57 protein-coding genes, 1 tRNA gene and 6 pseudogenes (1 of these 64 running past the window's edge) are annotated in these 57,671 nt (G+C 47.4%); 27 read left to right on the top strand and 37 right to left on the bottom strand.

The window, feature by feature from the left end; genetic code table 11:
- The 5 genes from NE623_RS09695 to NE623_RS09675 form a co-directional block, all read right to left on the bottom strand.
- Positions 1-37, bottom strand: the 5' portion of a protein-coding gene (locus NE623_RS09695) for a rhamnogalacturonan acetylesterase (protein ID WP_256272832.1). Its footprint begins 671 nt before the window's first position; 37 of the gene's 708 nt are visible here — the first part of the coding sequence; its start codon is at positions 35-37; its stop codon lies beyond the left edge, outside the window.
- Between the two features lie 120 nt (positions 38-157).
- Entirely contained in the window at positions 158-751 is a 594-nt protein-coding gene (locus NE623_RS09690) for a fibronectin type III-like domain-contianing protein (protein WP_256272831.1), read from the bottom strand.
- Positions 703-1,485, bottom strand: a complete 783-nt coding sequence (locus tag NE623_RS09685) for a glycoside hydrolase family 3 N-terminal domain-containing protein (RefSeq protein WP_256272830.1) — start codon at positions 1,483-1,485, stop codon at positions 703-705. Before NE623_RS09685 ends, NE623_RS09690 begins: the two co-directional genes overlap by 49 nt.
- Positions 1,482-4,241, bottom strand: a complete 2,760-nt coding sequence (locus NE623_RS09680; protein ID WP_256272829.1) for an alpha-L-rhamnosidase — start codon at positions 4,239-4,241, stop codon at positions 1,482-1,484. The genes NE623_RS09685 and NE623_RS09680 overlap by 4 nt, the downstream gene beginning before the upstream one ends.
- Before the next feature lie 68 nt (positions 4,242-4,309).
- The gene (locus tag NE623_RS09675) at positions 4,310-5,713 is read right to left on the bottom strand and encodes an MFS transporter (protein ID WP_256272828.1); all 1,404 of its coding nucleotides are present in this window, start codon (positions 5,711-5,713) and stop codon (positions 4,310-4,312) included.
- Between the two features lie 197 nt (positions 5,714-5,910).
- Here NE623_RS09675 and NE623_RS14910 point away from each other — a divergent pair, with 197 nt between their 5' ends.
- The 3 genes from NE623_RS14910 to NE623_RS09660 all read left to right on the top strand — a co-directional run bounded on the left by NE623_RS14910 (position 5,911) and on the right by NE623_RS09660 (position 7,753).
- Positions 5,911-7,107 carry a helix-turn-helix transcriptional regulator gene (locus NE623_RS14910; RefSeq protein WP_256272827.1) on the top strand — a complete coding sequence of 399 codons (1,197 nt, stop codon included), beginning with the start codon at positions 5,911-5,913 and terminating at the stop codon, positions 7,105-7,107.
- A 176-nt stretch (positions 7,108-7,283) separates the two neighbouring features.
- Positions 7,284-7,481, top strand: coding sequence for a tyrosine-type recombinase/integrase (locus NE623_RS09665; RefSeq protein ID WP_256272826.1), 198 nt, complete (start codon positions 7,284-7,286; stop codon positions 7,479-7,481).
- A complete protein-coding gene (locus NE623_RS09660) occupies positions 7,478-7,753 on the top strand; it encodes a hypothetical protein (RefSeq protein ID WP_256272825.1) in 276 nt (91 codons plus the stop codon). Before NE623_RS09665 ends, NE623_RS09660 begins: the two co-directional genes overlap by 4 nt.
- A gap of 533 nt (positions 7,754-8,286) precedes the next feature.
- Here NE623_RS09660 and NE623_RS09655 read toward each other — a convergent pair.
- Positions 8,287-9,749, bottom strand: a pseudogene (locus tag NE623_RS09655) (ABC transporter ATP-binding protein); the annotation flags it as partial.
- A 332-nt stretch (positions 9,750-10,081) separates the two neighbouring features.
- Here NE623_RS09655 and NE623_RS09650 point away from each other — a divergent pair.
- The 7 genes from NE623_RS09650 to NE623_RS09620 all read left to right on the top strand — a co-directional run bounded on the left by NE623_RS09650 (position 10,082) and on the right by NE623_RS09620 (position 15,941).
- A complete protein-coding gene (locus NE623_RS09650) occupies positions 10,082-10,786 on the top strand; it encodes a lantibiotic protection ABC transporter ATP-binding protein (protein WP_256272834.1) in 705 nt (234 codons plus the stop codon).
- On the top strand, positions 10,787-11,533 hold the full coding sequence (locus NE623_RS09645; protein WP_256272824.1) for a lantibiotic immunity ABC transporter MutE/EpiE family permease subunit: 747 nt from the start codon (positions 10,787-10,789) through the stop codon (positions 11,531-11,533).
- A 2-nt stretch (positions 11,534-11,535) separates the two neighbouring features.
- Positions 11,536-12,279, top strand: coding sequence for a lantibiotic immunity ABC transporter MutG family permease subunit (locus NE623_RS09640; RefSeq protein ID WP_256272823.1), 744 nt, complete (start codon positions 11,536-11,538; stop codon positions 12,277-12,279).
- Positions 12,272-13,411: a NisI/SpaI family lantibiotic immunity lipoprotein gene (locus NE623_RS09635; RefSeq protein ID WP_256272822.1), complete on the top strand. Its 1,140-nt coding sequence runs from the start codon at positions 12,272-12,274 to the stop codon at positions 13,409-13,411. The genes NE623_RS09640 and NE623_RS09635 overlap by 8 nt, the downstream gene beginning before the upstream one ends.
- Before the next feature lie 117 nt (positions 13,412-13,528).
- The gene (locus tag NE623_RS09630) at positions 13,529-14,191 is read left to right on the top strand and encodes a response regulator transcription factor (protein ID WP_256272821.1); all 663 of its coding nucleotides are present in this window, start codon (positions 13,529-13,531) and stop codon (positions 14,189-14,191) included.
- Complete coding sequence (locus tag NE623_RS09625; protein ID WP_442490235.1) at positions 14,188-15,546, top strand: sensor histidine kinase; 1,359 nt, start codon at positions 14,188-14,190, stop codon at positions 15,544-15,546. Before NE623_RS09630 ends, NE623_RS09625 begins: the two co-directional genes overlap by 4 nt.
- 185 nt (positions 15,547-15,731) lie before the next feature.
- Positions 15,732-15,941 (top strand): NisI/SpaI family lantibiotic immunity lipoprotein, encoded by a 210-nt coding sequence (locus NE623_RS09620; RefSeq protein ID WP_256272819.1) that lies wholly within the window; start codon positions 15,732-15,734, stop codon positions 15,939-15,941.
- Here NE623_RS09620 and NE623_RS09615 read toward each other — a convergent pair.
- From NE623_RS09615 to NE623_RS09570, 10 genes are all read right to left on the bottom strand, one after another.
- Positions 15,910-16,305 (bottom strand): hypothetical protein, encoded by a 396-nt coding sequence (locus tag NE623_RS09615; protein ID WP_256272818.1) that lies wholly within the window; start codon positions 16,303-16,305, stop codon positions 15,910-15,912. The genes NE623_RS09620 and NE623_RS09615 overlap by 32 nt on opposite strands.
- A gap of 209 nt (positions 16,306-16,514) precedes the next feature.
- Positions 16,515-17,150 carry an L-2-amino-thiazoline-4-carboxylic acid hydrolase gene (locus NE623_RS09610; RefSeq protein WP_256272817.1) on the bottom strand — a complete coding sequence of 212 codons (636 nt, stop codon included), beginning with the start codon at positions 17,148-17,150 and terminating at the stop codon, positions 16,515-16,517.
- Positions 17,147-17,923, bottom strand: coding sequence for an alpha/beta fold hydrolase (locus NE623_RS09605; RefSeq protein WP_256272816.1), 777 nt, complete (start codon positions 17,921-17,923; stop codon positions 17,147-17,149). Before NE623_RS09605 ends, NE623_RS09610 begins: the two co-directional genes overlap by 4 nt.
- Positions 17,920-18,783, bottom strand: coding sequence for an MBL fold metallo-hydrolase (locus NE623_RS09600; protein ID WP_256272815.1), 864 nt, complete (start codon positions 18,781-18,783; stop codon positions 17,920-17,922). The genes NE623_RS09605 and NE623_RS09600 overlap by 4 nt, the downstream gene beginning before the upstream one ends.
- 13 nt (positions 18,784-18,796) lie before the next feature.
- Positions 18,797-19,282 (bottom strand): hypothetical protein, encoded by a 486-nt coding sequence (locus NE623_RS09595; protein WP_256272814.1) that lies wholly within the window; start codon positions 19,280-19,282, stop codon positions 18,797-18,799.
- A 3-nt stretch (positions 19,283-19,285) separates the two neighbouring features.
- On the bottom strand, positions 19,286-19,903 hold the full coding sequence (locus NE623_RS09590; RefSeq protein WP_256272813.1) for a class I SAM-dependent methyltransferase: 618 nt from the start codon (positions 19,901-19,903) through the stop codon (positions 19,286-19,288).
- Between the two features lie 6 nt (positions 19,904-19,909).
- Positions 19,910-20,698, bottom strand: coding sequence for a class I SAM-dependent methyltransferase (locus tag NE623_RS09585; protein ID WP_256272812.1), 789 nt, complete (start codon positions 20,696-20,698; stop codon positions 19,910-19,912).
- 1 nt (position 20,699) lies between these two features.
- Positions 20,700-21,488 carry an alpha/beta fold hydrolase gene (locus NE623_RS09580; RefSeq protein WP_256272811.1) on the bottom strand — a complete coding sequence of 263 codons (789 nt, stop codon included), beginning with the start codon at positions 21,486-21,488 and terminating at the stop codon, positions 20,700-20,702.
- A 3-nt stretch (positions 21,489-21,491) separates the two neighbouring features.
- The gene (locus NE623_RS09575) at positions 21,492-22,106 is read right to left on the bottom strand and encodes a class I SAM-dependent methyltransferase (protein WP_256272810.1); all 615 of its coding nucleotides are present in this window, start codon (positions 22,104-22,106) and stop codon (positions 21,492-21,494) included.
- Between the two features lie 116 nt (positions 22,107-22,222).
- Entirely contained in the window at positions 22,223-22,801 is a 579-nt protein-coding gene (locus NE623_RS09570; RefSeq protein ID WP_256272809.1) for a TetR/AcrR family transcriptional regulator, read from the bottom strand.
- A 383-nt stretch (positions 22,802-23,184) separates the two neighbouring features.
- Here NE623_RS09570 and NE623_RS09565 point away from each other — a divergent pair, with 383 nt between their 5' ends.
- The 4 genes and pseudogenes from NE623_RS09565 to NE623_RS14900 all read left to right on the top strand — a co-directional run bounded on the left by NE623_RS09565 (position 23,185) and on the right by NE623_RS14900 (position 25,411).
- Positions 23,185-23,454, top strand: a complete 270-nt coding sequence (locus tag NE623_RS09565; RefSeq protein ID WP_256272808.1) for a plasmid mobilization protein — start codon at positions 23,185-23,187, stop codon at positions 23,452-23,454.
- Positions 23,441-24,019, top strand: a complete 579-nt coding sequence (locus tag NE623_RS09560; RefSeq protein ID WP_256272807.1) for a relaxase/mobilization nuclease domain-containing protein — start codon at positions 23,441-23,443, stop codon at positions 24,017-24,019. The genes NE623_RS09565 and NE623_RS09560 overlap by 14 nt, the downstream gene beginning before the upstream one ends.
- 567 nt (positions 24,020-24,586) lie before the next feature.
- A pseudogene (locus NE623_RS14905) lies at positions 24,587-25,006 on the top strand (reverse transcriptase domain-containing protein); the annotation flags it as partial.
- Positions 24,983-25,411 (top strand): group II intron maturase-specific domain-containing protein, encoded by a 429-nt coding sequence (locus NE623_RS14900; protein WP_370866731.1) that lies wholly within the window; start codon positions 24,983-24,985, stop codon positions 25,409-25,411. The pseudogene NE623_RS14905 and the gene NE623_RS14900, both read left to right, overlap by 24 nt.
- Positions 25,412-25,463: 52 nt before the next feature.
- On the opposite strand, the gene NE623_RS09550 is transcribed toward NE623_RS14900, so the two are convergent.
- Together NE623_RS09550 and NE623_RS09545 are read right to left on the bottom strand one after the other, a co-directional pair.
- Positions 25,464-27,581, bottom strand: a complete 2,118-nt coding sequence (locus NE623_RS09550) for a hypothetical protein (RefSeq protein ID WP_256272806.1) — start codon at positions 27,579-27,581, stop codon at positions 25,464-25,466.
- Positions 27,581-28,000 carry a response regulator gene (locus NE623_RS09545; RefSeq protein WP_256272805.1) on the bottom strand — a complete coding sequence of 140 codons (420 nt, stop codon included), beginning with the start codon at positions 27,998-28,000 and terminating at the stop codon, positions 27,581-27,583. Before NE623_RS09545 ends, NE623_RS09550 begins: the two co-directional genes overlap by 1 nt.
- Positions 28,001-28,195: 195 nt before the next feature.
- On the opposite strand from NE623_RS09545, the gene NE623_RS09540 reads away from it, so the two are divergent.
- The 7 genes and pseudogenes from NE623_RS09540 to NE623_RS09510 all read left to right on the top strand — a co-directional run bounded on the left by NE623_RS09540 (position 28,196) and on the right by NE623_RS09510 (position 34,076).
- A complete protein-coding gene (locus NE623_RS09540; protein ID WP_256272804.1) occupies positions 28,196-28,918 on the top strand; it encodes a LytR/AlgR family response regulator transcription factor in 723 nt (240 codons plus the stop codon).
- Positions 28,915-30,237: a sensor histidine kinase gene (locus tag NE623_RS09535; protein WP_256272803.1), complete on the top strand. Its 1,323-nt coding sequence runs from the start codon at positions 28,915-28,917 to the stop codon at positions 30,235-30,237. Before NE623_RS09540 ends, NE623_RS09535 begins: the two co-directional genes overlap by 4 nt.
- A gap of 759 nt (positions 30,238-30,996) precedes the next feature.
- Positions 30,997-31,711 (top strand): annotated as a pseudogene (locus NE623_RS09530) (reverse transcriptase domain-containing protein).
- Complete coding sequence (locus tag NE623_RS09525; protein WP_256272802.1) at positions 31,695-32,471, top strand: tyrosine-type recombinase/integrase; 777 nt, start codon at positions 31,695-31,697, stop codon at positions 32,469-32,471. Before NE623_RS09530 ends, NE623_RS09525 begins: the two are co-directional and overlap by 17 nt.
- A gap of 159 nt (positions 32,472-32,630) precedes the next feature.
- Positions 32,631-33,680 (top strand): tyrosine-type recombinase/integrase, encoded by a 1,050-nt coding sequence (locus NE623_RS09520; RefSeq protein WP_256272801.1) that lies wholly within the window; start codon positions 32,631-32,633, stop codon positions 33,678-33,680.
- A 10-nt stretch (positions 33,681-33,690) separates the two neighbouring features.
- Positions 33,691-33,807, top strand: coding sequence for a hypothetical protein (locus NE623_RS09515; RefSeq protein ID WP_256272800.1), 117 nt, complete (start codon positions 33,691-33,693; stop codon positions 33,805-33,807).
- A complete protein-coding gene (locus tag NE623_RS09510; RefSeq protein WP_256272799.1) occupies positions 33,804-34,076 on the top strand; it encodes a hypothetical protein in 273 nt (90 codons plus the stop codon). Before NE623_RS09515 ends, NE623_RS09510 begins: the two co-directional genes overlap by 4 nt.
- A gap of 517 nt (positions 34,077-34,593) precedes the next feature.
- Here the strand turns inward: NE623_RS09510 and NE623_RS09505 are convergent.
- From NE623_RS09505 to NE623_RS09470, 8 genes are all read right to left on the bottom strand, one after another.
- On the bottom strand, positions 34,594-35,313 hold the full coding sequence (locus tag NE623_RS09505; protein ID WP_256272798.1) for a hypothetical protein: 720 nt from the start codon (positions 35,311-35,313) through the stop codon (positions 34,594-34,596).
- Positions 35,314-35,337: 24 nt separating this feature from the next.
- Positions 35,338-35,529, bottom strand: coding sequence for a hypothetical protein (locus NE623_RS09500; protein ID WP_256272797.1), 192 nt, complete (start codon positions 35,527-35,529; stop codon positions 35,338-35,340).
- Between the two features lie 6 nt (positions 35,530-35,535).
- A complete protein-coding gene (locus NE623_RS09495) occupies positions 35,536-35,712 on the bottom strand; it encodes an antitoxin VbhA family protein (protein WP_159447053.1) in 177 nt (58 codons plus the stop codon).
- A gap of 140 nt (positions 35,713-35,852) precedes the next feature.
- Positions 35,853-38,282 carry an ABC transporter permease gene (locus NE623_RS09490; protein ID WP_370866727.1) on the bottom strand — a complete coding sequence of 810 codons (2,430 nt, stop codon included), beginning with the start codon at positions 38,280-38,282 and terminating at the stop codon, positions 35,853-35,855.
- A complete protein-coding gene (locus NE623_RS09485) occupies positions 38,279-38,953 on the bottom strand; it encodes an ABC transporter ATP-binding protein (RefSeq protein WP_256272795.1) in 675 nt (224 codons plus the stop codon). Before NE623_RS09485 ends, NE623_RS09490 begins: the two co-directional genes overlap by 4 nt.
- A 113-nt stretch (positions 38,954-39,066) precedes the next feature.
- Positions 39,067-40,332: a sensor histidine kinase gene (locus tag NE623_RS09480; protein ID WP_256272794.1), complete on the bottom strand. Its 1,266-nt coding sequence runs from the start codon at positions 40,330-40,332 to the stop codon at positions 39,067-39,069.
- Complete coding sequence (locus tag NE623_RS09475) at positions 40,308-40,997, bottom strand: response regulator transcription factor (RefSeq protein ID WP_256272793.1); 690 nt, start codon at positions 40,995-40,997, stop codon at positions 40,308-40,310. Before NE623_RS09475 ends, NE623_RS09480 begins: the two co-directional genes overlap by 25 nt.
- A gap of 47 nt (positions 40,998-41,044) precedes the next feature.
- Positions 41,045-41,275, bottom strand: a complete 231-nt coding sequence (locus NE623_RS09470) for a hypothetical protein (protein ID WP_256272792.1) — start codon at positions 41,273-41,275, stop codon at positions 41,045-41,047.
- Positions 41,276-41,709: 434 nt separating this feature from the next.
- Between NE623_RS09470 and NE623_RS09465 the strand changes: the two genes are divergently transcribed.
- The 3 genes from NE623_RS09465 (at position 41,710) to NE623_RS09455 (ending at position 43,592) form a co-directional block, all read left to right on the top strand.
- The gene (locus NE623_RS09465; protein WP_256272791.1) at positions 41,710-41,946 is read left to right on the top strand and encodes a helix-turn-helix domain-containing protein; all 237 of its coding nucleotides are present in this window, start codon (positions 41,710-41,712) and stop codon (positions 41,944-41,946) included.
- A gap of 315 nt (positions 41,947-42,261) precedes the next feature.
- A complete protein-coding gene (locus NE623_RS09460; RefSeq protein WP_256272790.1) occupies positions 42,262-43,437 on the top strand; it encodes an AAA family ATPase in 1,176 nt (391 codons plus the stop codon).
- The gene (locus NE623_RS09455) at positions 43,434-43,592 is read left to right on the top strand and encodes a plasmid mobilization protein (RefSeq protein ID WP_256272789.1); all 159 of its coding nucleotides are present in this window, start codon (positions 43,434-43,436) and stop codon (positions 43,590-43,592) included. The genes NE623_RS09460 and NE623_RS09455 overlap by 4 nt, the downstream gene beginning before the upstream one ends.
- Positions 43,593-43,701: 109 nt before the next feature.
- Here the strand turns inward: NE623_RS09455 and NE623_RS09450 are convergent, their stop codons facing one another.
- The gene (locus NE623_RS09450) at positions 43,702-45,066 is read right to left on the bottom strand and encodes an AAA family ATPase (protein WP_256272788.1); all 1,365 of its coding nucleotides are present in this window, start codon (positions 45,064-45,066) and stop codon (positions 43,702-43,704) included.
- Positions 45,067-45,384: 318 nt separating this feature from the next.
- Here NE623_RS09450 and NE623_RS09445 point away from each other — a divergent pair, with 318 nt between their 5' ends.
- Positions 45,385-46,560: a tyrosine-type recombinase/integrase gene (locus NE623_RS09445; RefSeq protein ID WP_256272787.1), complete on the top strand. Its 1,176-nt coding sequence runs from the start codon at positions 45,385-45,387 to the stop codon at positions 46,558-46,560.
- Positions 46,557-46,838: a hypothetical protein gene (locus NE623_RS09440; RefSeq protein WP_256272786.1), complete on the top strand. Its 282-nt coding sequence runs from the start codon at positions 46,557-46,559 to the stop codon at positions 46,836-46,838. Before NE623_RS09445 ends, NE623_RS09440 begins: the two co-directional genes overlap by 4 nt.
- A 57-nt stretch (positions 46,839-46,895) precedes the next feature.
- Here NE623_RS09440 and NE623_RS09435 read toward each other — a convergent pair.
- Positions 46,896-46,972 (bottom strand) — tRNA-Arg (locus NE623_RS09435).
- Between the two features lie 1,026 nt (positions 46,973-47,998).
- On the opposite strand from NE623_RS09435, the pseudogene NE623_RS09430 reads away from it, so the two are divergent.
- Positions 47,999-48,217: pseudogene (locus NE623_RS09430) on the top strand (ATP-binding cassette domain-containing protein); the annotation flags it as partial.
- Positions 48,218-48,402: 185 nt separating this feature from the next.
- Here NE623_RS09430 and NE623_RS09425 read toward each other — a convergent pair.
- The 9 genes and pseudogenes from NE623_RS09425 to NE623_RS09385 all read right to left on the bottom strand — a co-directional run bounded on the left by NE623_RS09425 (position 48,403) and on the right by NE623_RS09385 (position 57,568).
- Positions 48,403-48,974, bottom strand: a pseudogene (locus tag NE623_RS09425) (CDP-alcohol phosphatidyltransferase family protein).
- Positions 48,964-50,028 (bottom strand): FUSC family protein, encoded by a 1,065-nt coding sequence (locus tag NE623_RS09420; protein WP_147609347.1) that lies wholly within the window; start codon positions 50,026-50,028, stop codon positions 48,964-48,966. Before NE623_RS09420 ends, NE623_RS09425 begins: the two are co-directional and overlap by 11 nt.
- Before the next feature lie 33 nt (positions 50,029-50,061).
- Positions 50,062-51,104 (bottom strand): annotated as a pseudogene (locus NE623_RS09415) (HAMP domain-containing sensor histidine kinase).
- On the bottom strand, positions 51,104-51,814 hold the full coding sequence (locus NE623_RS09410; RefSeq protein ID WP_256272784.1) for a response regulator transcription factor: 711 nt from the start codon (positions 51,812-51,814) through the stop codon (positions 51,104-51,106). The pseudogene NE623_RS09415 and the gene NE623_RS09410 overlap by 1 nt, the downstream one beginning before the upstream one ends.
- Positions 51,793-53,226: a phospholipase D family protein gene (locus NE623_RS09405; protein ID WP_256272783.1), complete on the bottom strand. Its 1,434-nt coding sequence runs from the start codon at positions 53,224-53,226 to the stop codon at positions 51,793-51,795. Before NE623_RS09405 ends, NE623_RS09410 begins: the two co-directional genes overlap by 22 nt.
- Before the next feature lie 210 nt (positions 53,227-53,436).
- Positions 53,437-54,996 carry a cardiolipin synthase gene (cls, locus tag NE623_RS09400; protein ID WP_256272782.1) on the bottom strand — a complete coding sequence of 520 codons (1,560 nt, stop codon included), beginning with the start codon at positions 54,994-54,996 and terminating at the stop codon, positions 53,437-53,439.
- A gap of 36 nt (positions 54,997-55,032) precedes the next feature.
- Positions 55,033-55,713 carry a GTP pyrophosphokinase gene (locus NE623_RS09395; RefSeq protein ID WP_113998576.1) on the bottom strand — a complete coding sequence of 227 codons (681 nt, stop codon included), beginning with the start codon at positions 55,711-55,713 and terminating at the stop codon, positions 55,033-55,035.
- Positions 55,714-55,751: 38 nt separating this feature from the next.
- Complete coding sequence (gene bsh, locus NE623_RS09390) at positions 55,752-56,729, bottom strand: choloylglycine hydrolase (RefSeq protein WP_256272781.1); 978 nt, start codon at positions 56,727-56,729, stop codon at positions 55,752-55,754.
- Positions 56,730-56,953: 224 nt separating this feature from the next.
- A complete protein-coding gene (locus tag NE623_RS09385; protein WP_256272833.1) occupies positions 56,954-57,568 on the bottom strand; it encodes a tyrosine-type recombinase/integrase in 615 nt (204 codons plus the stop codon).
- Positions 57,569-57,671: the final 103 nt, after the last annotated feature.

The following is a 57,671-nucleotide window of genomic DNA, read 5'->3' as shown; positions in this document are numbered from 1 at the left end:
GGTTGAACTGTACGGTGGAATCTCCAATCCAGTACACGGAGGGTTCCTTCTGCGTTGACGGAATAGAAATCATTGAAAAAAATCCTTTCGCATTTCTGTAGCTTAATGATACCACATTTCTTCCTGTTTTACGAGAAAAAGCGTTCATTTCCGCAGCTCATTTTTTGAGGAGCTTTTTCACGCCCTTCAGCGGGTGACCGTTGGCCATGGCCAGCATCCCCTCGGCCAGATTGGCGGGGAAGGCGCCGCTGCTGGAAAGCACCGCGGCGCGCAGCGGTGCATCGGTGCCGGACATAACCATCATCTTAAAGGCGGGGTCGCTGTAATCGGCCTTGCCGCCAAAACCTTTGGCAATCGTGGATTCGGTACCCTTGAACATCTGCATCATAATGGGGGAAAGGTCCTTCATCTCCATAATGGAGTCCTCCATCGTGAAGCTGCCCTTTTTCAGCGGCGGGTCATTCTGGACAGGGCCGCCGTATAGCGCCGCAAACTCGGCATCGGTGGGCAGTCCCTGCAGGGTTTCATACCAGCTGCCGTGCTGCCACGCGGGCGCAGTCAGGCTTACGCCGTCCACGTCCAGCGCACCGCGCAGGCGGATGTCAGCGGACGAGGCACCCACCAGAATCTCATAGCGGCCCGCTGGAATCTGCCAGCCGCCGTCATGCCAGACGGCAAAGCTGCGGTCATCAAGGGCAAAGGTCAGCGTCTGGCTCTCGCCGGGCTGCAGCGCGGCATACTCAAATCGCATCCGGCGTGCATGGCCTTGACGCGGTCGCAGAGCGCACCCCAGTCGGTGACAACAAGGCCGTCAAAGCCCCAGTCGCGGCGCAGTACCTCGGTCAGCAGCCAAGTATTGTCGCTGGCGTGGACATTGTTGATGCGCGGATAGCTGCACATAACGGTTTCGGGCTGTGCGTTTTTGACAACGGCCTCAAACGCGGGCAGATACAACTCCCGCAGGGTGCGCTGGTCGACCTGACTGTTGCCGTTGAATCGCTTGTACTCCTGATTGTTGGCGGCAAAATGCTTCAGGCTCGTGCCCGCACCACTGCTCTGCGCCCCCTGCACCCATGCCGTACCCATGGCACCGGCTGCACAGGGGTCCTCGGAGAAATATTCAAAATTGCGGCCGCAGAGGGGGTTGCGCTTGATGTTGACGCCGGGGCCAAGGACAACGTCCACGCCGTAGGAAAGCCCCTCTTCGCCGATGGCTTTGCCCTCGGCCTTCAGCAGCGCTGCATCCCACGTTGCTCCGCTGGTAACGGCAGTGGGAAAGCAGGTTGCGGGCTCAGAGCGGTTGACGCCGAGCATATCGCTTGCGTCTTTCTGGCAGCGCACGCCGTGGGGGCCGTCGCTCATTGTGATGGCCGGGATGCCGTACTGCTCCATTGCCTTGCTGTGCCAGAAATCAGCGCCGTTGCAAAGGCTGATTTTCTCCTCCAACGTCATTTTTGACAAAATTTTACCGATTTTTTCGTTCATTGTGCGTTCTCCTTTTCTGCGGCGTTCATGGCGGCCAGTACCTGTTCAAACAGTGGTTTGATGCTGTCCCCATAGGCCAGCAGCGCTGTGACGGGTTCATTCTTTACATATTCGAGCATGGGGTTTTCGAGAAATTCGGGCGCGTACTGCGCAAAGATGGCGCGGGCCACAGGATGCTCCATGATAATGTGCAGCGGCGTTTCCATCGTGTAGCGGTCCAGCCGCAAATCCGTGGCGGTCGGGTACTCATAGTGGTACTGCCCGCTGCCGAGTGTCAGCGTTTCGCCCTGTTCGGGCAGGGTCAACTCGGCGGTTGTGTTGGCGGGAATCGTGGCGTCCACCGTGATTTTGCCACCCTCGCACCGCCATGCAATTGCAATTTTGCCGTAGACGCTCTCATACTCTAATCCGGCGTGGGTGATGCCTTGGATAAATTGCGGGTGCAGGGCAAACCGCTTGTAGCCGGATTCCAGAATTTCCAGCCCGCAGAGTTTTGTGTACAGCCAGCTGCCGATGGAGCCGTAGGCGTAATGGTTCAGGCTGTTCATATTGGCGGGATTAAAGCTGCCATCCGGCTGAATCGAATTCCAACGCTCCCAGATGGTGGTGGCACCCATCTTGACTTCATACAGCCAGCCGGGGTTGTCCTCCTGCAAAAGCAGCTTGCCAGCCAGATCGTGCTTGCCGTTCTCCGAGAGAGTCTGGCAGGCGAACGGTGTGCCGATGAAGCCGGTTAACAGATGCGTTTTGTGTGCGCCGATGTTCTTTTCCAGCGCAGCCAGCAGGCGCGGGCGGGCTTCGTCCGGCACCATGTCATAGTGCAGGGCCAGAATCAGCGCGGTCTGTGTCTCGCTGACAAGGCGGCCTGCCGGGGTGATATACTCGGCGCGGAAGGCCTTTATAAGCCCCTCGCGCCGCTGCCGCCAGCGGTGTTCCTCGGCGGCGTTGCCCAGCACGTGGGCCGTGTCGGCCAGAATCTGCAGACTCCACGCAAAGCAGATATTGGCTACAAGGTAATCATCGGTCGCGCCCTTGCGCTCATCACTCAGGCCGGAGCGCTCGGCGTCCAGCCCCAGCCAGTCACCGTACTGGAACCCGGTCTGCCAAAGGCCGTTTTCGCCGCATTGGCTCTCAATAAAATCGACCCAGTGTTTCATGCTGTTGTAGCTGCTTTGCAGAATCCGCTTGTCGCCGTAGGCGCGGTAGAGCGTCCACGGCAGTACCGTGACAACATCCCCCCAGAACGCCGCGCCGTCTTGCTGGTTGCCCAAAATATTCGGCACAACCTGCGGCATACTCACATCGGGGCCCAGCTCGCTGGCCAGATCGCGCAGCCACTTGGTCATAAACGGCATAATGTTCTCGTTGAAGGCCGCCGTCGGGCAGAACGCGGTCACATCGCCGGTCCAGCCCAGACGCTCACTGCGCTGGGGGCAGTCGGTGGGAATATCGAGGAAGTTGTCTCGCTGGCTCCACTGAATATTCTGTTGCAGCCGGTTGACGCGGCTGTCAGAACAGGTAAAGCTGCCGGTCTGCTGCAAGTCGGTGGAAAGGAGACAGGCCGTAAAATGCACGTTCTGGCCGTATTGCAGCCCCTCCACACACAGATAGCGGAAACCGTGCCAGGTAAAATGCGGGTGCAGCGTCTGCTTACCACCGCGCAGGATATAGGTGTCGGTCGCCTTGGCAAAACTCAGGTTTTCGGTGTAGAAATTGCCGTTTTCGTCCAGCGATTCCGCGTGGCGCAGGGTCAGTGTCTGGCCCGGCTCGCCGTAAATTTCCACCTCGACCCAGCCAGTCAGGTTCTGGCCAAAATCATAGACCTTTTCGCCCTTGGGGGTGGTGAACTCTTTTATAACCGGCAGCTTTTGCAGGCAGCGCACCGGCTCGTTTTCCTGCCCGATAATTGTGGCAAAACCGTAGTCAAACAGCTTGGCGGGCTGCGGTGCGGCAGGCTGCGCTGTAAAGTCCTGCGTTTCACCGTCATAAATTTCAGATGACTGAATGGCCCCGGTGGTGGAGAGCCAATTCTCGTCGGTGCCAATCCATTCCTCGCGTCCGTCCGCATAGGTGATGCAGAGGGCGGCCAGCGCGGCGGTGGTGTCGCCGTAGTGGTTGGGCTGCGGCATAAAGCCGAGCTTGCCCTTATACCAGCCGTTCGCCAGCGTCAGTGTCAGACGGTTTAGCCCCTCGCGCAGCGGAACGGCGTAGGTCTGGTATTGCAGCCGCTTGCGGTAGTTGGTCCAGCCGGGGGCAAAGTAGGTGTCATCAACTTTTTCACCGTTGATTTCCGCCTCGTACATTCCCAGCGCTGTGGCGTAAAGCCGCGCCTTGGCAACCGGGCCGCTGACCGTGAATTCCCGGTACAAAACCGGGCTGACGGGAGAGGTCTTGTCCAGCGTGTGGGTAATCCAGCGGGCCTTGCCCTCAAAGGCGCCCCCGCGCAAAAGGCCGGTTTCAAACCGGCTTTCGGCGCAGGATTCCTCGCCGTGGTTGTCCCACACGGTGACATTCCATGTGTATTCGGTGCGCGGCTCAAGATTGGGGCCGAGGTACTCGACCAAAATACTCTGCGCACTTTCCGTTTTGCCGGAATCCCAGACCGTTTCGCCGCCGCGCTGCACTTTTATCCGGTACGCAGTCTGCACAGTCCCGGTGCGGTCAGTGTCCAATTTCCAGCTGAACCGCGGCTGCACCTCGTCAAGCCCCAGCGGCTCGCGCTTGTATTCAATCGTCAAATCGTATAATTTCAGCATAATAGTGTTTCTCCTTGTACAGAACGAAAATTGCCCCGCCGTCCAAAGGCGGCAGGGCAAGGGGACTTTTACTGCGCAGCCTTTTCTTTCTCGTTGCGCTCGGCGATGGCTTTCATCATATCGCCGTATTTGGCTTCCAGATCAAACTTGGAAATCATAATGAACAGGCCGACGAACATGGCCAGGGGAATGTAGAGGCTGAAGGTGTAGATGCCGTAGCGGACGGCAGGGGTGATAACATCCATGTTGCCGGTGAAGCCGACGATGCCCAGAATCCAGCCGACGAGGGAGGCACCGATGCCGCTGGCAACCTTGCCGCCAAAGCTGGAGGCAGAGGCCGACATACCGATGATCTTGTTGTGGTACTTGTAGTCGTTGTAGTCCATGGCCATGCTGGTCAGCGTACCGGCCAGGCACATCATCGGGATGGTGGCAAAGCTGCCCAGCAAACCGACCGTGATGCAGAGAATGAAGCTGTCCGGCTTGAAGCAGCGGATGACGTTGCCGATAATGCCCAGCGCAAAGGCAATCTTCAGGGTCTTGGTCAGGCCAAATTTTTTGGTCATGGGGCCGACTGCGATAAAGCCGACAATGGTCGGAATCAGGCCAACCGCACCCATAATGCCGATAAGGTTATCATCGCCCAGAATGTACTTTGCGTAGTAGGTGCCGGAGGAGGAGGTCAGTGCATAAATCACGTTGACGAACAGGTTGGCAACCAGCACGATGACCCAGTATTTGTTGTGGAACAGCTTGCCCAGAGCATCGACAAAGGCCAGACCATCATCGGGCTTTTCCTCCTGCGCGGCGGTTTCCTTGCTGGTTTTGTAGAGGATTAGAAGGAAAATTGTGCTCAATGTACCGACAATGACAGCAAACTTGATGTAAGCCATCTGGTCAGCCACGCCGTTGGGGCCAAGGGCATTGGTGATGGGAACCAGTGCAATGGCGATAATCATACCGATGATATAACCAGCCGCGGCGCGGAAAATACCCATCTTGTTGCGCTCGTCCAGGCTCTTGGTGCGCATAACCAGAATGGCGCTGTAGGGAATCATTATCGCGGTCGAGACAATCGCGGTCAGGAACACGTTGGACAGGAACAGATACGCAACCTGTGCAAAGCCTGTCAGTCCGGCAGGCACAGTGAACAGCGCCACAATCGCCACAAACGCGGGAATTGCCATGCGCAGGAACCACGGGCGGCATTTGCCCTTGGGGCTTTTGCCGTTATCCATGATTTTGCCCATGATCAAATCGGTGAAGGCGTCTACAATTTTGGCCGCCAGCAGAACGTTGGCCGCCGTGGCGGCGGCTACGCCGACTTTTTCGGTGTAAAAGTAGAGGACTGCCGAAACAAGGCCGGTCATGGCGTTCAGTGCAAACTGACCGCCGCAGTCGCCCAGATAATCGCCGACACGCATGGTTTTTTGAATCCCCATCGAATCGGTGCCAAGAGGTTTCTTTGCCATAATGATTCTCTCCTTCATTTTTACGCACCCGGTAGAGCAGATGCGGTTCTCTTGATTACAGGTTCATTATAGCGCGTTTTTGTCGCCCACTATATCAAAAATATGATTTCTGTTGCAAAAAACAGATTGATTTTTGCAAAACCGCATTGACTTAACAAACCATGGTGTGCTAACTTATTATAAAAGGAGGGAACGCTGTGGATTTCCAAAAAAGCTGTGAGGAGCTGTACGCGGTAAGCCGGATTCCGCTGACGAAGGTCAGCCGCGACGGAGAGCTTATATTTGCCCTGCCCGCCGGAAATGATGAGCTTGTTCCGCACAGGGAGGTGAAATTGGTACTGACAGATTTTATCCTGCAAAAGCGGGACGCGTTGCATCCGCTGGTCACATATGTGGAGCCGGGATATTTTATCGGCGTCGTAGAGCTGCCGGAGGATGCCTTTTGTATTGTCGGTCTTGTCAGCCCATTCCAGCACCCGCGCAATGAAATTATGCAGATGGCTTCGATGGCTTTTCCGTCGCGTCGGATGCAGGAATACTGTGATTTGATGATGCAGATGCCGTTGGTCAATCTTTATCAGCTGAAATCTCTGATGTGCCTGCTGGTGCGGCTGGCCCACAACGAGAAAATCACAGCGGAGCACATCCTGTTTGTGGATAACACCGTGCTGCGCACAGAGAGACCGGACGATGCTCTTTTCAATCTGCGGGAGAAGGCGGAATTTCATGTGCCGGTGGACTTTGAGACCGGCGTCTGTGAGGCAATAGAGCAGGGAAGCATAGAGCTGCTGCAGCACCGCCTTCTGCAGCCCAGTCAGGGGAAAATCGGTGCGATGAGCTCGAATCCGCTGCAGCAGCAGAAGTACGCCTTTATCTCGTTCGCCACGCTGCTGACGCGCGCGGCTATCCGTGGCGGCCTGCCGGGCGAAACCGCATTCAACTTAAGCGATGTTTACTGCCAGCGTGCCGATACCCAGCTGGATATCACGGCTATACAGAAGCTGAACTTCACCATGGCAATGGATTTCTGCCGCCGTGTGGCAGATATAAAAAACAGCGGCGCACAAAGCACCGCTGTAAAAGCCTGTATCAATTATATCTCGGAGCATCTCCATGACGATTTACGGCTGGAGGAGCTAAGTCGCCACTGCGGTCTTTGCAGCCGCAGCCTGTCGCTCAAATTCAAGGCAGAGATGGGCATGGGCATCCCCGAATACATTCACCGCGAAAAGCTGCGCGAGGGGCGCTACCTCTTGGACTGCACCGATTACACCCTTGCCGAGATTGCCGGCTTTCTGAACTACCCGACCCAGAGCTATTTCACCCAGATTTTCAAAAAATACCAAGGCTGCACCCCGCAGCAGTACCGCAGCAGATTGCATAAGATGCTGTGAGGGGGGAGGACCCGGAGGGCTTTACCCAAATCGGTAAAGCCCTCCGGGCCTCTTCTTCTCTCGGCGGAGATGAATGAAATGCTGTTACATGGGTTGTCAAAATTCACCCTAGCAGGATGGGGTTCCGGACTTTAAAAATGCCGGAATTGCCAAATGACAGTAGTGGCCCAAACGGTTTGCCAACCCACCTGAATCTGCACAGCCTACGCCACACCAACGCCAGTCTGCTGATTGCGCAGGGCGTGGACGTGCGCACGGTGGCTAGTCTATTGGGTCATGCACAGGCAAGCACAACGCTGGACATTTACGCCCATGCATTCGACAAGAACAAGCGCAAAGCGCAAGAAAAACTTGGAAAGGCGATTGGATTATGACGAGAAAAATCAAGCTGACACGCGCAAACAAAAGTATCTTACTGAAAGCACTGACACCCTATTACTATCAAGAAAAGGCACTTGGCCATAACACGGAAAAACCGGGGCGACTGATACTGAAAATTGATTCTGTCCCAGCCGATAAAAAAGCTACTTTTTCTACAGAAGAAATCCGCCTCATGCGAATCACTATAAACAGGCTGAGGAACGAGCGTCTAGGAAAAGGGCAGTACACCGATGCGGCAGACGATATGCTGCTAAAATTATTCTGAAAATCAAACACTAACAAAAACCTCATTGCAAAAAACACATTGCAATGAGGTTTTCTGGTGCGACCGGGAGGATTCGAACCTCTGGCCTTCCGGGTCGGAGAACTACGACACGGCGCATATTTCAATGATATACAGTAATTTTTTGTTGGTTCTGCACTGCTAGGGCACATCTATCACAAGCAGTATAAAACAATGTGTCAACGATAAAAACTGACCACCGGCAGCAAAAATCACTGCCGGTGGTCAGTTGGTGGTCAACAAATGGTCAATGCGTGCGAGATGCTGCGCTGCCTTTTGCCTCACCGTAAGCCCGCTTCATAGCAGCAGCGGACACAACCCACTGCTTGCCGAATTTGCAGACATCAACACCATTTACCAGTTTCCCATAGGACACGGCTTTGCGCAGGGTAACAGTGATAAGGAAGTGATTTAAACTTGACTGTTAGCTGACGGATTCAGGTGCTAAAAAGGACACTTACTCTTTTGAATAGATGTCCTTTTTTGTTGTGCCGCGGGGCTGTTTTTGAATTGGGTCAGATGGCCCAGCGCTGGCTTTCGGTCTGCAGATCCACCATGTGGGTGTACTGGCCGTTCCGGGCATAAAGTGCATCGGGTGCGCCCTGTTCGGCCACCACGCCGTCGGACAGCACCACGATTTTGTCCGCACCGGCTACGGTGCGCATCCGGTTGGCGATGATAAGGACAGTTTTGTGTTTTATGAGCCGGGAAAGAGCCTCCTGAATGGCAGTTTCGTTTTCCACGTCCAGACTGGCGGTGGCTTCGTCCAACAGAATAATGGGCGCATCCTTCAGGAAGGCGCGGGCAATGGAAATGCGCTGACGCTCGCCGCCGGAAAGGGCGCAGCCGTTCTCGCCGATGTTCGTGTTCCACTTGTCCGGCAGCTTTTCGGCAAATTCCTCGCAGTTTGCCAGCTTTGCCGCCGCAAGGACCTCCTCGTCGGTGGCACCTTTGCGCCCCAGACGAATGTTTTCCAGTATCGTATTGTCAAACAGGGTCACATCCTGAAAGACGATGGAATACAGGCTCATGAGTTTTTCCGGGTCAATCTTGGAAATGTCCATGCCGCCAGTCGGGAAACGGTGGTCTTGCCGCCGCCGGAGGGTCCCACCAGTGCCGTGACCTCGCCCTGCTTGGCGGTAAAGGAAACATCCCGCAGCACCCTTTCGCCGGAGTGGTAGGCAAAGCCCACATGGTCGAATACGATATCGCAGCCCTGATTGGTCAGCTGTTCGCTGCCGGTCTGCAGGGGAGCGTCCAGAATCTCGTTCATCCGCCCCACATTGGTGCGCATGGCAATGACCGCCGCCAGATTTTGCAACGCGCCCTGCATAGGGTCGTACATCCGGGAAGCCGCCATCAGGAACAGAAACAGGGTCAGCACGTCGATACTGCCCTGCACCAGCAGCACCGCGCCGGTGAGTGCCACCGACGCAATGCCCAGCTTGAGCACCATGCTCGCAGAGGACACGAACAGCGCCGTTTCCAGCTCTGCCGCGATGGACTGCTTTTCCACAGCCCGAATTTTGGCGGAAAGACCGGACAGATATCGCTGCTCCGCATTGCCGGCTTTCAGGTCGCGGAGGGTCTCGATGTACTCCTGAATGCCGTCCGCACAGGCTATTTTCGCCGCCATGGTCTTGGCCTGCACCTTGTCCTGCACCCGGTAGCTGCCCACCACGATGGCAACAGATACCGGGATGACCCACAGTGCCGCCAGTGCCATCCGTCCGTCAAAGGCGAACAGGCTCAGGGCAATGAGCACCGTGGAGAGCAGGGAGCCGAACAGAGCGGGGATGAAGTGGGAACAGTCCTTTTCCAGCACCTCGCAGTCTGCCATGATGGTGCTGGTCAGGTCGGCAAGGTCGCGCTTACCGAAAAAGGACAGGGGCAGCTTGCGCAGCCGCTCCGCAAGGGTCAGGCGGCGGGTGCCGCTCTCTTTATAAGTAGTAAAATAGGTGCCGTTGTACTGGAACCATCCTGATACCCCCATCAGATTGATTTTTTCCATGATACCATATCTGGGAGTATGGAGCCAGAGAAACCGGCGATTTTCTGCTGGTAAATTCTACGCATTTAGAGCGGCACTATGGCGGGGATAGGATAAAACACTCACATACCCCGCCGACTATGCTGGAAAAACCTTGAAATATAGGGCTTTTTAAGGCTCTAAATGCGTAGGTTGGTGCTTTGTTGCGATATGCTCCACGGTTACGGTGTATTGTTCATATTCTGTTTTTGGGAATCTTTATGAAATCTTCAAAATTGCCCGGTATGCTATCCGTAGAATCAAAGAAAGGACTTGATTATATGGATATGATTTTGAAAACGACTGACCTCTGCAAAAATTTCAAGGGGCAAATGGCGGTAAACAATGTGTCACTGAACATCCGGCGCAACTCGGTTTATGGTCTGCTGGGGCCGAATGGGGCTGGCAAATCCACGATCTTAAAAATGATCACCGGCATTTTGCGCCCCACATCGGGAAGCATCGAGTTTGACGGCCACCCGTGGAAACGGAGTGATCTGGAGCATATCGGTGCTTTGATTGAGATGCCCCCGCTTTACGAAAATCTGACTGCATACGAAAATCTCAAAGTCAGAACTACATTGCTCGGCCTGGACGATGCACGAATTAACGAGGTATTGCAAATTGTCCAGCTCACGAATACCGGCAAGAAACGGGCCGGGCAGTTTTCTCTTGGTATGAAGCAGCGGCTTGGTATTGCTATTGCATTGCTGAACAGTCCCCGGCTTTTGATTCTGGATGAACCGACTAACGGCCTTGACCCTTTAGGGATTGAGGAACTTCGTGAACTGATTCGTTCTTTTCCGTCCAATGGAATTACGGTCATTCTGTCCAGCCATATTCTGTCAGAAGTCCAGCAGATTGCAGATCATGTGGGTATCATTGCTGGCGGCGTCCTTGGATATGAGGGAGAGCTTCGCGCCGGTGAAGATTTGGAACAACTCTTTATGGATGTTATTCGCAGAAATGGTAAGGAGGGATATTAAATGGAGATGGCATATATTCAGGCAGAGAACCTAAAGCATAAGAGAACTTTCACAAAAACGCTGATCGTTCTGGCCCCGTTTGTAACTGCGCTTATGAACTTTTTTGCTCCTCTTTGGTTCCAGCTCAATTCTTATAATTGGTGGTATAACCTGCTTTATCCTGGATTCCTTACGCTCACCTGTGCCTTGATTGAACAGCGGGATAATGGCAAACTAAAATATCGTGCCGTTGCTTCATTGCCTGTTTCGCAGAACAAAGTCTGGAAAGCAAAAATTGGAGTGGCCGGTATTTACTCCTGTGTGGGGAATTTCATTTTCCTGGCGCTAAATCTGTTGGGCGGTTTTGCAATATTAGTTATCAACGAAATTCCCCTGACAATCGGAATTTGGCAGGCTGCGGCCGGAACAGCTTGTATTGTCATTGCAAGCCTATGGGAAGTTCCGCTGTGCTTATGGTTATCAAAAAAAGTTGGTATCTTTGTCACGGTTATTCTTAATGCCGGACTTGGAAGCGTTTTAGGGATTTTCACGGCTACAACCTCTTTGTGGATAATCTGCCCGTATAGCTGGGTGCCGCATCTTATGATTTCCGTGTTAGGTATTTTGCCTAATGGTGAGCCGGTTGCAGATCAGAGTACGGCAATGGCATTTTGGATGATTATACTTGTATTGGTCATTTCGCTGGCCTGGTTTGCGGCGCTGTCATTTTTAACTGCAAGATGGTTTGAGAAAAAGGAGGTGGGGTAACTATGGTATCTGTGGTTCGCTGCTGGAAAGCAGAATATCAGAAGTGTAAACATAGCATTTTGCTCTATATGCACAGCATGATTCCGATTATATGTGCGGCGATTTTTGCGGGTTACTATCATATATCCAGATGGGAACTGGCAACCAAAATCAGTGCCTATCTGGAAGTGCTGGCCGTTGCGTTCCCGTTTCTGATCGGCATTATTGTGGGCCTGGTTGTTCAGATCGAAAATCAGGCCGGGCATTATCAGCTTTTGTTAGGAACAATCCCATCCCGCATAGCAACGTATATTGGTAAACTTGGGTTTCTGATGATCTGTGCTATGGGTGCAACATTTTTAGCACTGGGAACATTTGCTGTACTATACAGGGAGGCCCCGGCAAGCCTTTACCTGAAAGCAGGGATTCTATTGTTGATTACCATGCTCCCTATTTACCTGATTCATTTGTTTGTGGGTATGAGCTTCGGAAAGGGTGCGTCTATGGGATTGGGCATTACCGGAAGTCTAATAGCTGCCCTTATGATAACAGGGCTTGGTGACGCTACATGGAAATATATTCCCTGGGCCTGGGGCGTTCGTGCTATGGATTACACTGTGCTTGCATGGGATAGCCCCCAACTGTATGCACAGGTAAAAACCGATTTTTTCAGCGGTATGATTATTTCTGTATGCTGCACTGTTTGTCTGCTGATTGCCAGTTTGGTTTGGTTTCATGGTTGGGAGGGAGGTAAAAACAGTGAATAAAAAGTGCCTGTTTGCCGTGGTAATTGTGCTTGTAAGTCTTATATGCTTATCGGCCTGCGGTGCGCTCCGCGATACCGCCGATAAAAATAAGGCGTCAAATGAATCTCTGCCGTATTATGAGCTGAACGCCGCAAACTATGATGAAATTTCATATAACGGCCTGACATATACCATAACGGATGAATGTCTTGAAATGTCAGAACTACAAGAAGAAATCGGGCAGGTATCGAAACGCTTCAAAAATGTGGCGGGGGAAGATTTCAGTTTCGGCTACGTTTACAGTATTGTGGATGTGGATATAAGCAATGCCGTAGCTGTAAATATCAACAATGAATATCGGAAAGCTGACATTAAAAATAATGATGAGTTAGTGTGGTTTCAGAGATGGGAAGGAGCAAAAGAAGGGGACTATTCCAGAGAGCAATGCTATCTGAATAAGGAAAATGTGACGCAATTTTCCTATAAGGGAAATGACTACACGATTTTAGCGGATACTGTCTCTAATAGTGGACTCGGGGAATGGATTGGGTATATCCAACAACTTGCGGCTGTAGACGAATCAGGGAAAATATTACTTCAAGAAAATCTCAAAACTGCTACCTTTCAGACGTTGGCAGATTTAGCAGATTTAGTGGATAAAGCCCCTAATGACGCCTATATTATTCCATTCTTAAATGTGTATGCAGCTCCTAACGCTGACGACTATCTGATTGTAGATATAAATGGATGGTATCACAAAGCTGTTATAGATGAAAATATCAAAGGCACAGATACAGTTTTTGACTTTAAGGATATAGAGCAATCTATGAGTGGCAAGTTTGAAATCAATCCTCAAAATGCAACGCAGCTTCTTTGTGATGGGACGGTTTATCAAGTAACTTCTGATACTGTATCAAATAATGAATTGGAAAGTCACATTGGTATTCTTGCGGAGAATGTCATATTTAATGCAGAAACAAAAATTCCTTTGTCAAAGGAGGAACTAAGAAAAATTGACTGGTATGGGGAAAACACCGGACAACATCGGGAACAATGGATTTACAAAGATATTTATGAAATTCATGGTACAGAAAAGACCGAAGCCGTTGCAGTACAGATAAATGACCGCTACTATATTGCAAAGCGTCAATGACCGATTTTTGTTTTTCTGCCTTTATGGGTTATGATATACTAAAAAAGCTAGGAGGCGATACTATGGCAACAATCCTTAACCTCGACAATGTGGTATAATGGGGCGGGAGGTGATTTTTTGATCCACTTACTTGTAGTTGACGATGAAGTTTCTATCTTGGAATTGATTAAGAACAGTTTGGGGAAAGATGGATATTTGATAACAGTCTGTCAAAATGCGGATGATGTAGACATCAAAAAGCTGCATTTCTATGACCTCATTCTTTTGGATGTGATGATGCCTGGCACAGACGGGTTTGAGTTTTGCAAACAGATCAGGAATATGGTAGACTGCCCGATTCTCTTTCTGACCGCAAAGACATTAGAGGAAGATATATTGTTTGGATTGGGCATCGGTGCGGATGATTATATTACGAAACCTTTTCGTATTCAGGAGCTTCGCGCCCGTGTCGCGGCACATTTACGCAGAGAAAAAAGGGAGCATCACAGCACACTTTCATTTGAGCCTGATATAAGATTTGACCTTTCCGCAAAGGTACTGTATGTTTCAGAACAGCCGGTTCCCCTTACCAAAAGCGAGTATTCAATCTGTGAATACCTTGCGAAAAACCGGGGACAGGTTTTTACAAAAGAACAAATCTATGAAGCCGTTTTCGGGTTTGATGGAATAGGCGATAACTCTACGATCTCAACGCATATAAAAAATATTCGTGAGAAATTGGAGCATTTCAAAATAAGTCCGATCAGCACCGTATGGGGGATAGGATATAAATGGGAGTGAAAAAGAAACCTACATTGAAAATATTGTTTCGCCAGTTTGCTATCTCCCTCATTGTCATGCTGGTAGCGGCAATTATTGTCCCTTCTGGTTTGGAGGGACTTGCTGTAAATGCTGGATTAGCTACAAGAGCAAATCTAAGTGAATTGCAGGTAAAAGAGATCATTCCAACGCTGACGATTGCCCCGGATATTACAAAGGTTGTGATTCCACAGGGATGCGGCTACTTAATTCTGGACAAGAACTTTAATGAGCTTTACAGCAATATGGACGATGATGAAAAAGAAATTGCCCTGCTGTACGCAAAGGGAGAATATATTGAATATGCTACGGGGAGGCAGTTTGCACTTGTTGTCCGGGAAAACGAATTTTGCGTTTTAAGGTATTATATTGGTTCTCAATTTACAGTGTCATGGCTACCGGAATATTTTCCATCTCCTGACACGCTTGCGCTTATCCTGATGGCTGTAAATTCGCTGCTGGTCATTATCATACTGACCGCCAGATTTGCTAAGAACCTGCGTACACAACTGACCCCGCTTTTTGAAGCAACTGCGGAGGTTTCAAAGCAAAACCTTGATTTTGAAGTAGGACACGCCAAAATCAAAGAGTTTGAAGATGTCCTTGCATCTTTTTCAGATATGAAAGATAATCTGAAAATTTCGTTAGAACGGCAATGGAAAACCGAACAGACACAGAAAGAGCAAATCGCCGCGCTTGCCCATGATTTGAAAACGCCTCTGACGGTTATTCAAGGAAATGCTGATTTACTCACAGAAACAAATCTTGATGATGAGCAACGATTATACGCTGGTTACGTTGTGGAAAGCTCCGGCCAGATGCAGTCATATATTCAAACCCTGATTGATATATCACGGGCGGCGGTTGGTTATCAGCTCCATATTGAAAGTATAGACTTGCCAGCGTTCATGCAGCACTTGTTCGGTTATATGGAATCACTATGCCGGACAAAAGAAATCCGGCTGCAAATGAATACTGTTTCACTCCCTCAAATGCTGAAATTTGATAGGGTGCTGATAGAACGTGCTATTATGAATGTTATCAGTAATGGGCTGGACTACTCTCCGCAAGGTGGAACGCTTTATGTGGATGTTCAGAGTAACAACGGTTTCGTGGAAATTTCAGTCACAGACGAGGGAACGGGGTTTTCTAAAGAGGCATTATGCCACGCACAGGAACGGTTCTATATGGGCGATCAAAGCCGCAATTCAAAGCTACACTTCGGTATGGGCCTATATATTACAAATTCGATTATGGAACAACATAATGGTCAGCTTATTTTAGAAAATTCAAAAGAAACCGGCGGCGCAAAGGTTACGATGAAACTTCCCTGCTGATTTCCTGATAATGTAATGGACGGCTTTTGTGGCCGTCCATTTTTCAAATCTTTATGTTAATGAGGGGCAGTTTCATTCTAACTTACCCGAATTTCAACTAGGTTTTATACTCATGCTGTTTTTTACAGTAGTGCTGTTTATCATAAGCTTAGTGTGGTTTCAGAGCTGGGAAGGAGCAAAAGAAAATGAGTAAAAAAATGATGATATTGCTGTTTGCTGTTATTATATGTTTATCTCTTGCAGGCTGTTCTTTACAGGACAAAATCGGGGACTATTCCAGAGAGCAAGGCTATCTGAATAAGGAAAATGTGACGCAATTTTCCTATAAGGGAAATGACTACACGATTTTAGCGGATACTGTCTCTAATAGTGGACTCGGGGAATGGATTGGGTAAAGTTGGTAAGGAGGCATCTAGTTACATTTACTAAATACTGGATTTTCTGCATTGTCTCAGCTCGGTCGATACTTGCAACTAAGCGTAATGCATTTTCGTTGGAGTTGCCGTTTTCCGCGAGCTTGGCTCGCAGAATGGCACGGTCACTCTCTTCCAGATAGATACCATTCAAAAAGGTTTCGAGTTTTGACCAAAATAGTTGCTCACGAATGTAAAATGGGGACTTTGCAATGGCAATCATGACCTTGGCCAGCGCCCATGGATTTCTCAACACACCTTCAATGATATCGTTAATAAAGCTTTCGGAATCTTCTTTGACAGCGTTATTCGAAACTAGAAGATTTGCATCTTCAATAATGTTCATGTTCAATCCTCCAATTTTATCTGACAGTAGAATCAATTTGTTAGGTAAAGGCATATCCCTCGTCCTGCCACGCTTTGACGTGTTTCGCCAGCTTCTTTTCCGTGGAGCTGGCGATACCGTGCCAGATATACATATACGCCGCCGTGGAGCATCACCATCAGTTCCGGGTGTTCCTGTCCGAATTCAAAGTATTTCAATGCTACTCCGCCTCATACTCGTTTCTTTTGGTACCCGCAGTCGCAGTAAGGGCCGCCGGAGGCAAGGGTATACTGCCGCACAAAGTTCGTCACGCCGCCCGCCTCGCTCATGGCGTAGTCCAAATGGCACATGGCGGGTGTCAGGTCATAAAGCCCCAACTCCTGCATCAGCGTGCAGATGCCGCATTTCGTAAAGCGCCCCTCATAACCGCTGCCGTCGGGATACTCGTAAAAGTCCATATTCCACGAGTAGGGGTTGCGGTCAGCCGCCTTCCGGGCAGCGGTGGCTTTCATTCCGGCGATATCCTTGGGCGTGAACTTCGACTTGCCGCTTTGGCGGCAGAACCACTTCATCATCGGCGTCATCTGGGCATTCTCATAGTATACCGTTAGTGCCTCTGCATCCGGTCGCTTCGGCATACAGAGGACGAACGCCCCCAGCATGGCGCAGCCAATGATGTTCATGCTGAACCGATCACCTTTTTCAAATTCGGGCAGCTTTGCGATGATCTCTTTGTACTTCAGTTTTGCGGTCTTTTGGATTGCTTTTGCGGTTTTAGCATCATAACCAAGCACCTCTGTCAGTTGCTTTTCAAACGACTTTGCAAACACTGCCCACATTGCCATGGGCATTCCGATATACTTCATCGCTTTCCCTCCATAATGTCCTTCACCAACTGCGCCCAACGCTCCGGATAACAGGCCAGCAGCTCCTCGTGCTGCAAGTTCTGCTCGTGAATGACTGGGTTTGCAAAGTGACGTTCATAGCGCTCGCGGTATTTCTCACCCATTTTGAGCGCATAGAAAATATGAATCTCTGTTCCCGGAACGTTGATCTTGTCCGGCAGCGGGGTGACAAGGTCGGAATAGAACTGATTCTTGCAGCTCTGCACGGTCACATAGGGTCGTGCGCCGCCGAGCATCTCCATGAACGCTTGCAGATAGCCGCCCATTTCCGACTTTCGCTGCGTGAGGCGTTTTTGCAGCAATCGACTCTTGAACCGTCCGTCCCGTATCACCGGGTAGATCAGCGGCAGCAGCAGATTTGTTTGCAGCTTTGCCGCAAGGGGAGATGCTTGGTCAAGATCAGAGCTGCCGAGAATTCCGTAATCAATATGAATATTCCCCCGCGCCGCCAGCAGCCCCACAAAAGAGCCGCCCAGCGAGCAGCCATAGCCCGCCCGGATATGCCCGCCGCAATGTTTCTGAATGTAAGCTTCTATTTTCTCTGTTTCCTCCGGCATAGTGGGAAACTCGGTATGTTCCGTTTCATCGAAGCCATCGTAGCTGACGCAGAGGACGCGATACCTGTCCGACAGCAGCGGAATGACCCGTCCAAAATTGCCCCTCCAGTGGCAGCAGGTGCCGGGAAGCAGTAGGATGGCCGGGGCATTTTCTGCGCCGAAGGAATAAACCTTCATCTCCCCACCCCCTTGAGGAACCCACTCTTTGCCATTTTTTCCGTGTCGTCTGATTCATCGTAGGCGTCGTAAGGCGCGGTGGGGTCGGGAACCCGCTTTTGGAACGGTGAGCAAAGCTTGTCCTTATGGGCAAAGGCGAACTCGAAGTTGTCCGTCCAGCCGGTGTGACCGGTGAGAAACAGCGGATGCAGGTCACGGCTTTGCAGTTTCTGCTCCAGCGCCGCCAGCGACTTTACCGCCAGTTTGTTGCTTTCTGCCAGAGAGGAAATGAAACTGTAGCCGCCGTCCGCGCCGAACCAGATAGTGTCGCCGGTGAAGAGATATTTGTCGTCAATGAGATAGACCATATGCCCCCATGTATGGCCGGGAACAAGGAAACACTCGATTTTGATGCCGTCAATCTCGAAAGTTTCGCCGTCATGCAGCAGCACCTTTTCGTTGTTAATTGTGACCTGCGGCAATTTATAGAGATGATATATGACTTTTCGCCGCACCTCGCCGGTGAGATACCGGTTTTCAATCTCGCCGATATAGAGCTTTGCGCTCCGGAACAAACCGGGGCCGTCTGCCTCCACCGCGCCCACGTGGTCGGTGTCCTGATGAGTGATGAGGATGTGCCGGATGGACTGCGGGTCGATGCCCAGCCAGTCCATTTTTTCTGCCAGCCGGTCGTAGTTGTACCCGGCATCAATCATGATGGTGGTGTCGCCCTTGCGGTAGAAGAAGATGTTCGCCACCCACTCCCGCACGCAGGCCACGCGCTCATCCACCCAGCCGGTGTTCAGCGGCTTGAATATTTCCTTGCCGCGGTACATCTTGCTCATTTCTCTTTTCTGAAATTCGGTCGCTTTCTTTGACATCGGTATTTCCTCCTTACAGCAGCAGCCCGAGTTCCGCAAGGAGCAGGGAAGTCACGGCCATTCCCAGTGTTCCGAACAGCCATTTCTTTTGCTTGTCTGATTTCGAGATGTACGGCATCAGATCCTCTGTCCCCGGTATCACCCACGCCTTGGTGTGTCCGACCCAATAGCCGTCGATGCCAAGCCGGTCAATGAGGTTCATCACAGACAGGATTACAAAGCACTGCCAGAAGCCGCCCCAAAATGTCTGCGCACCGTTGATGGCATACACGCAAATCAGCACATAAGCAAGATATCCCGGAACGCAGATCAGCTTGAAGCGCAGCGAGTTTTGCTTGATCTTTTCCTTTGTGGTCAGACCCAGCGCAACGCACCGTTCCTGTACCTTCGCGTCATACAAATGCGCCATGCCGACAGCACCCTTGTGGATGCCGACAGCGCACACCAAGACCAGCAGCGCCCCCAGCCCCAGTCCTTCCAGAATCGTTTGCAGCAGCATTCCTTATTCCTCCCGCTTCTGTCCTGTCACGCAGAGCCAGCCCATTTTGTTTTTATGGATTTGAACATTGCAGAATCCGGCGTTTTCCAGAAATGTTTTCAGCTCATCGTCGCTGTATATGGTCATACCGCCGATAATCTCCGTCCACTTCTCATCCTTGTCCGTGTCGCCACTGCTCTCGTTGCAGATGAGAAAGGTTCCGCCGGGCTTCAGCACCCGATAAACCTCCCGAAAACACTGCGGCAGATCCGGCCAGAAGTAGACTGTCTCAAAAGCGGTCACGGCGTCAAACCAGTCCGAGGCAAAAATAATCCGTTCTACGCTGCCCTGCCATATAACGCAGCGTCCACTACCGATTGCCGCTGCGTTGTGCCTGCGTGCCTTTTCCACGCTGACGGGCGAATAATCGACGCCCTTCACCACACCCTGCGGGCATTTTTTCAGCAGCTTCCGGATATTGGCCCCGCCGCCGCAGCCGCAGTCCAGCACCTTGGCATTTGATGAAAGCGGCAAGAACTCCATGCCCCAATCTGCAAGGGGCGCATGGCACAGATTCATCATGTTTACCATAACTTTCCCACCAAAGCCGGTAGGTTTGCGGGTGTTTTCAAAAAACGACATCCTTCGTCACTCCTTTTCCAGAACAATGATCTTATTGGAAATATTCCGCACGGCGGGCAGCCTGTCCAGCAGCTTGTAAATTGGCGCAAACGCCGCCATACCCTCGGTTAAGCTGTGTTCCTTAACAAAGCGAAAATCCGGCAGCCGTTCGGCAAGTGCTTTCCCATTCTTGATTCCCCAGTTGAATTTTGCGTTGCTTGCGTCAATGGATTTCTCCTTGAAGTGCCGCACTATCGTAGGATTCATGGTTTCCACAAATACAGTGGCTTGGGAAAAGCGGCTGGAAATCACTGCAAAAATTTGCTGCACATCTTTTGCGTTCAGATACATGGTCAGTCCCTCAATGAGAATCAGCACCGGCACATTTTGCTCGCTGATTTCGCTGCCCCAATCTTCCATGGCGGACATGGCAATCTGCGAAATCGTGCCGCTTTCCGGCAGAAGCTTTTCCCGCACCGCCATCGTTTCCGGCAGGTCGAGGTTATACCAATGTGCGTAACCCGACATCCGATAGCAGCGGGTATCCAACCCGCAGGCGATATTGACGACCACCGCACCCGAATGCGCCGCAAGCCACGATTTTGTCAGTTTATCCAGCACAATGGTCCGGGCAATGACGCCGCTGCGCATGGCCGTATCCTTGTCCGCAAGGGAAAAATCGTAGTCCAGCTTTTCGATGAGTTCTTCCGCTTTTGCGTCGTGAATCGCACCTCTGCCGCTGCTCTCTTTCGCCCTTGCATAAACGGTTTGCAGCATGGTTTCCGGCACGCCGGAGAGCTTGATTATTTCTCTCATGTCATATTTCCTCCGCTTGCATAGTCAGAAATTTTTCCGCATACCGGCAGAATTTTTCCGGGTGTACCATCACCAGCTCCGCATGGGCCATCTTGGGGATGCCATGGATGCGCGCCTTAGGAAAATAGCGCTTGATGAACCGGATATCCCGCCTGCGATCCTTCTTTTCGTCGTCGCCGTACCAGTAGGTGATTTCCGCACCGATTTTAGCGGAGCGCTTCGGAAGCGCATAGTTGTTGGCAGACCAGAATACATTGCGGATCGTCCGATCGGAAAAGGTTTTGAGATAGGCTTCCATGGCGTCGTACTCCTTTTTGGGGTCGTGCCCTGCGGGGGTGAACCGTTCCGGCGGAAAAGCTGCTTCCAGAACCTTTCGGCTGTTTGCCGCCATTTTGAAGGACAGCACATCCCGAGCCAGCAGCAGCTTTCGCACTAATAAGGGCAGCGGATAGGGCGTGATCCCGCCGTCGATGATGGCCCGGTCGATGGGCATTTCCCCCAATGCCAGCATACGGGTCAGGCAGGCACCGCCCATGGAGCAGCCATAGGCCCCACCCAGACGGGAGACGCCGTGACTCTTCAAATAGGAGATCACCTCGTCCACGGTCTGCTCGACTGAGGTGAAATCCCCGGGATACTCCGGCTGATGGCCGTCATACACCACCTGAAAAACATGCCATCTCTGAGAAAGCAGCGTGATCGTGTCGGCAAAAGCCCATACAGGCTCTGCCGTGCAGGGAAAAAACAGCAGCGTCCGCTCCTGCGCCTGCCCGTGTTCCAATATCTGCATGGCTCACCCCTCCGATTTCACGCACTCTGTGTAGGTCAGCGGGAACGAGGCTTTCAGCACGGTGCTTTTCTGTACCGTCCAGCCGTTTTCCCTAAGAAATGCCAGATATTCGTGGCTTGTCCACTTGCTGTGCAGCGGAAAGCCCGCCAGCTTCATGAAAAATGCTTTGACCTTTCCGAAGAAGGCGTTATCCGCATGGGTAAAGGTGGGCGCGACCAACACGCCGTCGTCCTTCAGCACCCGGCGAATTTCAGAGAGGGCTTTCTCCGGTTCCGGTACAATGTGCAGCGCATTGACCACGATCACCACATCGAAAGACTGGTCAGCATAGGGCAGATGGAACATATCCTGCACCGAAAAATAGAGTTTTGCAGATTTCACGCCCTGTTTCGCCTGTTCAATCATCTTTTGGGAAGCGTCGGTAGCTTCAATATGGTCAGCAGAGCGGACGATATGTTTGGCGATCAGCCCTGTGCCGGTCGCCAACTCCAGCACGGTTTTTTGCCGCACCACAGAGCGCAGCAGCTCGTACATCTGCTCATAAGCTGCGGCATCCTTGCGCATGAAGCGGTCGTACCGCCCGGCGTTTTTGTCCCAGAAATTTTGACTGTTTCTCATGATTTCACCCTCACAACGAGACGTTAAATGCCACTAACTTATATAGATGATGCAAGCAAGTTAGAAAAACCTAACTGTATCCCTTTTGAAAAGCCGCATTACTGCGGCCTTTCCGCTTATGCAAATAGCTCCCGGCAGGCGCCCCGCACCAGCGTTTCCAGCACCTGCGGATAGAGCACCCCAATCTGCTCCTGATGGGAGACGGTTAAAATCAAGCCTCGCACTGTGGCGGCAGCCAGCGCCATACCGCCCTTGGGCTGCAAGCCGCCCAACTCCAGCAGGGTACGGATGTGCGTCTCGTCATCGTGGTAGTGGGCGGTTTTCACTTCCTCCGGCAGGCGGTGCAGAAGAAAATCTGCGTCATTTTCGATGAACACGAAGGCTTTTGTCTTGGAGAGCCAACGGCAGGCAGCCAAAATTGCCGCTGCCGCGCGGTCGGCAGGAAGCAGAGTTGCGTTCTCTTGCAAGGACTTCTGCGCCGCCGCGAAGCATTCGGTATGGATGTCCTCCAGTACAGCGAAAAACAGCAGTTCCTTGGATTCAAAGAATTTGTAAAATGACCCCTTGGAAATCCCAACAGCCTCCGTCAGCTGCTCCACAGAGGTTTTCCGCATCCCGATGGTAGTGCCGCAGCGTCGGGCTGCTCGGATCAGGTCATTGCGGATTTGTTCATTCTGCTCGTCTGTAAAAGCCACTGCGCACGCTCCTTGAATTTATGACCACATTTACTATTTCAGTCAAATTGTAGCACGATTCGAAGATGTTGTCAACGGCGTCGTTTTGCTTTCCATCTCAAACGGCGCAACAGCACCTTTTCCAGTCAAGATTTTCGGATGAATCATAGGTGATTCACTCTTGGGCTATTGGCAGGATTCAAGGAGAATTTCGCTTTTGTGGGCAAGGTGAATCGACGGTAGATTCTCTCTGGGAAATATACGACTTTGTACGCGCATCGGGATGGGGGTGCTATCGTTTCTTGGAGGAACGTGTTTTGCAAGCATAGGCGAAGTGTTGCCACAGGGCAACCCGCCGAAAAGCCTACGGGGACAGCCCCGAACCCCTGTGAGGCTGCTGGCGCATGAGAAAGCGCAGCGTTGGAATCAATGTCCGCGTCAGCGTCACTGAGAAACGAAAAATGACGCTGATGGCTAAACGGAGCGGGCTGTCTCTCTCGGAATACTTACGTCAGCGGGCGCTGGAATATGAGCCGGGCGGGCAGCCGCCCAAGGAGGTATTTGATGTGCTGGATAAATTGGATGAAATTGCAGAAAGCTGTTCTGTGCGAGATGGCGCGGCCATCAACGCCCAGACTGACCGATTGAGGGACCTGCTCATTGGCGGTAACTAAGATCTGGGCAATCAAGGACAGTTTACAGCGCGTCCTTGATTACGCAGTCAACCCGAACAAAACCGAATACGATGCTCTTGCCCAAACGCTGCACTATGCAGAAAATGATGCCAAGACCAAGCTGAACGAGAGCGCCCAGCTTGTCACCGGCATCCATTGCAGGGCAAATCATGCGTGGGAAGATATGCGGGCTGTACAGGAACGCTTTGGTAAAGCAGACGGCGTGGTGGCGCTCCACGCCTACCAAAGCTTCCGCACCGGCGAGGTCACCCCGGAGCAGTGCCATGAGATTGGCGTAGCACTGGCCCGCAAGGTCTGGGGCAAGCGTTTCCAAGTGCTGGTCGCCACTCACATGAACACGGATAATTTACACAATCATTTTGTGATAAATTCCGTGTCCTATGTGGACGGCAAGAAGTATGTTGCTAAAATTATTCTAAAAAATCAAAAAAGAAAGACCTCATTGCAAAAAATACATCGCAATGATTTTTTTAGTGTGCCCGAAGAAATTCGCCAAGCCGCGGGGCACGGGCTGTTCGAATCCCCCTCTTTTACTGCCCCATAAAATCCGTGCAAAGCAAAAAGAGCAGCACCCCATAAGGTGCTGCTCTTGGTGCGACCGGGAGGATTCGAACCTCTGGCCTTCCGGGTCGGAGAACTACGATAGGGCGATATAGACCGACGTTGAAACGTAAAATTTGTTGGTTCTGTACAGCTGAACCCGAAACGAGAAAAAGCCCATTGTTGGTTCGGTTTTCGTTGATAAGGCAGTAAATCAAATTATCACCGCAGCTGAATCGGCAATGGGAGAAAAACCGAGTTGCAAAGCCACGGACTGAAAACGAAATGTTAAAAGGACTTAGTTGTCAGGCGTAGCAATGGCAAGGAAAATCACCGAGATCAGTCTATCACAGACTTTTCTCGGTGATTTTCTTATAGTGCGCCCGGCATGGGCAACAACTAGGTGGTGAAAGACCACTACGCGCTCGGCAGTAGTGAAGCGTTAGCCGAAGGCAAGGGTGTCCATCGCAAGGTGGAATCTGAAGGAAGCCGGATGTCAGCGAAAAAAACGCTGGCGGGCAAACACCCGAACCGACGAACAGAAATCACATAGTACGCAGAACAGGGCTACAGATACGCTGTATCAGTGGACTTGTCGAAGTATTTTGATACGCTGAACCACGAGCTGCTCATGAATCTGTTGCACCGGCAAATACAGGATATGAGGGTGTTGCGCCTGATTAAGAAGTATCTGAAAAGCGGTGTAATGGAAAACGGTGTGATTTGCAAAACCGAGGAAGGTTCGCCGCAGGGTGGACCGCTGTCTCCTTTGCTGGCAAACATATATCTCAATGAGTTTGATTGGGAGATGTACAGCAGAGGGATAAAGATGGTTCGGTATGCAGATGACATTGTGGTGTTTGCCAAAAGCAAACGCGCAGCAGAATGTCTGTTGGAATCCTGCCGGAAGTATCTGGAAGGTAAACTGAAGCTGAAAATGAACGCGGAAAAGAGTAAGGTGATCAGTATCTTTGCACGGAAGGAATTCAAGTTTCTTGGATTTTGTCTGGGCAAGAATGGAAACGGCATCTATATCCGTGCTCACCGAAAGTCCCTCAACAAGGCAAAAGAAAAGCTGAAGCTTCTTACAAAGCGCAACCGTGGGCGCAACATCCGCAGAGTGATGCAGGAAGTGAAGGTGTTTATTCGTGGCTGGATTGGCTACTTCCGAGTGGCCGAAATGAAGCGGTTACTGACGTCTTGGGACGAATGGTTTCGGCGCAGATTCCGAATGTACATCTGGAAGCAATGGAAGAAGCCCAGAACAAAGGTGGTTAATTTGAGGAAGCTGGGGATCCCAGCTGACAAAGCTTACCAATGGGGCAATTCCAGACTTGGCTACTGGCGTATGGCCGGAAGCCCTGCTTTTGAAGAATCTGTGAATCTCTTGCCATAGCGGCTGCCATTATAAAAAATCCGACGTTCAAAACGCCGGATTCAAAGCGGAGTTATTTTCCAAGCACAATGGATAGCTTGATTTCTTTTTCCGTTTCGCTCAGGTCGAAATCGCCGCCGTCGGCGACGGTTACGCGCAGCTCATAGAGTACGCCGTCCGTTATTTCCGTCACAGCCGCGTCGGTCTCGTCCGTGATCGACCACAGCTCGGAGGCAACCTTTACCAGCTTGCCGTCTGCACCATAGGCGTAGAGTGTCAAATCGGAGGCGCTGCCGGACAGATTGTTCATGCGGAAGGCCACCGTGGTATTGGGGTGCACATTGCGGATGGTTGCGGTGTTGCGCCAGCTTGCAACTGTACCTTCGCCGCCGTCCTGTGCAAACTGGTCCTGTGTAAGAACATTTCTTGCCGCCTGATCCAGATCGACTTCGCGGTACGGAAGCTCGGGCAGGTAGACAAAGCGGTCCTGCAGGCGGAGCAGCTCCAGATAGCCGGTGGGGCAGTAGAGTGCATTTCCGCTGTTGCCGGTGTACATGCCAATGGCCATATTATTGTAGCCGTACTTGTTGGATACATCCATCGTAAAGACGGTCTCGCCGGTTTCAAAGTCGAGAATGATGTACTGCCACATACCCGTGGTCAGATCCTGCACATAGCCGTAGATATAGCCCGTTGCGGTGGAGAGCTTCATGATCGCGGTGTCGCTCAGATCATTTCGGGTCCAGATGCTCTTCATCTCGTAGCCGCTGTCCGTTTTCACGGTGTCCACGCGCTCGACGCCGGGGGCAATCATGGCATTTCCCTTCATCAGCCAGTTCTGGTCATAAATGTTGGCGTAGCTCTGGATCGAAGAATCGTTGTTGGGGTCGGCAAGACCTGCGTTGCCTGCGCCGAACCAGTTGCAGACGATCGTGCTGACCGTGCCCGCGCCGTCATCATAGACGATTGCAGAGTTCTCGATTGCCACCTGATAGCCATCGGGCAGATCATCGAGCACCGGCGCTTTTGCCACGACCTCTCCGGTCTTCATGTCGAGCGCAAGAAGATTCACGGGGTCTGCATTGTCGGTGAACATCACAAGGTTCGGCGTCAGCGTCGGCGAGCAGCCTCCGCCCCACGCAAGACCGCCGCCGGTGGTCTTATCGCCTTCTCCACTGACCTTCGCGCCGACGCTCTCATACGGCGTACACCAGACAGCCTCGACGCCATTGTTGGCGCGCAGCAGATAGCAATTCTTATTTGTCAGAATGACCGCGCCGTCCTTGGAGGCGGCGATGCCGTTCTCAGCGCCCTCACCGGGCGTCAGCTCGTAGACGAAAACCGCCTTTGACAGGTCGGTCTGCTCGCCGTTGAGGATCGCTTCGATTGCCGAGTGGGCGATATAGCCGAGAACGCCCTGCTGCTGGCGCTCGGGATAGATGCGGAAGCCGCCGGTGGCGAACCAGAGGTTCCCGTCGTAGTCAAATACCACGGAAAGAAGATTCTGCGTCAACTCCTTACCGAGCGCGGCCTCTGCCGCCGCCTTGATGTCGATGTCAAGCACCTTTTCAAACTCGGGAAGGACATTGCCCTCCTCGTCCGTTGCGCGGAGCATCAGTACATGGTTGTTGCTGGTCGGGCAGACGATGCGGTTTTCAGCGTCCAGGAAGGTGTAGGAGCTTTGGATCAGGTAGCTGCCGCCGTCATGCTGCTTCGGGGAAAAATAACCGAGCGTCTTTGTCTCCTCCGCATTTAGATCGCGGATGGCGATGCCGCCGAGCAGCGGAACGACTGCATGGCCGTAGCTGTCAAAGTAAATGGCGGGAGACGCATTCGCGTTTGTCGTCTCATAGGAGACATGGATCTCCGGATAGATGCCGAGCGGGAGAATTTCATCGGTTGAATCGGTGTTATAGCCGTCGTGATGGATGTTCGCATCACTCTTTGCCATGTAGGGGTTTTCCTCGACCTGCTTGGGCTGCAAGGCCTTCACGGGGAGTGCACCGGATACCGGCGCAGAAGGTGTTGTTTCCTCAGCAGGTGCGGCTGCTTCAGCCGGTGTTGCTGCAGCGGAAGGTGCCTGCGTATCCTCCGCCGATGTCTGTGCTCCGCTGCATGCTGCCATCGACAGGGTCAGTGCCCCCGCCAGCAGGAAACTGCCTACAGAATAAATCGGGTTTCTCTTTTTCATCAGTGATCCTCCTTGCCATGTTGGTTGTGATCCGCTCGGGACGAAGCAGACGGTTGTTTTTTCTCTACCCATGCACAAAGCCCTTGCTGGAACGCTTCTTCCGTTATCGGCTCCAGCAGAAAGTAGTCTACGCGCAGCCGAAACGCATGCAGGGAAAAATCCAGCTCGCTGCACCAGATGATGCGCGTTTCCGGAAAAAGCGCTCGCAGGTGCTCCACCGCATTCAGCCCATCCACGCCCGGAAGGGCAATCACAGCGTTGGTCGGCGCATTCTTTTGCGTGACCTCAAAGAACACATCCTGCCCGCGGTAGCAGTCTACCTTGGGAAACAGACCGCGCTCTGAGCAGAACCGCGAAAGCTGCTCTGTATAAAAAATCTCCTGTGTTTCACTCTTTGTCAGCACGGCAATGTGGTACATAACGCTCCGCCCTCCTCCCTTTTTCCTGCCGTCGTTGACTGTTTCTGCTTTCAGTATACGGAACGGTGCAAGCTTTTCAAGCCTTTTGGCACGAAAGCCCCAATTCCGGCACGAAATCGGGCTTTTCCGCTGTGCCGGTGCCGGACAGTTGTGGTATAATCTAAATAGAATCTTTCCCAAAGGAGTCAGTCCGGCATGAGAATAGCAATTGTGGATGATCTTGAGACCGAGCGCTCGCAACTGAAAACGCGCCTTGCGCGGCAGCTGAACCTGTGCGGCGCAAAGGCGGAAATTTTGGAATTTGAAAGCGGCGAGAGCTTTCTCGCCGCAGAAAAAGAGCAGCGTTTTACCGCTGCATTTCTGGATATTTACATGCATGGGATGAGCGGCATGGACGCTGCAAGGGAGCTGCGCAGGACGGACACAGACTGCCTGCTGATTTTCACCACGACCTCGACTGACCACGCGCTGGAAGGCTTTCAGGTGCGTGCGCTTCACTATCTCGTGAAGCCCTTTTCCGAGGAGGAGCTTTCCGCCCTGCTTGCCGAGATGCTTGCAAGGCTCCCCCGCCCGGAGCCGGTCCTGACGGTGAAGGTCAGCGGCAGCGATGTCCGTCTTTGCTATCGGGACATTATTTCTGCCGAGCATTTTGCGCACAGGATCAACATCCGCACGACCGCTCTGAAAACGCTGGTCACACGCCAGAGCTTCAAAGTGTTCACCGAGCCGCTAAAAAAAGACCCCCGCTTTTTCATCTGCGGCAGAGGTGTGATTGTCAATTTAGAGCATGCCGCTGATTTTCGGGATGGCGCTTTCTGCATGACAGACGGCAGCAGCGTCTATGTCAGTCAGGAGCTTTTGAAGCCTGCCCGGCAGGCGTTTATGGAATTTCTGCTGCAAAGGGAGCGTATGAGATGAAGGATATTCTGCGTCCGATTTTGGAGCTGCTCGTTGTACTTCCCGGCCTTTTGCTTGGCTATTTCCCTGTAAAAGCCTATCTGAAGCAGTCACCCGGAAGGCTGGCCGTCTGGCTTTTTCCGCTGATGGCGTGCCTGTGCATCGGCAGTGGGCTTGTCTGCTATCGGTTTCAGGCTTCTACATTTTTTGCCCTTGCGGTGGTCGCACTGGCTGCAGCTTGCCTGTATACCCGAACGCTTGACATCTCCCTCTGGAAATCCGGCACGATTGCGCTGTCCGTCTGCGCCGTGTTCGCGTGTGTGAACAGCTTGTCCCGCGCCGTCAGCGCCGCGATCATCCGGAATCAGCAGTTGCCAACAGACGAGCCGTGGCTCTGCCTTGGGGCCTGCGTGTTCTATAACGCCGTTTGCTGGATCACCGTACTGGCCGCGTATTATCCGGCAACACATGCGGTGCGTGCAATGGTCGAGGACGATAATTTTGCGCAAACATGGTATGTGTTTTGGGTCCTGCCGCTGGCATTCATTCTTTTGAACATTTTCATGATTCCGCGCTATCAGGCAACGCTCCAGACCGGCCGCGTACTGCAGGGCTATATTGTGCTAAGCGGCGCACTTCTGGTCTTTATGTTCTGCTTCAATGCGATTTTTCTGCTGATGGCAACCAGTCTCAACCGCAATGCGAAGCTGCAGCAGGAAAACCAGTTTCTTTCGATGCAGCAGCAGCGCTATGAAAACCTCAGGACCGCCATCGAGGAAGCGCGGCAGGCACGGCACGATATGCGCCACCAAATCCAGCAAATTTCTGCGTTGGCCGAGGCGGGTGATTTGGAGGATCTGAAAAGCTACCTTGCAAAAACCGTCTCCCGCATCCCGAATCTTGATATGTGCTTCTGTGAAAATCGTGCGGCGGACAGTGTTGTCGGCTATTACTGTGCCATGGCAAAGCGCGATGATATCCCCTTCCGCGCCAGACTCGACCTGCCGGAAACACTGCCGGTTGACGAGATCGATATGTGTCTCGTGCTTTCCAACCTGCTGGAAAATGCGTTGGAGGCGAGCCTTCGCACCGCACCGGGCAGGCGGCAGATCGAAATAACCGCTTGTGTTCACGCCGACCGGATTCTGCTGATCGAGGTTGAAAATGCGTTTGACGGCGAGGTCAACGAAAAGAACGGCGTTTTCCGCTCCTCCAAGCGGAGGGAAAACGGTATCGGTATCCAGTCCGTCACCCATATTGCAGAGAAAAACGGCGGCACAAGTACGTTTACCTATCAAAATGGCACCTTTTCCGCCAAAGTCATGCTCTGCGGGTGTTAGTACCGCCCGACCGTATAGACGAAGCATAAGAAAAAAAGCAGGGACGCAGCCAACGGATATACCGAAGGCCGCGTCCCCGCTTTCGCTAGTGCGCCCGGCATGGGTAACAACTAGGTGGTGAAAGACCACTACGCGCTCGGCAGTAGGAAGCGTTAACCGAAGGCAAGGGTGTCCATCGCGAGGTGGAATCTGGAGGAAGTCGGATGTCAAGGTGAGGAACCTTGGCGGGCAAACTCCCGAACCGGCGAACAGGAATCACATAGTAGGCCGTACAGGGACGGACGAGTGTGCTATCCAACACAAAGTCCAATACTGCCCGAATCCCGTGCGGTAAATGTGGCGGTTACATGGGAGGAAAGTTGTTGTTCTTACCCGGGGAGGTCTTGCAGACGGTAAGTAGGAGAATCCGAAAACCGCAGTAACAACGAACTGCAAGAAGTCAGCCGAGGCCATAGTACCCTGATTTTTTTCAAGGGAAGGGCCGAACAACCGTAAGTCTCAAGTACAGACCGGAAGGAGGTCGGTGTGTTGAAAGCAGAATACCAAGGGAACGAGGGCTTCTACCAAGGGAACGAGGGCTTCCTGCAAAGAGATAGTGTGGAACACAAAGGGTATGCAGAAGCGCGGAGCACTGACTGCAGAGAAGGGAAAGAACGAGACGGTGCAAGTGACCTGCTGGAAGCAATACTGGGCAGGGATAACCTGAACAGCGCCCACAAGCGGGTCAAGAGAAACCACGGCGCAGCGGGAATCGACGGAATGACCGCAGAGGAAGCACTGCCGTGGTTGAAGGAACACAGGGGAGAATTTTTGCAGAGCATCCGGGACGGAAGCTATATGCCCAGCCCGGTGCGGCGGAAGGAAATCCCGAAACCGGATGGCAGCGTGCGAAAGCTGGGAATCCCCACGGTAGTAGACCGTGTGATTCAGCAGGCAATCGCACAGAAGCTGCAAAGCATTTGGGAGCCTTTGTTTTCAGACAGTAGCTATGGCTACCGTCTGAAGCAAAGCGCCCAACAGGCGATTCAGAAAGTCAAGAAATATGCGGAAGAAGGATACCGATACGCCGTGTCGGTAGACCTGTCCAAATATTTCGATACACTGAACCACGAGCTGCTCATGACTCTGCTGCACCGACAGATACAGGATATGCGCGTACTGCGCTTAATAAAGAAGTATCTGAAAAGTGGTGTAATGGAGAATGGTGTGATTTGCAAAACGGAAGAAGGTTCGCCACAGGGTGGACCGTTATCTCCTTTGCTGGCAAACATCTACCTCAATGAATTTGATTGGGAGATGTACCGCAGAGGGGGTAAAGCTGGTTCGGTACGCAGATGACATTGTGGTGTTTGCCAAGAGCAAACGCGCAGCAGAACGCCTGTTGGAATCCTGCCGGAAGTATCTGGAAGGCAGGCTGAAGCTGAAAATGAACACGGAAAAGAGTAAAAGAATGCACCGTGCAGAAGTATCTTGAAACCGTTTCCTCGGTGTTGGAGGATGCCAAGAAAAACGACATTATTCCGTTCAACCCCGCGCACCGCGTCCGCAAGAAATGTGCGGAGAAAGAGAAACAGCATATTCCGCAGAAGTACGAAATGCAGCGACTGTTGAAAATCATTATGGACGAACCGATTCTGTACAAAGCCTATTACACAATGGCGATTGCCACCGGGCTGCGGCGCGGCGAGCTGTGCGCCCTGCGCTGGGAGGACATTACCGGGCCTTATGAGTTCACAATCCGCCACTCCCGCAGCTATGTAGCCGGGCAGGGAATTGTAGAAAGTGACACTAAGAATCACCGGGAGCGCGTTATCGTAATTCCGGCGCAGGTGTGGGAATTTCTGATGAGCCTGCGGCATTGGCAGACGATTCGCAGCGGCAAGCCGGACAACAGCCAGCCCATCTTCATCGATTTGGACGGCCGTGTGCCTAACCCGGACACGTTCACCCGCCATCTGCGCAAGTTGTATGCCAAGAATGGCTTCCCAAAGGAGTACCACCTGCACACCCTGCGGCACTATTACGCAACATACTTGCTGCAGGAGGGCACCAGCAAACAGGTCGCGGCTGACCTGCTGGGTCATGCGGATACAGCATTTCTGGAACGTACCTATTGCCACCCGCAGAATATGGCAAAGCGTGAGGCGGCGAACCTGATGGAGGATTTGCTTTCACCTAAAAATATCTACTATCAGCCCTTCAAATTCGTTCTTAAAGGCAAAAAAGTAGGATAACATACACGGCACCGCCAGAAATGGCGGTGCCGTTTTTGTCAGTAATAGGTGAATTTTTAGCATAAAGATTGTTGGGTGTGGTGATAGCTTTCTGTCGCAGTTGTCGGTATGCTTTGTAGTACCGCAGGTCAAAAAATAACACTAAGGAGCGTGCAAAATATGGCGTCTATCAGAAAGCGCGGCAGCAACAGCTATTTGATTGTGGTATCTCGTGGGTATGACTACGAGGGAAACCGACTGAAATCTGTACAGAAAACCGTCAAGCCACCCAAGGAATATACACCGAAGCAAGCTGAAAAGTGGGTAAGGGAACAGGCAATCCTATTTGAACGCGAAGTTCAGCATACGCCGGAACCCATTAACCGAAGCATTACGCTGGCAAAGTACATTGAACACTGGGTAGCTGATGTGGGACCGAAGAAGCTGGCAGATTCTACATTCCGACGCGACGAACAGGATATTCGCAGAATCTTGCCAGCACTGGGCAACTACAAGTTGACCGATTTGCATAAAGAGGTTATCCGATATTTTTACGAGGGAATGCGGCACTCGCCGCGTCTGGACGGCAGAGGGAATCTATCCGAGAAGTCAGTCGAAGGTTTACACAACACGCTGTGCGGGCTGCTTTCGTCCGCTGTAGATGAGGGTTATCTGACGCATAATCCGGCATGGCGGTGCTACAAGCCGAAAGGGAAGAAAAAAGAACGTCCCGTGGCTGATGAGAAAACCGTTAAGAAGTTGATTACAGCGTTTGAGGGTCAGAGTATGAAATACGAAACCTATTTCAAGTTGGTACTGGCAACCGGGCTGCGGCGTGGGGAAGCCTGTGGATTAAAATGGAGTGATATTAACTGGCGTAAACGGACGATTCATGTACAACGCGGGGTGGTCAAACTTAGTCATCAAGAATCTATCACCAAAGACACTAAGACAACCAGCGGTGATAGAATGGTATATCTGAGCAAGGAAATGTTCCAGCTGCTCAAGGCATGGCGCAAGGAATGTGAATGGGACAGAAAGCAAACTGCTGATGAAACGGTAAGCGAGGACGATTACTTGTTCCGACAGGCCAACGGAAAGCCGATGAACCCCAGCACGTTCACATTCCGTTTCAAAAAGATTCTGAAGCAAAACGGTTTGTCAACTGACCTGAATCTGCACAGCCTGCTCCCACACCAACGCCAGTTTGCTGATTGCCCAAGGCGTTGACGTCCGCACGGTGGCTAGTCTATTGGGCCACGCACAGGCCAGCACTACGCTGGATATTTACGCTCACGCATTTGACAAGAACAAGCGTGAGGCACAGCAAAAACTCGGAAAGGCGATTGGATTATGAGAGAAATCAAGCTGACCCGCGCGAACAAAAGCATTCTGCTGAAAGCGCTTGCTCCTTATTATTACCGTGAAAGGGCGCTTGGGCATAGCACACATGAAGTTGGAAAACTAATACTGAAAATTGATTCTCTGCCAGCCAATAAAAAAGCCACTTTTTCCACGGAAGAAATTTGCTTTATGCGAACCACCATAAATCGACTGAGGAACGAACGGCTATCAAAAGGGCAGTACACAGACGCAACCGATGATATGCTGTTGAAGCTGATTTAAAGCGGAAATAGAGCAAACAAAAAATCACCTTGCAAACTACATTGCAAGGTGACTTTTTGGTGCGCCTGAAGGGATTCGAACCCCCGGCACCTGGCGTCGGAAAACTACGACAGAGCGGCACAACCGGACGTAGGAACGTGAATTTTGTTGGTTCTGCACATTTGCTGCCAAAACAGGAAAAAGCCTGTTGTTGGTTGTCACAACAGGCTTTTCCGGCATTTTGATATGTGATTGCACAGTAGTGGTCAAGTGGTGGTCAATAACCCCACCCATAGTCACATATTCTATGCCAAAAAGGTCTTGTGGCTGAAGTGGGCCGCTAAAGTCATAATCCACCTGCTCGTATAATCCCGTTGTTATAAGACTTAAAACGAGTTATCATCTCTGAATTGCGATGCGCGGGTATTAGCTGGGATATAACTCCATTTCCAATTAAAACAGCTTTTCGCATGGCGCGCCTTTATTATCCACCACAAAAATGATTGGTGATTTAGGTGATTGCGTTGAATTTGGACAGTTAAAATTTTCCGTATATGGTGATTTCGCTTTTATTTAGCGGCGACAAATGTAAATCGGCATTTTCTAAATCAGTAGATTCACCGATATGCTTATAGCTTTCACGATCGATATAAAATATTTGTGGCCTCCCATTACAGTAACTACCAAAAAGGATAAAATCCAAATCAGGAGATGCAGAAACTTTACTTGCAAATTGAACTGTTTCAAAATAGTACAATTCTTCATGCTCTTTTGACATTTCATAATTATACACAATCGGAGAATACTGATTCTCAATAAAGAAACCCACCACGATTGGTTTGTCGAAAAAGTTTCTCCCTTTGTTTCGAATAGCTCCCTTATAAGCAGGAATTTTGTTATAGTGAGAATCGAATGTCATGTCAAAATTTGCCTGCCAATTTGCCAGTGATATAGGATAGTCTCCTTTACCTACATGAAATTCGTTGCCGATTGGTGTGGAAGAAATGCGATGGTCGAGCAACCGCTCCTCTTTTATACCCTTCATACCTTTACGGGAGCATACGGATGCATCAAATTCAAAATGTTCGATGATAATAATTTTGTCTTTTAGGATTGCATACATATCCGGGCGGTCAAAAGATTTCAACTGATGTAATGCTTGCGACAAATCATCTTCTGACATTGCATAATAGCCCCAATTTATGGCAGTGGGATTTTTGCATAGATAATCCCGCATAAGATGTGTACATTCATCCATTTGCAAACTCCCTGCTATAATCCATCAGTTGTTAAGCAATAGCGCATAGCAACTTCCGGCTAAAGGTTTTTCTTCCCATAAGGCAGCCTTGGCCGGAACGATTGTACCTTCCACGGCATCCAAGTCGGACTGATTTTGAATGCCAAGTATATTTATTAACACCACAGTGCCCGGATAGCACCCATCCTGCAAAGAATCCACTGCATAGTTTGCCATAGCATTTTACCCTCGCTGCGCCCTGCGCCGTGCCAGAATTTCAGCAGCCAAGGTGCGGGCGTCTACTTTGCCGTCCATCAAGCGGCGGCAGTCGGCACGGGTCTGTTCGGTGACTTCATACCCCTCGATGCGCGAAGAAGCCAAAGCATTTTCCAATGCCTGTTCACGAGTAATTGGTGCCATATACAAAACCGCCTTTCGCTTTTTCATCAATTATATACGATAAGGCAACCAAATGCAATTTTTCTTGCAAAACTTCTTACCGCTTATTCCATAACCACCTGCATCAGCTTATCGTACTGAGGATATCCCAGCAATACTTGCTATCCCTGATACCTTATTCTTTCTACCAGCGTTTCCTTTTTCAGATTACTGCTTAAAACACAGGAAAGCACAATTTGTAGAATACCAACCAGAAGAATCATAACAAGAATCGGGATAAGAGGAACGTGATAAACGTTCATTCCAAACATCCCATTATGCTTCGCATAGGAAAACAGTGCATAGCCGAGCGGCAGACCAATGATCAAAGCTACGCATATGGTGCCAACCGTAAAAATCAAGCCCTGTATTTGTAAGCACAGATTCAACTGCTTATTGGTCATGCCTACCGCTTGCAGCACACCGTATTCCTGCTTCTTCGTGGTGATATTGATGATCATGGTGTTTGCCAGATTCATAAACCCAATGAGGCCGACAATTGCCATGAACAGATAGCAGCCAAGCTTCATCATACGGCTTGTGTATTCTGCATATTGTAACTGTGCATGATAGGTATCCATTTTTATATGTGAATTATTAGAAATCAAAGTATTCAGACTCTGTTCCACAGATGCAACATCTTTTTTATCACAGTCCACCCACAGATAGCCATAGGCTGTTCCTCTCGGATTCATGGAACGGTATACGCCTTCCGGAATGACAAGGTAAGTGTCCGCACTTACAAAGGATCCTGCAATCTTTCCCTGATAGGTATAGGTTTCACTTCCATTCTCAAAGTCAAATACAATAGATTCACCCGGAGCATATCCATCTTGTTCCATCCACGCCGACCAGCCAAAGAAAATTTCACCATTCTTTACCGCCTGATCATAGTCCATAGAGCCAATATCCCCGTCTTGGTGCATAAAATCAAAATCATTTTTACTCACAACAGCAGCCGGAAATCTTGTCCCGTTCAGATTTACAGAGACAATCTCTCTCGTCATGACACCTGTCACTCCCGGAATGCTTTTGATTTCTTCAATCATTGAATCATTCAATGGATTATCCGTCAGAATCGTATCCAGATTATTCTCCGGATAGGCTTCATCATAATTCTGGGAATAATCCAGCTGCAACTCAAATTGTCCATGGTTGATTGCAATCCGCGCCTCGTGCTCCGTGTCAATATTCCCAACATAATTAGAGATAATTACAAACAATACACAGGAAAGCCCCATGGTAAGAATCGTAGCAATGGTTCTTTTCGGATTGCCTGTCACATTTGCCATTGCCATGGAGAAAACGGTGACATCTTTTCTGCCTTTTCGTCTGCCCTGTTTTTGCGTTTTGGAGCCGTCAAGATACCGTGTCGCTTCGATGGGTGAAATCCGGGAAACAATCTTCATGGGTTTGCGCAGAGCCAAAACGACCGTAAGAAACGATACAAAAATGCAGATGAGCATAATTGTCAGTGAAAACAGAGGCACCTGATGGTTCTTGATTCCGGACGATACCAGATTTCCCTGCTCTACCAGCCAGTTGAAGCTGACTTTTGCAATCAGGAAACCAAACAGCAGCCCCAGCGGTATCGAAGGAACCGCCAGAAGAATGCCCTCACGAAAGATCAACTGCTTCATCTGCTTTCTGGTTGCACCCAGCGCTTTGATTTTTCCGTACTCCTGAACCTTCTGGACGATCCCGACCTGAAAGATATTATAAATGACCACAACGGAAAACAGCACGATTCCGAGGATCAGGGTTCCACAAACCACAATCATTTCATAGCTCGGCTGCAATACCCACTGCAGGTAGAGGTCATTGATGATCACGTTTTTCTGGTCAATGCCGCAGGAATCCGCGATTTCTTTTATAACAGGCGCAACATTATTCATAGATACATTTGCAGAATCGCTCAAGGTAAAATAGATATTATATTGCCTGTCACCCTCCGCAACACGCTCATTATAAAAATCCTGCGAACCGAATACAACATAGGAAGCCTCGATGGTATATTCATCCCGGTCATATAAAATCCCGCTGACAGTAAATCCCACCGGTGCGTATTCCGACTGCATGCCGGAACGGTACTCCAATGTTACGGTGTCTCCGACCTTTACATCATGGTATCCCACTGCATCAAAGAAAGCGCGTCCTGCGGCAATTTCCTGCGCCTTTTCCGGATAGGTGCCTTCCTTCAACACATATTCCTGATTATAGGGAAGCATTTTCCTGACCGTTTCATCCATACTGACAAAGCCGCCATTTTCATTTCCTTTCAGGATGCCCTCCGTACACATGATGCCGATATCAGATATCTCAGCTCTGCGTTCCACTTCTTTTAATTGCATACCATCTGCGGCGATAAACAGGCCGTAGTTGCTTCCGTATGAGCTTGCCGCCTGACTTTTCTGTAAACGAATTACCCCATTTCCCACAGTACTGATGATAACAAGCAGCATCGTGGTCAGACAGATTGCCATCATGATCAGTATACTTCTTGTCCGATTTCTTTTGTCGTTGCTGAATGCAATTTTGCTAATCGTCCTCAATTGAAATCCACCACCTGTCCGTCCTCAATCACCAGAATACGGTCAGCGACCTGTGCAATTTCGTCATCATGGGTAATCATTACAATTGTCTGTCCATATTTTTTTGCTGTCATCTTAAGCAGGGCGATCACCTCATCACTGGTCTTAGAATCAAGATTGCCTGTCGGCTCATCTGCAAATATAATTTCCGGACGATTCACCAGTGCTCTTGCAATTGCTACTCTCTGCTGCTGTCCTCCGGATAACTGATTTGGCAAATTATAAATCCGGTTTTCAATCCCCAGAGTTGCAATAATATCATTTACATACGCTTCATCCACTTTTCTTCCATCCAGCCCCAGTGGCAGTACAATATTTTCCCAGACATTAACAGATGAAACCAGATTAAATGCCTGAAAAACAAATCCGATTTTTCTTCTGCGGAAAACAGCAAGGGCATCTTCCTTCATCCTGTATAAATTTTTCCCTGCTAAAGTAACACTGCCTTTTGTCGGGGTGTCTAGCCCTCCAAGCATATGAAGTAATGTACTTTTACCGGAACCTGACTTTCCGACAATTGCGACAAATTCTCCCTGCTCAATCTGAATGTCCGCCTGATTGACCGCTTTGACCCGATTCTCACCTGCGCCATAAAACTTACAAAGGTGCTTGGTTTCTAATATCACACTCATGTGTTGCCTCCTTTTCATCCTACATCCAAATTGTATCAGGGCAATCTTTCATTTCACTTTCAAAAAACGAGCAGAAGTCTTACAGAATTGTAAGATTTCTGCTCACTTAAAATTTAACCGACATATGGTAATTGAATCACAAACGTGCTTCCTTTTTTCTTTTTGCCGGAGGTTACCGTAATCGTACCTGCGTGTTTTTCGATAATTTCTCTCGATAGAAAAAGTCCGATTCCTGTACCACTCTTTTCCATGACCTCCTTGGAACTTCCTCTGTAAAATCGTTGAAAAATTTTGTGATACTCATTCTGCGGAATACCAATTCCCTGATCCTCAATTTCCATTCTTACAAGATCGTTTCTTTTTTGTAACCGGATAAATATTTTTGAACCACACGGACTGTACTTGACCGCATTATCCAGAACGTTGATCACAGCTTCACCAAGCCACCTTTTATCCTGCATAATCGTGCATGTTTCCAGCTCTTTTTCATAGTCAAAAACGAATTCGATTTCTTTCTCATCCGCTTTAGGATAAGTACGGTTCACAGCAGATATGACAGTATCCATAAGCGGAAGTTTTTTCTTATTCATCTGAATCAGTCCAGTTTCCATCTTGGATATTTCAAGAAGCGACTGCAATAATGTCTCCAGTCCATCCAGAGCACTCCGACAACGGATACGAAACTCCTCCTGTTCTGTGGCACTTAAGTCATTCTGCATCAGCACACTAAAACATATATCCAAAGCTGCAACCGGTGTCTTTAGCTGGTGAGAGATATCAGAAACCATTTCTTTCGTGCTCTCTTTTTCTGCCCGTGCTTCTTCCTTTAGCAACTGAATATGATGTCCGATTGCTTCAAGCTGGTCATTCAATTTTTCCAGTTCTGCATGATTTTCCGTTTTCAGTAAATCATCAAATTTATTTTCACGGAATCTGATCAGAATTTCTTCCAACTGGTCTAAAATTTTCTGGTGACGCGCATCTTCCTTTTTCTTCCAATAAAGTAAAAAAGTCAAAAGAAGCACGCATATCACAGTGCTTACAGCACCGGTCACCATAACCTGATGCCGGAATTGCGAATAAAATGCATTCCCTTTATTCCCCCAGTATCCATATTGCTCCAATAATCGCCTTCCCTGTTCGTTAGTTTCAATATCCTTATCCTTGAGCAATTCCGAAACAGCATCCAGCCCGGAAAATTTTTCCTTTGCAGCAATCTCTGTCATAAGATTCATTTTATATTTATAATCTTCATAAAACACATACGTGGTAAAGCAATTTGATATTGCAAACAATACTATGACAGGGAATACCAAGGAGAGCACTACTGTAATCTTCTTGCGATATCTCTTTGTCACTGCCTTACCTCCTGATTCCATATATACCCAAGACCTCTGATATTCTTTATATAGACCGGTGCAGCCGGATTGTCTTCGATTTTCTCACGGAGTCTTCTGATATTGACAGCGATTGTATTTTCATCCACAAAATCCCCTTCCAGATCAAACACATTTTCCAATATTTGTGTTTTTGAAAGAATCTGTTTCGGATTCTGAAGAAAAAAAGTCAGCATTTTCAACTCCGTTTTTGTCAGACTGATTTCACGACTTTTTATCAGGACTTTCATTTCTCCTGCGATAAATACGATATCTCCCGAAATCATCTTTCCGGCTTCCGTTTTCTCCTGTCTGCGGCGGAAATGTGCTTCTATTTTCAAAAGAAGTACCGAAAGACTAAACGGCTTTGTAATATAATCATCTGCCCCTGCTTCATATCCCATGACCTGATCCATCTCCTGATCTAGTGCTGTAAGACAAATAATGTATGTATTATAATTACATCTCATCCACCTTACAAATTCCAGTCCATTCCCATCCGGAAGATTCACATCACAAATGGTAACATCCACAGTATTATCACTTGCAATTCTTTTCGCTTTTTTCACTGATTCTGCTGAAAAAACCTCATATCCGGATTTTTTCAGTGAAAATGTAATTCCACGATTTAAATTTTCATCGTCTTCAACCACGAGTATACCTGGCATAGCATATGCACCTCTCTTTATTAACTATCTTGCATTTGCTGGCTGTATCAGAGGACAGATGGCCACATAATCTTCCACTCAAAATACTCTGCCTGCGTAATCTCCCCCGCATACAACTTCTTTTGAACTGCAGCCCAATCCTTCAGAAAATCATCCAGAATCGTATCATCAAACCACATCGCCACGGGGGAGCGCGGTGGCCAGTTATCGTTGTCATCATAGTGCAGCGCAAGGTTTGGGTTGGCATTATACCGTGCTGTGCCGCGCTCGGTGGGCACCAGCTTGATAACGCCGGGCTGCTCCTCGTCCAGCTAGAAAAGCTGTTCCAGAATATCATTCGCCGGACCGTTTCCACCATCGGAAAGTGCCAACGGGGAAACATGCAAAGCCTCTGCTATCTGATTTAGCAGGGGCTTTTTTGGTACGCGGTAACCCATTTCGTACTACGCAATGCGGTTTGCGCTGAGGTCGACCAGCTCGCCCAACTCTTTCTGGGTCATGCGGCGGTGCTGGCGGATACGCTTGATTTTCTCTCCGATGTTCATTTCAGTTCACTCACTTTGCAGGATTTTCCTTATTGTACCACGCCATAACATAAAAGCGCAAGAAAAAAGTAACAATTTTGCGAAAATCATTGACATTCGCATAAAAGCGCAGTATTCTATATTTACATCGCAAATATGCGAAAGCTAACTATAAGGATGGTGATCGAATGGATTGTAAAGAAATCAGAGAAATGTACAAGCTCATGTTTGCAGAATACCCAGACATTGTAACGGTCAAGAATCTGCAAGCCATGCTGGGCATCAGCCGCCACGCGGCCTATGACCTGCTGGGGGAGGGCGAAATCAGCTGCATCCGGCTGGCAAACGCCTACAAAATTCCCAAAATCAATGTGATCAATTACGTTCTGAAAAGTCCGTGCGGTCAGACCCGCGTGAGCGCGTAGGAGAAAGCCTTGCTTTTGACGAGAGCCCCGCCCGGAGAGTGAATCAGATTTGATTCACTTTTCAGAAAACAGGGCATAAAAGTGAATCAGTTCTGATTCACTCGCAGTAACCGCCCAAATCCGCCCGGTGTGGGGCAGATGCCACACGCAGCACACGGATACGAAACTGCCAGAACACCCGCCGTTTGGCGCGTTTGTGGGGCTGTGGGGCGGCGTGAGCCGTACAACTTAACACTGGAGAATAAAACTTACTACACACAAAACGACGATAGTATGAGATAATAGATATATACCAAACAAGAAAGGATGATGCAAATGACTTTTACAAAACTTCCAAAGGCAATCTCCGCCGAAGAACTCCTCTCCACGCCGCTGCCGCCGGTCAAGTGGATCATTCCCGGTCTGCTACCGGCAGGTCTGGCAATTTTTGCCGGCCCCAGCAAGGCGGGCAAAAGCTGGCTGACACTGTGGCTCTGCTTACAGATTTCGCAGGGGAAATCTGTGTGGGGGCGTGAAATAGAACCGAGAACCGTACTGTATTTCTCGCTGGAAGATACACTTGGGCGTCTGCAAGAGCGCCTTTACCAGCTTGTCGATGCAGAAGAAGACCCGGAACGTCTCATCTTGCAGACGGAAAGTCACGGAATTGGGCAGGGATTGGAAGAACAAATCGTCAGTTTCATCCATACTTACCCCGATATTAGCCTCATCGTCATCGATACCTTGCAAAAGGTGCGAAAAACCGAGCGAAATGGTAGTATGTATGCCAATGATTACCGTGATATTGGGGCGTTAAAAGAACTTGCCGACAAGTACGGCATTTGCATCCTGCTGGTGCATCATTTGCGTAAGCAATCATCGTCAGACCCCTACGACCAAATTTCCGGTTCAACGAGCATTATGGGCGTGGCGGATACGACATGGCTCATGCATCGTCAGCGCATGAGTAAAACAGCGACAGTTCGTGTAATTGGACGCGATATGGACGAGAAAATGCTGCATATCCGGGAAGAAAACTGCGTCTGGACGTTGGATGAGGAAGAAACCGCAGAACAGCAGGCATCGAAAGCTATTCCTGACTACCTTTGGAAAGTTGCAGACTACATTGACTCAGTTGGAAAATGGCAGGGTACAGCTACGGAATTGCTTGTTGCAGCGAATATTTCTGATGTAAAGCCTAACCAGTTCACCCGGAAGATGGCGCATTATGCCCGCGATGTGTTCAGCCCTCGTGGTATCGAATACAAGTACACCCGCACTGAACAAAAACGCTTGTTTGAATTCTTCCATGACGATGATGACGGTGATGACGATGATATTGATATATCGGAGTTGTTCCACTGGGGTATACCACAAACATCGTCATCATCGTCAGCATCGTCATTAAGGTCGCTTGAGGGAAGCAAGCATGGGCGAAGTGTTGCCACAGGGCAACCCGCCGAAAAGCCTACGGGGACAGCCCCGAACCCCTGTGAGACTGCGAGCGCATGAGAAAGCGCAGCGTCGGAATCAACGTCCGCGTCAGCGTCACTGAAAAGAAAAAGGTGACGATGTTGGCTCGGAAGTGCGGCTTGTCACTTTCGGAATACTTACGCCAACGCGAACTGGAAATTGAAATGAACAAACAATTCCATAAAGGCATTTAAGATCAATCGATACGGGTGTCCAATATAATGAAATTTCTTGCACTTAAAACCTTTGAATATTTTTAATTATGTTACTGTTGAGTTTTCTCTAATTGTGCAAAAATGAAAGTTATCGGCACAATTCAATTAGCAACTCTGTTGACAATTTGAGTTCGTCTTGTGTGTAATTGCGAGTTGGGTCTGGGTGATCAATCAAATTACGTATGAAAGTAGGAAGTGTCTGATAATTTGTGGTATGGTGATTGTTAGGATTGGTAAATGAAGAAGACTTGCCATGTAGTGAGGGATTGAACAATGCAGTTTGGTTAGCTATGTAGTTATCACAGTCTTTTACAGTCGAACACTCGGTTTTATTTTGTAAATATCCGTACAATTCGATATGATAGTCTACCGAAAGAATTCCGAATGCAAGGTAGTTTGTTTCTGCAGATGTAATAGTCGGTAATACGGTAGGAGTTGTAATATTCCTTGAACAAACAGTACCATTATTGTCACTAAGCACAATAATTAAGATATTATCTCTATCCTCTAGTGCTGAACGAAGTACATATTCAGAATGGGTTGCGATAATCATTTGTGTATCTGGAGAACCATTTCTGTCGAAAAGACTACGATAATAATTCAAAACTTTTTGTTGCCACTTAGGGTGCATACTCAGTTCTGGCTCGTCAACCAAAGCAATCCCACCAGACATACTATTTATATTCTTTAACAGCTGAGCTCCACGAAAGACAATTTGCTTTTCGCCTGTACTTAAATTATCAACAGGAATTTTACGCGTATGCTTTTCAAAGAGAATTTTAATTTCTTCGAGATTAGTGTTGTCCACACCACTAAACTTTACAGTATCGAAGAAGTCATTGAACGCCTTTTCAAATCTATATATCTTGGATGTGAGTTTAAACGTATTATAGGACGTTCCTACCCCAGACTTGGTTATTTCCATCCACTTGGAATTATCTTGGGTATCTATGTCAACGATTAGTTGCTTAATTGATGTGAAATCATCCTGTGAATCATTTTCATATTTTTCGGAATCCAATTGTTGTGTTGTTGTAGAACGCACTTTTTGGGTATTAAATCCCGATCTTGCTTTTGAATATGAAAAACCGTAGTGCCGTATATCTGCTTGGTCTGACTCTATCGATTGAGGACTGTTGTTTCGATTGGTGCGAATCATTTCCGTCTTTCCATCAATTTCATTTTTTCGAAAATGAAATCCCAATTGAGGATTATCATCTGGATTTGGTGCAATAGTATATGGTATGCCATCGGCTATGTAGTTTATATACTCAAATGGCTCAATCGATCCAAGGTTGAGAAATGTGGATAATGTTTCAAGGACTGTTGTTTTTCCAGTACCATTTTCTCCCGCTAGTACAATAGTATCATAGATTGTGCCATCAGGCTTGGTAAAGTCAAGCTCCAAATTGCCCAAGATGGCATGATTATGCCATTTTATTTTTTTAATCATTTTTTTCTCCTGTCATCTTAATACAATGTATACCTTGGATATATGACAATTCTACCACTATGTTGGCATTAATGCCACCCATTATGTATCAATAAGATAAATTGTACAGTGATATATTGAATTTATGAAAACGTAGAGCAAGGAAAAGGACGTTAAATAACCAGCGGCACCGTCAGCAATGGCGGTGTCGTTTTTGTCAGTAATAGGTAGAATTTTGGGTGAAGGATTGTTGGGTGTGGTGATAGCTTTCTGTCGCAGTTGTCGGTATGCTTTGTAGTACCGCAAGTCAATAAAACATATAAAGGAGCGTTGAAAACAATGGCATCTATCAGAAAACGCGGCAGTAACAGCTACTTAATTGTGGTATCTCGTGGGTATGACTACGAGGGCAACAGGCTGAAATCTGTGCAGAAAACAGTCAAGCCGCCCAAGGAGTATACTCCCAAGCAAGCGGAGAAGTGGGTAAAGGAGCAGGCAATTCTATTTGAACGCGAGGTTCAACATACGCCTGAACCCATCAACCGAAGCATAGCGCTGGCAAAGTACATTGAGCATTGGGTAGCTGATGTAGGACCGAAGAAGCTGGCGGACTCCACATTTCGACGTGACGAACAGGATATTCGCAGAATCTTGCCAGCACTGGGCAACTATAAACTGACGGATTTGCGCAAGGAAGTCATCCGAGATTTTTACGAAGAAATGCGGCACAGCCCGCGTTTGGACGGCAGAGGGAATCTATCCGAGAAGTCAGTCGAAGGTTTACACAACACGCTGTGCGGCATCCTATCGGCGGCTGTGGACGAGGGATACCTTACTCACAATCCCGCATGGAGATGTTACAAACCGAAAGGACAAAAGAAAGAGCGCCCGGTGGCTGACGAGGAAACCGTCAAAAAGCTGATTACAGCGTTTGAAGGGCAGAGTATGAAATACGAAACCTATTTCAAGCTGGTGCTGGCAACCGGGCTGCGGCGTGGGGAAGCCTGTGGATTAAAATGGAGTGACATCAACTGGCGCAAGCGTACAATCCATGTACAGCGGGGTGTGGTCAAACTTAGCCACCAAGAATCAATCACTAAGGACCCCAAGACCAGCAGCGGTGATCGCATGGTGTATTTGAGCAAAGAAATGTGTCAACTGCTCAAGGCGTGGCGGAAAGAATGCGAGTGGGATAGGCAGCAGACGGCGAACGAAACCGTATCTGAGGACGACTACTTATTCCGCCAGCCTAACGGCAAGCCGATGAACCCATGCACATTCACCTATCGTTTCAAGTTGATTTTGAAAGCCAACAACTTACCGCTGGAATTGAATGTGCATAGCTTACGGCATACGAACGCCAGCCTGCTGATTGCGCAGGGCGTTGACGTCCGCACGGTGGCTAGCCTGTTGGGCCACGCACAGGCCAGCACTACGCTGGATATTTACGCTCACGCATTTGACAAGAACAAGCGTGAGGCACAGCAAAAGCTCGGAAAGGTGATTGGACTATGAGGAACGGAAAGAAAATCAAACTGACCCACGCCAACAAGATTATCCTGATAACTGCTTTGGGCGATTATTACTACCTACAAAGAGCCAATAATACAGGTTGGCAGGAAACTGGTTACATGATACTCAAAGTGGATTCTCTCTCAGCCGGTAAAAAAGCAGTTTTCACCAGTGAGGAAGTCCACCTTGCAAGAACAGCCGTAAACCAGCTGCGAAACAAGAAAATTAAGCAGGGGCAGTACACAGACGCAACCGATGATATGCTGCTGAAGCTGAATTAAAGCAAAAATAGAGCAGACAAAAAATCACCTTGCAAAGTACATTGCAAGGTGATTTTTTGGTGCGCCTGAAGGGATTCGAACCCCCGGCACCTGGCGTCGGAGGCCAGTGCTCTATCCAGCTGAGCTACAGACGCAGATGTATGAAATTATAGGGGAAAATCGGTCAATTTTCAATAGTGGTCAATTCGTGGTCTGACTACCGTTGACCACCGCGTTTTTGCGAGCACAAATTACGCTGTATCGAACAAAAACGAGCCTAAAACCTACCATGTCGCAGTTGTCGGAGAACTACGACAAGGCGTCACAAACAGACGCTGAAACGTAAATTTTGTTGACTCTGCACAGTTACGACCAAAACAAGAAAAAGCCCGTTGTTGGTTGTCACAACAGGCTTTTTAGGCATTTAACAGTGCGGTTGCACAGTAGTGGTCAAATGGTGGTCAGCCATCGAGGGAAATCTCGCCTAACTGTGAAGGCGCAGAAAACAAGAAGGCTCGCGCAGAATCTGGCAAAATGCCTTACGCTGTGAGAGCCTGCGGTTCTTGCTTTTTCTCTTTTACCTACCTTTTTCAGTTCCACAATGTAAATCACATCCCACACAAAGCAAATACCATCTATGACGGGGATAAACCGGTTGCCCTCCGGTGTTCCACAAATTGTGGGAGTCCGTGTACCGATGCACTTACAGACGGCGATCGCGATGGTCTGACCTTTATCTATGCCGCACTCCCGCAGCATGGATAAGTACAGCGCGCTCATTGCTATGTTTTGCAGGTAGGCGGCGTACTTCTCGCCCTAGATAGTCCAGCAGCTTTTCTTGTCCGTCCATCCTGATACCCCCGTCAGATTGATTTTTTCCATGATACCATATCTGGGAGTATGGAGCCAGAGAAACCGGCGATTTTCTGCTGGTAAATTCTACGCATTTAGAGCGGCACTATGGCGGGGATAGGATAAAACACTCACATACCCCGCCGATTATGCGGGAAAAACCTTGAAATATAGGGCTTTTTAAGGCCCTAAATGCGTAGGTTGGTGATTTGTTGCGATATGCTCCACGGTTACTGTGTATTGTTCATATTCTGTTTTCGGGAATCTTTATGAAATCTTCAAAATTGCCCGGTATGCTATCCGTAATATCAAAGAAAGAACTTGATTATATGGATATGATTTTGAAAACGACTGACCTCTGCAAAAATTTCAAGGGGCAAATGGCGGTAAACAATGTGTCACTGAACATCCGGCGCAACTCGGTTTATGGTCTGCTGGGGCCGAATGGGGCTGGCAAATCCACGATTTTAAAAATGGTCACCGGCATTTTGCGCCCCACATCGGGAAGCATCGAGTTTGACGGCCACCCGTGGAAGCGGAATGATCTGGAGCATAAAGTAAATAAAGATCCTGTTCTATATATCATAGTATGAACAGGATCTTTTTATAATGATTTATTTTCTATCTAAAATTTTATTAAACCGACTAAAGACTCCATAGTTTGTGTGTTTGACTTACTGTTTATATCTATCTTCTCCTAAATATTTTTCTAGTCATTGCAATATAAAATTGCTTATACAGTCTCTCCTTTAATAGTCCTGGTATTCTGTATAATATACAGAGCGACCGATATGACCATCATTATAGCGCACAAACAAATCAACAGATCTGATACCATCGGTGTAATGTAGAACCATATAATATGCACCGCTGCAGTTCCATATAATAAAAAGGTTACTATCTTTCCATGCCAGTCTGCACCATGTACTTTTCCTGTCTTTTGTATCACAAGACATCCACTGACTACCATATACAGCTCCTTACCTGCCATTATTACGATTAAAAGAAGCACATACGGAAAACGAGTAAACAGACAGATTAACATCGCTGCCTGTGTCAGCTTATCAGCCACCGGATCAAGTATTTTTCCTAAATTACTAATCCTATGGAATCTTCTTGCGATATATCCATCAGCAAGATCCGTAAGACCAGACAGCAATAAGATTTCACCAGCTAACAGAGGATTTTTCTTTACACAATAACTCCATATAATTACCGGAATCAGACAAAGCCGAAAAGAGAAAGAAGATTAGGAACCGTAATAATTCTATTCAAGTTTTCTTCCTGATTCACTTCACTCTGCATGTACGGTCACCTCACTTTCCTTTTTTTTAGGCATAAACCAATAAAATATAACACAAAATGCTAAAGCAAACACAACACCAAAAACATTTTGACTCACTCTAAGACTAACCGCTCCTTGTAGTCCATATGTCTCTGCAGCAATGGCTAAAGCACCAAATGTGTTAAATACTGCCTGCCAGCCATATTGTGCTGAAAATCCTACACCGATTCCACCAAGAATTCCTATATATGCATAGATTGACGAAGGAAGCAGAAAATATAATACTGTAAAACATATAACACCTGCAATATTTCCGACAATCCTTTTACGGACTCTGTAGTGCATATCTTCCATAGACGGCAAAATCACGGACATGGCTGCAATACCAGCCCACATTGCACGTGGCATATTACAAAGTTCTGCAATGCAAAGGACAATCGGTACGCATAAAATCTGACATATCTGCCATTTTGTTCTGGAAGAAGTGATATCAAATTCTTGTATCAGATCTTTCAGATTTCTTTTATAAGTTCTGTTTTTATGATTTCGATAAAATACGAAGCAGGTAAGTGCTGCACCTAAAGCCATTCCGACTAATCGCATCTGATAGCTTTTTCCCGTAACATCATAACCATATAGCAGCAGATACCCAAGAACCAATGTAGATTGATTAAACATGGATGGATTATGGCATCCGAACAGAATCAACACAGCCAGTGCCGCAATATTTAACAGCATTCCCAATACCGGTGAAAACTGATTTGCTAAATGCGGACATACAGTCATAATTACAAAGAACAAAGCCAAAAGCATCGTAGATTGTCCGGTGTGGATCCCCAGATCCGAATTCCTAAACACCATGAGACATAATAAGACTACTACACCTACAATGCTGTTCTCATTTCCAAATAGGATGCTGAAAATACTAACAAAGAAAAAACAAAATGCCATTGTAGCAGCTATCTTCACCAGATATACCCACATATGATATAGTTTTTCTTTTAGTGTTTCACTCTTTTTCAACAGGTTTTTAGAACCTGCCTGATTTAACTGCAACTCCTGATAAAATGTCATATAAATTCTCCCATCTTCTAATTTATCTTAAAACTAGATAATCTCATCTTTCTGCTTGGCAGCTCTATAACAAATCTGCATCCACCATATTCACGGTTTTCTGCTTTGATTGTTCCTCCGGCACTATCTACAATCCGTTTTACAAGTGCAAGACCTAGGCCATTTCCTTCTGCTTTATGAGATCCATCTACCTGATAGAACTTGTCAAATATTCTGGATTTTACATCATCCTCTATTCCTGGTCCTTCATCTTCCAGAATGAACTTAACAGAATCCTGTTCTTGTTTCAGAAACATCGTAATTGTCCCCTTTGAAGGGCTGAACTTAATCGCATTATCCAAAAGATTTATCCAGATATGCATAAAAAGTCCTTCATTCGCAGTATATTTAACTTCCTCCAATTCTACCTGAAAACCAATTTCTTTTTCTGTCCATTTTGTTTCCAATGAAAGAACTGCCTGGCGGATCTGTTCATCCAGACGATATTCTGTTTTTTTCATTGGTATATTCTGATTCTCTAACTTGGATAACAGCAAAATATTACCAACCAATCCGGAAAGTCTTTGGGTGTTAAATAAGATTTTTTCTACATATTCCTCTTGATCCGGAGACAGTTCTTCTCCCTGAAGCAGCATTGTATATCCTTCAATGGCATTAATTGGGGTCTTAAACTCATGAGAAACATTAGATACAAAATCCATCTGCAGCACCTCTGTTGCACGAAGTTCTTTTGTCATAACGTTAAAACTTTGATAAGATTCTCCAACTTCTGCTATACGGCTGTTCGTTTCCAAATGCTGTTCAAAATCTCCCTGAGAAACTTCCTTCATTGCTTTACTAAGTCTGGTAATTGGTTCCAGTAACTTTGCATTGATAAAGGAAGTGATCAGCCCTGCAATCAATGTATTGAAAATCAAAAGCCAGCCAAGCACAGGTATGCTGCCCGGCAGATTAAAAAAATGATTCAAAAAAGCAAATAATAAAGCAGATATGACTGTTGAAAATACAAGTGCCAGCCAGATTGCACCAGTCAGACAGGATCGGATCCGCAATCCTTTTTCTTTCTTTTGTTCCATTATTTTTTCACCACCTTGTATCCAATTCCACGCATTGTTACGATTTCAAAATCAGGGTTATCTTTAAAACGCTCTCTGATTCTTCCTATATGTACCTCTATCGTATGTGGGTCTGCCTCCGTCTCGTATCCCCATACTTCATCCATCAACTGTTGTTTTGTAAATGTTCTGCCTGGCGAAGCTGCAAGCTTATATAAAAGCAGGAATTCTTTTTTAGGCAAAACAAGACTTTCCTTATCAGTTGTAACCGTCATTGCATCATAATCAAACTCTGTTGAACTGATCACAATTTTGTGCTCATTCAGTATCTGTGCACGGCGAAGCAGTGCTCCGACTCTTAAAACCATTTCATTCACATTTACCGGTTTTACCATATAATCGTCACTTCCCGAAAGAAATCCCTGGCGCATATCATCAAAGGAACCTTTCGCAGTGATCATAAGCACTGGTATCTGATATCCTGCTGAACGAAGTTCTGACACTAGTTCATAGCCATCCATAACCGGCATCATAATATCAGAAATGATCAGATCAATATATTCCTTATCCAATACTTCTAATGCCTGTGCTCCATCCGATGCACTTTTGACTTGATATCCATTCTTCTCAAGCACTTTTTGGAATAGCTGGCTTAATTCTTTATCATCTTCTACAATCAATATTTGAAACACGTTTTCCTTCCTCCTTATTAAAACAGATACCTTGCCCATCCAAGCAGATGCTGTACCAAAAATATTTTTCTCTGACGTTTCTTTGTTAATTCGATTGACTCTACATGATATGGATCATTATAAGTTCCGCCTTCTAATATCTGGCGGGACACTCTTTCATATTCCATCATGCCCTCTTCCAACTGTTTATTAATATCTTTACTGCGAATTACAAGCATCAGTTCCGTATCCAGATATGCACTTCTCATGTCCATATTAAAGGAACCGATTACAGACAGATCATCGTCAATCAGAATACTTTTTCCGTGGTATGAATAACCGCCTTCATATTCCCAGATATTAATTCCTGTACTTAAGATTCTATTTCTGTTTTTCGCATAATCGGCAGCCCCAAATGGATTCCCATTATTCGCAACTGAATTTGTCATGATAGAAAAATCTGAAACGTTCTCTGCAATCTCCTCCCATGTATTATACATCATATCATTACAGATAATATATGGCGTGTGGATCTTCACACGATTTTTTGCATTTTTCATCAATTCTCCCAACTGATACCACACTACTGGTTCTTTGGAACCTGTGTGAATAGGATTTGACACTAATGCAATCTTTTCTGTCTCAAAAGTTTCGTCCGTGTAATCGGTATCGCAGATTCTTTCCTTATTCTCTTCAAAATATTTCTGATAGCCGTTCTGCAGCTCTAAAACTGCGTTCTTTACAGATTTTCTATTTGCCAGTTTTTTATTGTCATGAAAATAATCACTGTCTTCTTGTTCCCATATCGTTTCAAAATACTCTAACAACTGGTTAACTGAATTTTCTTTCTCAGGTTCATCGCAAACCACTAACACGTCTCTGTCATAGTTCTTATGTCCCGGAAAATCACCCAGGAAATAATTGTATGTATTTCTTCCCCCAAGAATATATCTCTTTCCATCTGCAATCAAATATTTATCATGCATTCTACCCATCATTTTCCACGGTTTCAACGGATTGGCCTTATTATACAGTTTAATTTCAAAATTCTCATGGGAAGATAATCCATAGAAATACGGATTTCCTTCCATATCAATCCAGCTCTCCATTCCATCTACTAACAGACGAATATGTACACCTCTGTCTGCCGCATCATGCAGTGCTCCTAAGATCAATTTTCCACTTTCATCGGATTGAAATGCAAAAGTAGAAAGAATAATTTCCTTTTTTGCATTCTTGATCAAACGCACTCTTTGTAAAAGCGCTTCTGGATTCTTTTCTATGATTACTGCCCGTTCTGTATTTTCACTGCATTCGTTCCATGACCCATTTTTTGTTTCTTTTTTGGTTGTATTGGACACTTCCGGCTGCTTTTTATATGCAACGCAGACTCCGAGCAATTCATAAAAAGCCACACATAAAAAAATTGCCAGTATAACAAGAAGGATTTTACATATTTTATGCTTTTTCATTGTACATCACCTGATTCCTTTTTATTTCTTATTCTTATTCATTAGCAATACAATACAATGGAAAACTCAATTTAACCTCAACAAGGTTTGTTTTTTCATCCATGCAAAATCTTCTTTGTACAACAGACTGTTAGATATAGCAAAAACGGCCTTTCAAAAACAGTTAACTTCTAAATCAACTGTTTTTTGAAAGGTCGTTTCATCAGATTTTTATAGCAATCCAGCAAATAATCTCATAAATAATTGTCCCAGTCGCAAATATGCACTTCGTCCGGTTTGATATTGGTCTGTCACATCACGACATTCTCCCATCGTTCTTATCAGATCATTTTTTATTTCCACAACTGCCTGACAATCTGCCATAAAACAGCCGTTTTCAAAATGGTGATATAAACTTCGATAATCCAAATTAATTGTTCCACAAGTTGCCATACAGTCATCTGCCACACTCATTTTTGCATGACAGAAACCAGGAGTCCACTCATAAACACGAACACCATGTTTAACTAATCCATGATAAAAAGAACGAGTTACATTATAAATGAATTTTTTATCAGGGATACCAGGTGTGATAATTCTTACGTCTACCCCTCGCTTAGCAGCCAGACATAACGCATGCGTCATTTCATCTGTTATGATTAGATATGGAGTCATAAACCAACAATATTTTTCAGCTTTATTTATCATACTGATATAAACTTCTTCTCCGACCTGCTCATTATCCATAGGACTGTCTGCATAAGGCTGAACAAAACCTGTTTGCTGTGCTTTATAATCGTAATGAATAATGTATTTACTAAAATCAGTATCATTCGTAGCTTTTTCACTAACAGCATTCCACATTTCTAAAAATGTCACTGTAAGCGACTGAACAGCATCTCCTTCTAAACGAATACCTGTATCTTTCCACTGTCCATACGGGTGTGTGTAATTAAAATATTCGTTTGCTAGATTATATCCACCTGTAAATCCGACTTTTCCATCAATAACTGTTATTTTTCTATGATCACGATTGTTCAAAAACAGATTTAAACCTGGCATAAACGGATTGAATACACGGCAATGAATTCCTATTGCCTCCATTTTTTTCACAAAATCTGTGTTAATAAAGCCTATAGAACCCATATCATCGTAGAATACTCTAACATCCACACCTGCTTTTACTCGCTCTTCCAGAACATCTTGAATCTTATGCCATGCTTCAGCGTCTTCTATCGCATGATATTCCATAAAGATAAACTTTTGTGCTTTCTCCAAATCCTTAAGCTGTGCCTCTAATCCTTTCACTGCTTCATCAAAATACACAATATCCGTATTCTGATAGATTGGATACTGCGAATTTCTTTGTATATAACTTGCAATATTTCCTGCCTTCGGAATCGTTTCGTTTATTCTGTTTAAGCACTCCTGATTATCGGAAAGCATTGGTAACAATTTGCTATCAATTTCTGCATATCGCTCACGCATTTTATGTGTGCCGCCATTCAAACCAATCAATAAATATAGGCCTACACCCATAATTGGGAAAATTAAAATTAATATAACCCAAGGCATTTTCATGGAAGATGTCTTATCTGATGCATACAATCCCAAAACTAAAATTCCACTTAAAATCCTTGTAAATAGATTTATGATTTCTGCATATTCATTTAAGCGTGTTACAATAGTAATAATAAAAACTACTTCTAGAAGAATGCAGACTATGGAAAAACACAATCGTTTTACTCCGTTTTTTGTTTTCGCTTTTCCTTCTAAAGTATCTTGTTTCATATATATTCCAACCTTTCTACTCGATAAAATTTCTGCTTAAATTTCGTGGAACATACCAATTTTGTCTTTTATTCTCTGCATTTCATTATCTGCTTCAATGATAGCTCTTGCAGAATGAAGTAATTCTTCACTTATCTCATCATAGCCAGGCATTTCTTCAATTCCTTTTTTATAGCGAAGTTGATGTTCCAACGTTGCCCAGAAATCCATACCATTGGTTCGAATCTGTAATTCTACACGCATAGGTGTTTTACCCTTAGCAAAAAATACTGGTATTTCAACAATCATATGATAGCTTCGATAACCATTCGATTTTGGATTTTTTATATAATCTTTTATTTCAATAACTTTAATATCATCCTGTTTGGTAATCAAATCTGATATCATATAAATATCGTCAATAAACGCACAAACTATTCGAACGCCTGCTACATCATTGAGATATGTCTGTATATTTTCTGTTGTAAATTCATATCCCATCTTCTGCAGTTTATTGTAAATACTATTGGGCTTCTTAATTCTTGTTTTTATAAAAGAAATAGGATTTCGATTGTTCTCAACTGAAAATTCATCATCCAAAACCTCAAGCTTAGTTTGTATCTCCCGAATAGCACAACGATACATCATCATTAAATTATAAAATTTTGTAGCATTATTTAAAAACTGTAGTGATTCCGGACTGTTCATCCTGAGTTTTGTTACTTCATCTTTTGTCATGGAACTTTCCTTTCTACCTCATCCCTGATTTCAAAACATTATTTATTTTGATAGTTGATTCGTTCTCCTTGAATTACTGGATAACAAATCATTTTATCACTATCCAGATTTTCTACATGCATATCTACTGCACTGATCTGATGGTTTTCATAAGTATTGTAATAATAAATACCTTTTGTAACATTACAACACGACGTATACAATGTGATTTCATATTTTCCATCCGCTACTTCGCAACATCCCCGTTGCTGATCCACAGATCCGAGAATGTGGAAGAATTGGCTAACGCTTTCTTCCTCTGATTCACCTGAAATTGCATTTACCTTTGTAAAAGCTACACGTACAAAGCGTGAGGAAGATGAGAGATCTCCCGGAAGACCTAATCCTCCCATACCTCTACTATATGCATCAAGAGCCAAATTTTCGCAGAAAGTATTTCTGGGCTGTTTAGGAGATAAATACATATAATTATTTAGTTGAAACATCTGCTGTGGAAATGGCGGATTATTCGTAAGCACTCCTACTGGATTGTCATAAATATGCAAACCATCTGACATAGATTCTACCGTAATTGACTCATTCTCATCAGAAATGATCCAGTGTAATTGTGCTAATGGTAATTGCTCGCTGAAAGGAGTATTAACAATACTAATTCGTTCAAGAAGCTCGCGAACCTCAACTAAAGAAGAACACTGACTTAAAATCCACGGAATAAATTCAAACTGTGCAATATTTTCCACATCTGGCTTAATCGCGGCATAAACAGCATTTCCGACAAAATTCAGTCCTGCCATTGCCACTCCTTTTTCATTCATAGCATCATAATACAAAGGATAATTCTCTGCAACATGAGCCATTCCAATAATTGCATAATGATTTTTCATATCGCCAACATGGCGAAAATTAAACGCATAATTACGTGGTGTAATTATTATCTGATCACCATAAGAGAATTCATAATCGAGGGTTCGTCCAAAGTAAAAATCTTTTGTTTTATAAGTTGCTGCTGTACACATGATTGTTTATCCTCCTAAACAGTATTCAATTAAACCTCCTATCGAAAGCACAAGATATTTTCTTGTCTATAAATAATATAACGCATACGAGACGGTTTGTCCATGCGTTTTTGACTGGCAAATTTTATTCAGTAAAAATATCTGTAACCTTTTTTGTAACTGAATCTCCATCATTCCATCATCAAATGATGGAGATTCCAATAGATATGATGGAGATAGACTAATTACTTCATCGTCTTCGCCAGTGAATTGAGCAACGCCCGCATCTCCGGATTTGCCAATACTTTTGCCAGAAGTTCCGGATCGACTTCATCAGCAACAGTTGCATTATTATTTTCCTGCTGTACATGCATCTGTGGATCCAGATTCTTTTTCTCATAAAATGCTTCTTCAAAAAGCTCTGCATTTTTCCTTCGGTCATCATCCAGAATATGAAAGTACACATCCGTAACCATATTGACCTGAGCATGACCGGAATCACCCTGTACCGCTTTGATGGCTCCACCATTCAATTTCAGCTTATAAGTAACGCTACTATGACGAAAACTGTGAAATACAACCGGTGGGAGATTATAGTCCTCGATCAGTTTTTTTAAAGGACCACGGATTGCTCCATCTCCGAGAGGAAGACCAAAGGTACTTGCCATAACCAGGTTATAGTCCATATATTCATCACCAAGAATTTCTTTCATTTCATCTTGCTCAGCTTTCCAGTCTACTAGCATATTAGCGACACTCTTTGGTAAGAATATCTTACGCACACTGCTTTCTGTCTTCGGTGTTTTCAAAATACGGACCGTAGAATTCTTCTTATGATTTGTCGGAAATACCAACAACACATCTTTTCCATCCAATGCATTCAACGATTCTTTTCTTATACGCTGTGTTGATCTTTTGAAGCTGGTACAGGACAAAGATTATTTTGTCATCACCACGAATGTT

This window comes from Gemmiger formicilis (genome assembly GCF_024462815.1).
Lineage (GTDB): Bacteria > Bacillota > Clostridia > Oscillospirales > Ruminococcaceae > Gemmiger.
This window is presented reverse-complemented; position numbering and strand designations above follow the sequence as displayed.

Coding starts and splice junctions, on each gene's coding strand:
- NE623_RS09690 (WP_256272831.1), bottom strand. CDS start 751: ATGCGATTTGAGTATGCCGCGCTGCAGCCCGGCGAGAGCCAGACGCTG.
- NE623_RS09685 (WP_256272830.1), bottom strand. CDS start 1,485: ATGAACGAAAAAATCGGTAAAATTTTGTCAAAAATGACGTTGGAGGAG.
- NE623_RS09680 (WP_256272829.1), bottom strand. CDS start 4,241: ATGCTGAAATTATACGATTTGACGATTGAATACAAGCGCGAGCCGCTG.
- NE623_RS09675 (WP_256272828.1), bottom strand. CDS start 5,713: ATGGCAAAGAAACCTCTTGGCACCGATTCGATGGGGATTCAAAAAACC.
- NE623_RS09660 (WP_256272825.1), top strand. CDS start 7,478: ATGACGAGAAAAATCAAGCTGACACGCGCAAACAAAAGTATCTTACTG.
- NE623_RS09650 (WP_256272834.1), top strand. CDS start 10,082: ATGGATATGATTTTGAAAACGACTGACCTCTGCAAAAATTTCAAGGGG.
- NE623_RS09645 (WP_256272824.1), top strand. CDS start 10,787: ATGGAGATGGCATATATTCAGGCAGAGAACCTAAAGCATAAGAGAACT.
- NE623_RS09640 (WP_256272823.1), top strand. CDS start 11,536: ATGGTATCTGTGGTTCGCTGCTGGAAAGCAGAATATCAGAAGTGTAAA.
- NE623_RS09620 (WP_256272819.1), top strand. CDS start 15,732: ATGAGTAAAAAAATGATGATATTGCTGTTTGCTGTTATTATATGTTTA.
- NE623_RS09615 (WP_256272818.1), bottom strand. CDS start 16,305: ATGAACATTATTGAAGATGCAAATCTTCTAGTTTCGAATAACGCTGTC.
- NE623_RS09610 (WP_256272817.1), bottom strand. CDS start 17,150: ATGAAGTATATCGGAATGCCCATGGCAATGTGGGCAGTGTTTGCAAAG.
- NE623_RS09605 (WP_256272816.1), bottom strand. CDS start 17,923: ATGAAGGTTTATTCCTTCGGCGCAGAAAATGCCCCGGCCATCCTACTG.
- NE623_RS09600 (WP_256272815.1), bottom strand. CDS start 18,783: ATGTCAAAGAAAGCGACCGAATTTCAGAAAAGAGAAATGAGCAAGATG.
- NE623_RS09595 (WP_256272814.1), bottom strand. CDS start 19,282: ATGCTGCTGCAAACGATTCTGGAAGGACTGGGGCTGGGGGCGCTGCTG.
- NE623_RS09590 (WP_256272813.1), bottom strand. CDS start 19,903: ATGTCGTTTTTTGAAAACACCCGCAAACCTACCGGCTTTGGTGGGAAA.
- NE623_RS09585 (WP_256272812.1), bottom strand. CDS start 20,698: ATGAGAGAAATAATCAAGCTCTCCGGCGTGCCGGAAACCATGCTGCAA.
- NE623_RS09580 (WP_256272811.1), bottom strand. CDS start 21,488: ATGCAGATATTGGAACACGGGCAGGCGCAGGAGCGGACGCTGCTGTTT.
- NE623_RS09575 (WP_256272810.1), bottom strand. CDS start 22,106: ATGAGAAACAGTCAAAATTTCTGGGACAAAAACGCCGGGCGGTACGAC.
- NE623_RS09565 (WP_256272808.1), top strand. CDS start 23,185: ATGAGAAAGCGCAGCGTTGGAATCAATGTCCGCGTCAGCGTCACTGAG.
- NE623_RS09550 (WP_256272806.1), bottom strand. CDS start 27,581: ATGAAAAAGAGAAACCCGATTTATTCTGTAGGCAGTTTCCTGCTGGCG.
- NE623_RS09545 (WP_256272805.1), bottom strand. CDS start 28,000: ATGTACCACATTGCCGTGCTGACAAAGAGTGAAACACAGGAGATTTTT.
- NE623_RS09540 (WP_256272804.1), top strand. CDS start 28,196: ATGAGAATAGCAATTGTGGATGATCTTGAGACCGAGCGCTCGCAACTG.
- NE623_RS09535 (WP_256272803.1), top strand. CDS start 28,915: ATGAAGGATATTCTGCGTCCGATTTTGGAGCTGCTCGTTGTACTTCCC.
- NE623_RS09520 (WP_256272801.1), top strand. CDS start 32,631: ATGGCGTCTATCAGAAAGCGCGGCAGCAACAGCTATTTGATTGTGGTA.
- NE623_RS09510 (WP_256272799.1), top strand. CDS start 33,804: ATGAGAGAAATCAAGCTGACCCGCGCGAACAAAAGCATTCTGCTGAAA.
- NE623_RS09505 (WP_256272798.1), bottom strand. CDS start 35,313: ATGGATGAATGTACACATCTTATGCGGGATTATCTATGCAAAAATCCC.
- NE623_RS09500 (WP_256272797.1), bottom strand. CDS start 35,529: ATGGCAAACTATGCAGTGGATTCTTTGCAGGATGGGTGCTATCCGGGC.
- NE623_RS09495 (WP_159447053.1), bottom strand. CDS start 35,712: ATGGCACCAATTACTCGTGAACAGGCATTGGAAAATGCTTTGGCTTCT.
- NE623_RS09485 (WP_256272795.1), bottom strand. CDS start 38,953: ATGAGTGTGATATTAGAAACCAAGCACCTTTGTAAGTTTTATGGCGCA.
- NE623_RS09480 (WP_256272794.1), bottom strand. CDS start 40,332: ATGGAATCAGGAGGTAAGGCAGTGACAAAGAGATATCGCAAGAAGATT.
- NE623_RS09475 (WP_256272793.1), bottom strand. CDS start 40,997: ATGCCAGGTATACTCGTGGTTGAAGACGATGAAAATTTAAATCGTGGA.
- NE623_RS09465 (WP_256272791.1), top strand. CDS start 41,710: ATGGATTGTAAAGAAATCAGAGAAATGTACAAGCTCATGTTTGCAGAA.
- NE623_RS09460 (WP_256272790.1), top strand. CDS start 42,262: ATGACTTTTACAAAACTTCCAAAGGCAATCTCCGCCGAAGAACTCCTC.
- NE623_RS09455 (WP_256272789.1), top strand. CDS start 43,434: ATGAGAAAGCGCAGCGTCGGAATCAACGTCCGCGTCAGCGTCACTGAA.
- NE623_RS09450 (WP_256272788.1), bottom strand. CDS start 45,066: ATGATTAAAAAAATAAAATGGCATAATCATGCCATCTTGGGCAATTTG.
- NE623_RS09445 (WP_256272787.1), top strand. CDS start 45,385: ATGGCATCTATCAGAAAACGCGGCAGTAACAGCTACTTAATTGTGGTA.
- NE623_RS09440 (WP_256272786.1), top strand. CDS start 46,557: ATGAGGAACGGAAAGAAAATCAAACTGACCCACGCCAACAAGATTATC.
- NE623_RS09420 (WP_147609347.1), bottom strand. CDS start 50,028: ATGACATTTTATCAGGAGTTGCAGTTAAATCAGGCAGGTTCTAAAAAC.
- NE623_RS09410 (WP_256272784.1), bottom strand. CDS start 51,814: ATGGGCAAGGTATCTGTTTTAATAAGGAGGAAGGAAAACGTGTTTCAA.
- NE623_RS09405 (WP_256272783.1), bottom strand. CDS start 53,226: ATGAAAAAGCATAAAATATGTAAAATCCTTCTTGTTATACTGGCAATT.
- cls (WP_256272782.1), bottom strand. CDS start 54,996: ATGAAACAAGATACTTTAGAAGGAAAAGCGAAAACAAAAAACGGAGTA.
- NE623_RS09395 (WP_113998576.1), bottom strand. CDS start 55,713: ATGACAAAAGATGAAGTAACAAAACTCAGGATGAACAGTCCGGAATCA.
- bsh (WP_256272781.1), bottom strand. CDS start 56,729: ATGTGTACAGCAGCAACTTATAAAACAAAAGATTTTTACTTTGGACGA.